Source organism: Sphingobacterium spiritivorum, assembly GCF_016725325.1.
Taxonomy (GTDB): domain Bacteria; phylum Bacteroidota; class Bacteroidia; order Sphingobacteriales; family Sphingobacteriaceae; genus Sphingobacterium.
Genome location: NZ_CP068083.1, coordinates 2,075,439 through 2,133,109, shown reverse-complemented (window position 1 = coordinate 2,133,109; position 57,671 = coordinate 2,075,439). Strand labels below are relative to the sequence as shown.

The following is a 57,671-nucleotide window of genomic DNA, read 5'->3' as shown; positions in this document are numbered from 1 at the left end:
CCAGATTAAGAAGACCGGAGATTACAGGGAAAGTCCTGGATTACAATAATAATCCGATACCGGATTGTCATGTCGGAGAAGCTGTAACAGATAGTCTGGGAAACTTTGTTTTACCGGAACAGAGATATAATGCCTTTCTTCTTACTGAAATGTTTTATATGGAAGCCCCACCTATGCATGTAGGTGAGATTATAGAAAAAGCCGGATATGAGTCTGATGAGATTGAAATGTTCAGCAGATACGGAGGCGGCGCAGGCAAAGGAGCAAAAATGGAGGTAGGAAATATCTATCTGAGGAAAATAAATGAAAAGATAAACATACCTCAAGTATTACAAGGGGAATGGTTACTAAGTGCAAACAAGCAACTGGACACCTTATATCTGGTGCATTCAAAAATGAGAGAGTTGTATACAACCTCAAAATTTCAGAATTTTTACAGCTTGTATGAACAATATACGGACAATTACCTCCGGAGTTTTGGCCCCGATAATTTACCTGAAGGGACAATTCGTAAATTCAATTATCTGGAATTCCGAAATGATCGAAAGGTCAGACTGACAAAGATCATTCAATATGGAAATAAAGATGGAAGGTCATCAATTGGTGAGAAAAACATACCCAATGACACCCTGCAATTTTCCGGCACGTGGAACATGGTCAATGATACTACTTTACACTTTGCAACAGATGATAAAGAGTTGAACAGTACTTATCAGATTCTTCAATCGGACAAATCATTTTTGCAACTCCGAAAATCAAAATAATATCTGTTTATGATCCGGAGTATTCCGAGCCATTGGTCGCAATATAAACACTGGGTGTCACGCCATAATGCTTATGAAAATCACGCGAGAAATTAGACTGTATGCTGTACCCCACCATTGTTGCTATCTGAGTGATATTATATTCTTTTTGTAAAAGCAGTTCGGCAGCTCTTTTTAATCTGGAGATGTTGATCAGTTCATTAGGCGTAAGGTCAGACAATCCCTTAATCTTGCGATATAAAGTAGGCCGGCTCATATTCATTAGCTTAGCCAGTTCTTCTACATTCAGATCGATATCCGAAATGTTGTCGTAAATGACCGTATTGAGCTGGCTGATAAAATCTTTATCCTTCGCTGAAACATTGATATCCGTTAACTTTGAGGCTGGAGAATTGGTAAAATATGCTCGGATAATCTTTCGGTTTTTTAGTGTATTACGTATTTGTACAAGTAAATACTCCATTGAAAACGGTTTTTCAATATAAGCATCTGCGCCTGTTTTTATTCCTTCAATTTTGGCATCCAAAGCATTTTTAGCTGTAAGAAAGATCACCGGAATATGGCTGTACAGAAGATCTGTCTTGATTCGTTTACACAGAGCCAATCCATCCATGACTGGCATCATAATATCAGTCAGCACCAACTGCACATTGCTACTATCGAGAATATCAAGAGCTTCCGCCCCGTTGGTAGCTCTCAGAATAGTGTAGTCCACCTTTAATTCCTTATTGAGATAGGCCAGTATTTCCTTATTATCTTCTACAAGCAGAATAACCGGTTTATCAGTGTCTTCGCTATTGTGTTCATTTTCTGATGTATTATCTTCTGTATCTCCCGGATCCTCATCGAGAGATTTTATATCCAACGACTGCTCCTGTAAAATAGGGCAGGAAAGCAGAAAGAGATTTAGGGATTCTTCTGTATGAACCAGAGACAACACTCCTTTATGCAACTCCACCAATGAACGGGAAAGTGGTAGACCAATACCCGTACCCGTACCTTTTTGTGTGTCGTTAATCCTGTAAAAAGGCTCAAATATTTTTTCCTTTTTATCTGATGGTATTATTTTACCATCATTTCTAAACTCAATGTTAAACATGATATCGTCACTATTGAAAGGCAGAAGCTTTACCCTAACTTCATGATCGGCATATTTAATAGCATTATGAATCAGATTCGTGAGTATTTTTCTAAATGCTTCTTCATCTACATAAGCTGTCAGACTTATACGGGGTAAAGCAAGTTCATATTGTAATGATCTGTCTTTTGCCAGATAGTTCAGATCATTGAATACTTCGGACAATAGTGCATTTATATCCGTTTTGGTGAAAGTAAGGCTCATATTATTGTTTTCTGCTTTTCTAAAGTCTAATAACTGATTTGTCAGGCGTATAAGTCGCAGTGTGTTTTTTTCGATCAGACTCAAATCCCTGACAGTCTCGTTATCTGTAAATTTTTGTGTACGTATGATTTTTTCCAATGGCATTCTGATCAACGTGAGTGGTGTCCGGATCTCATGTGCCAGATTGGTAAAAAACTCCAGTTTAAGATTATAGATCTCCTGTTCTTTTCTCCGCTCATAGATATCCATTTTACGGGTATTATTGGACTTGATCCATAAAAAATAATACCTTAAAATGAGAAAAATGATTGTTCCAATTGTCAATGAATACAGCAGATAGGCCCAGGTAGAAAACCACCAGGGAGGGGAAACAATAATTCGTAATTCTTTTATTTTCTTATTCCATACCCCATTATTATTTGCTCCCGTGAACTTAAATGTATACGACCCCGGAGGTAATTTGTTGTAATAAATCTTCTGATTCCCGGTGGTCTCTGTCCATCCTTTATCATATCCCTCCATGATATACCGGTACGCATTGCTCTCAGGAGACACATAACTTAAGGCTGCAATGTTAAAGTTGATATTTGAATGATCATAGGTAAGTCTGATCAGTCCGGACATAGAGATAGATTGTCTCAGGAATCCATCTGACCTGACAGGTACATCAGCATTGTTAATTTGTATACCGCTGATAAATATGGGCGGTACGAAATGGTTTTTAATGGATCTGGCAGGATTAAAACTGACCATGCCCTTAATCGTACCAAAATATAATGTTCCGTCTGTATCTTTAAATGCAGAGTTGTAATTGAATTGGTCTGTAGGCAGGCCATCTCTTGCCGTATAGGTAACGCTTTTGGAATTATTCTCTTCCAGTCTAACCAAACCTTTACCTGTAGATATCCATATCGTATGGTTATCATCTTCCAGAGCTTTGAACACCTGATTGGAAGACAATCCTGCCACAGCAGGATAATTGGTAAAATGTCCGTTTCTGTTATACTTTGAAAGTCCACCTTCTGTACAAAGCCAGATATTTTTTTTGCTATCCTCAAATAATCCGTTTACATAATTATTGATTAATGTATTTGGTTTTCCCTGCTCACTATACAACTCATGTACAACTCCTGATGTCCGGTTATAGATCAACACACCACTTCCATATGTATTGATCCAAAGTATTCCATCTGTATCTTCATGTATTCCCTGTATCCAGGCAGATTTGACGGGTAACAGTTTAAAGCTATTATTCTTTTTATCAAATGCATACAAGCCACGGTCAGTCCCGACCAACATCATGTTATCTTTCGTTCTATACAGACAAACAACAAACTTACTTTGCAAAACTCCCTCTCCTATTGCATTATAGTGGTGCTTCAGTTTGCCAGTCTTGATATCCAGAATATCGAGCCCGTGTGATGTCGAACCCACCCACAATTCATCGTCCATAGTTGTCAGTCCATGGATATTGGTCAGCGTGATGCTTCCCGGCTTTCCGTCAGCAATAAAATGCTGAATCAGGCCAGATTGGGAATTGATCTTATTCAGTCCGCCATCTTCTGTACCAATCCAGAAATTTCCATATTTATCCTTAATAATCTCATGTACTATATTTCCCGAAAGAGCCGATTTCCCGGAACCCGATAAATATTTCTTAAAATTGTCAAACTGATTGATATACTGATTCAATCCCCCGAAAAAAGTACCTGTCCAGATGCTACCTTCCTTGTCTCTGTAGAAATCCACAATAACGTTATCCGATATCGTAAATGGGTTAAGAAGATCCTTTTTTATATGATGTATACTTCCCGTCTCCATATCATAAGTATAAATTCCGGTTTCCGTTCCAAGCCAGAATACGGATGCCGATTGCTGAATAATACTATTGATCTGAATTACTTTTTTGGGGAATATCTGCGAAAATAAATCAATAGGTTTTCCTTGTTTTAAATCAAATAAATAGGCTGTATTGGTGGTTCCAATAATCAGAAGAGAGTCATGGATTCCGTAAACCGTTTTAATATTGGATCGGATATTTTCGGGGATGGATTGCAGATTTATTTCAATAAACTTGTTAAGTTTTGGATTATACCGCTTTACAGCATGCTTGCTATTGACAATCCAAAGCGTACCCTCCAGATTACAGGTAGCCGCAATAATCTCTCCTTTTTCATGTTCAACTGGTATTATTCCGGCGTCAGACGGATTGTATCTGTAAAGTTTGTTATTGGAGGTAAGCCAGATAAAACCACCGGATTCTTTTATGAGTCTGACCTCTCCTAAAGGTATCTTATTGAAAAGACTGAAATTCTCTTGTACAGGATTGTAAAGATAGACTCCCTGTGTAGTACCTACCCACATCGCTCCTTTCTTGTCGGTCAGTAAACTCAGTATAGAAGAACTTCCTATACTCCGTAAATCGGAAACTTCGTGTCTGAATATTTTAAATCTGTTGCCATCGAATCGGTTTAATCCATTTCTGGTACCATACCATAAAAAACCCTGTTGATCCTGTGTAATAGATGTTATGGTATTATTGGAAAGGCCATCATTTGTCTGGTAATTTTTAAAATAGGTAGGCTGCGCCTGTACAACGCTCGTTACAAGCAAGATACAAACCACAAGATTAAAGATAACTCTTTTCAATTTCTACTTTTTTAAACTAAAATAATCAATAAAAGGACAAAAAATAGTTTTACTGATACGATATGATATAAAATTGAGACGCTGTGATTGAAGTTACAATATTGCTTTGCTGATTTTTATGTAATTATAATAACCAAATATAAACGTATGCTTTGCCGTAAAATTTTACCGGAAGATATCTGGGCATTTGTTTTTCAGTCCGTCAGCTACTAACACAAGACTGTGTATCAATAGCTTAGGAGCGTATTAATTCGAATGCACATTTAAGGTGTGAGTTAGTGAAAGGTACTTTTCTTAACCGACCGGAACATCTGCTGAGTAGTATTCAATCAATTATAAAAAAGCGAAGATGAACGATATACTTCCTTGATTTCATATCCGGAAGAATACATCATCTGATTACTTGATAATAAGTATCAATAAACCATCAATCAAAAAATGTATGAAAAAAAAACTACTTGTACAATGCATGATGACGATGTCATTACTGTTCGTATCATTTATCGTTGTTGCTCAGACAAGAGTCCTGACGGGAAAGGTTGTAGATGAAAATGCAAATCCTCTTGCAGGTGCTACAATTAAAGTTAAAGGGAGCACAATAGCTACAAGTTCAAGTGTAAGCGGGGCGTTCTCTGTAGAAATTCCCGCTGATGCACAGTCTCTTGAGGTCTCTTTTATCGGGTATCTCACCAAAGATGTGCCGATCAGCGGTAACGATATAACAATAACCATGGAGCCAAATTCGGATCACGGTCTGGATGAAGTGGTGGTTATCGGATATGGAACAGCCCGAAAAAAAGACCTGACGGGTGCTATGGTAACAATTGGAGCGAAAGACTTTAACAAAGGTCTGATGACAAGCCCTGATCAATTAATCCAGGGAAAAACACCGGGTGTAATGGTGATCAATAACACCGGTCAACCGGGAGGTTCCACGACGGTACGTATCCGTGGAAATTCATCCATCAGAGCCAGTAATAATCCATTATTTGTATTAGATGGTGTACCGATGTCCGGAAATTCTCCTTTACCGGAAGGACGCGGAGGGTTTTCATCAGACCGGGGTAACCCACTCACCTACCTCAATCCGGGCGATATAGCAAGTATGGATATTCTTAAAGATGCATCTGCGACAGCGATCTATGGATCAAGAGGTGCGAATGGGGTTGTTATCATAACAACAAAGAAAGGAAAAATAGGATCACCGGAAGTTTCTGTAGGTGCTTCTACGGGTATTTCGAGCATGCGTGAATATCCCGATGTGTTAACTGCCGCAAGATTCCGGGAAGCATTAAACTATTACACGCCTTCCGAAGTTGCAAATGCAGATTTCGGAGCTGAAGAGGATGCTTTTAAAGCAATTACACGAAATGCTGTAACACAAAACTATTATGCAGATGTATCCGGCGGTACCGAACACGGCAAATATCGTCTTTCCGGTGGTTATTTAAACCAAAATGGTATTATAAAAGGATCACAGCTAAAGAAATATACAGCAAACTTCACCGGTAATTTCAGATTCCTGGAAAACAAAAGACTGGGACTCGATTTTTCTGTATTTCTTACCCAAATGGATAATAAATATGCACCAATCAATGCAATGGTAGGTTCAGAAGGAAATGTAATATCCCAAGCGCTGCAATGGAACCCAACACGGCCGATCAGGGATGATCAGGGAAATCTGACCTTTGTAAGCACCACTACCCGTAATCCTTTAACAAGTATTGAAGCTTTTAAAGATCTGGCAGTAACCAACACTATGGTGGTTAACATTGCTCCATATTACAAAATCACGGATGATCTGGAGTACCGGTTTATCTACAGTGCCATGCGACAAACCGGTAACCGCCAGGGAATGTACAGAGCAGGTCTCATTGATCCTTCTGCTGTAAATAATGAACAGGCTTTCATTTCAAATAACGGAGAGACCAATTTACAGATGACTCATATGCTGTCTTACAACAAACAGATTAATTCTGATTGGAATGTGAATGCGGTAGTTGGCTATGAATATCTGGATTATAATTTCAACAATAACATATCTTTTGGCGGAGGATTCCGATATATGGGACTTGATTATTTTGACTATATGCAATATTCTCCTGTTGCAACGAGAGAAATATCATCATACAGAAGCCCTACAAATCAGTTACAATCCTTGTTTGCACGTGGTGGGGTTAATTATCTGAACCGTTATTTATTTACTGCTACAGTAAGAAGAGACGGCTCAACCAAATTTGGGGAGAATAACAAATATGCTATGTTCCCTTCTCTGGCACTGGCCTGGAATATAGCAGAGGAAGAGTTCCTTAAATCAAATGGAAATCTGAATCAACTGAAACTAAGATTGGGATGGGGTAAAACCGGGAACCAGGAGTTTCCTTCCGGAGCTTCATTAAACAGACTTATTTTTGGTAATCAAAGTATCAGTCAGGCCAATTACGGCAATGATGATTTAAAATGGGAAACATCCACGACCTTCAATGCGGGTATTGACTTTGGATTTTTGGGGAATCGCCTTTACGGATCAATTGATTATTTCAACAAAAAAACTACAGATGCTTTATTTGAACAGACGCTCGCTCAACCTGCACCTACAGGCCGTATATGGGTGAATCTGGATGGCGAAATTGTAAATAAGGGTGTCGAAATTTCATTAACAGGAACAATCATTAAAAGTAAGGACTGGATCTGGGACCTTACCGGAAATGCTACTTTCCTGAAAAACAGTGTAAGCGGTTTAGTCGGTTATTATGAAACCGGAGCATTGAGAGGACAAGGTTTTTCTGGAGTATTAGGACAACGAATGGTTAACGGACAGCCTTTGAACGTCTGGTATCTGGCAGACTATCAGGGAATAGATCCGCAAACAGGTATGAGTATGTACCGTGGACTTGATGGAAGTATCAGCAGCGCAAATGACCCTGCTATTAACAAATTTTATTCAAACAGTCCCAATCCTACTACTTTGTTAGGTCTTTCAACCAACGTATCTTACAAGAAAGTTTCTCTGGCAGCCAATCTGAATGGAGCTATGGGGCACTACCTGTTCAACAATACTGCAGCGACAACATTAGGATTAAGTAACCTGTCTTCCAGAAATATCGGATCAGCATTCTTCGATACTTCCGTTAAAGAATCTACTTCTAATTCATCTGCTCCTTCTACAAGATTTCTGGAGAAAGGCGATTACCTGAAATTGGCGAATCTGACACTGAGCTATCGTGTAGGTGATATTGGTAAAACATTAAAGAATCTGAATGTTTCTTTAACAGGACAAAACCTCTTTATTATAACGAAGTATACAGGTTTCGATCCTGAAGTGAATACAGACGGGGCAAACAATGGTATTCCGTCTCTTGGTATTGAGTATCTGCCTTATCCGCCGGCGAGAAATATTCTTTTCGGAGTCAATTTCTCACTTTAGACATGTATCACCTGATAATTGATAATCATTAAAAAACACAAACAGATGAAATTAAGATCTTTAATATATATAACAATCGCAGGTTCAGTTGTCGCAGGTACAGTTTCCTGTACAAAGCTGAATGAAGAGTTTAAGGGAGAACTGGAGGAAGGAACGTCAAATGTAGAACCTGGCGCTTTATTGGTTACCGCTTACAATTCGTTGAATACACCCTATCAACAGGAACAACGCTGGGTGATGCAGGAAGTGTCTACAGATGCGGCTATGGCACCTACCCGGGGTGGTGACTGGGATGATAATGGTATGCACCGTGCTATACATCTGCACACCTGGAATGCAGACAATGGCTATATGAACAATACCTTCGTCAGTCTTGGCACGACGATTTACAATGCAGGAAATGTATTGCGCTACCAACCCAGTGCACAACAGGCTGCAGAAGCCCGGTTTATCCGTGCTCTGGCTATGTTTGATATGCTGGATCTTTATGGTGTAGTTCCATTACGTCAAGGAGCCTCAGTCGAAGACTTCAGGATACCTCCAGAGGTATTGCAGCCACAGGCAGCTATAGATTATATGGTAAAAGACCTCAATGAAATAATAAACAGTCTTCCTGCAAATGGTCCCAGAGAAGCTTATGTTGCAAATAAAAATGCAGCTAAAGTCTTGCTGATGAAAATCTATCTGAATAAGGGAACTTTTCTGAACAGACAGGCTCCTTCTTTCGCGGCAGAGGATATGAATCAGGTTATTACCTTAGCAAAAGAAATTACAGCATCTGGTGCCTATACGGTATCTGCTGCAGGAAAATATTTTGACAATTTTGCTCCTGACAATGATGTAAAGTCTACAGAAAATATTTACACATTATTTAACAAAAACGGAGAAAGAGGAGGAAATGTGGACAGAACATGGAACACGATTGCTCATTATAATATGAATCCGGGAGGATGGAATGGCTGGTGTACCTTGTCAGACTATTACGATAAGTTTGCAGATTCTGATGAAAGAAGAGGTATTTATTATGATTATCCTGCCGATACAACCTCTAATAAGAGTAAAGGATATCATCGTCAGAATGTAGGATTCTTTGCCGGACAACAGTATAACTGGACTACAAACCGGCCACTTATGGCCAGAAACCCGGCTAATGCGCCACTTTCCTTTACCCGTGAAGTCACAATACGTACTTCCGGGGCAACGCTGGAGACAGCCGGTATCCGCCCTATGAAATATGCATTTGATTATGCGGTAACAGGACAAAGAAATAACGACTGGGTTGTATATCGCTATTCGGATGTACTGCTGATGCAGGCAGAAGCGATACTGAGAGGTGGCACTGGTGCTCCGGGAGATGCTCTTGATCTGGTAAACAGTATACGGACCAAACGAGGTGTGAGTTCTTTTACGACTTTGACTCTAGATGCTTTGCTGGATGAACGTGCCAGAGAATTGTATTGGGAAGGCTGGCGGAGACAGGATCTGATCCGTTTTGGTAAATTTCTACTGGCCTGGCAGGAAAAAGCTGCTGACGCAGATCCGAAGACACTGGTCTACCCTATTCCAAGCCAGCAGATTGCGGTGAACCCTAATTTAAAACAAAATACAGGCTATTAACTGGAAACGAAATAAGCTGAACATTTCAAAAAAACGGGAGAAGTGATTTTTTATTCACTTCTCCCGTTTTTGGTTGATATGCTATCTATAATAAATTATGCATCTTTCTTTTCGTAAATCTCAGAAAGTAATTCAAAGAGCTCCGGATGATCTTCCTTGAGCAGCTTTGGTTTCTGAAAGAAGTATTCAGATGTTACAGCCAGAAATTCGGCTTCGTTAGTTGCTGCATATTCGCGAATATCGGATTTGTCTCTTTTAATCATGCTGATGGTTTTGTGCATCTCTTTCAACCATGGATGAATCAATGATTTTGGAATAAGGTATTCCGGAATACCATCCGTTTCTCCATCCGCTTTATCGATAAGATGAACAAATTCATGAATCGCTGTATTCTCACCACTTCCCGAGCGGAAACCATTACGAAGTGCTGATAAAGACAATATCATCTTTCTCCCTAATACTCCGTCTCCTACCATACCCAGGATATTACGATCCCCTTCTTCTGTATTAAACTTTTCGCTAAACGTTCCGGGATAGATGAGGACTTCATCCAGATTTTCGTAAGACCAGTTTTCGAAATGAAACAAAGGAATAGTCGCACTTGCTGCTACCAGGATCTTATCTGCGTTGACAATCTGCACTCCTTTCTCGGCAGAAATCCTAGTTGTGTTTAAAAAATAAGATACACGGTGGCAAAATTTCAGTTGCTCTTCCGGATTCAACTGCTTGTAAAAATCGACTTCATCTTCAAGTACTGCCCGAATTTCAGTTAAACCAAGAGACTGATTATCAGAAATATTTTTCTTGTTTGACACATTCTTCATGACATAGTACACAAGCACTATTCCTATTATAAAGATGATAATTACAACAACGACCGGATTATACTGCATACTGCTAAAATACTTATTTTTCGCATTTAATCTTGTAGAGTAGAATTAATCTTTATAACTTCAATCACTTAATTAATTTGATCCACAATACATATGCAAAAATATCATTATACTGATGGGGTTAACAGTTTCGGGCCTTTTTCTTTAGAGGAACTTAAAACAAAAAATATAACTGCAGACACCTATGTGTGGACTCCCGAATTGACCGATTGGAAAAAAGCCGGAGAACTGCCTGAACTGGCAGAACTTCTGCAGCAGGAAAGTCAGAGTCTTTCCACTCCGCCACAGATACCTTCTGCTCCTGCTCAACCGACCTTTCAGCATAATGCAGGAACTGGTGCTCCGTTTACACCTACATCCTCCTTATTCGAACTACCTCCTAAAACATACCTTATTGAATCTATTCTTGTCACTGTCTTATGCTGCTGGCCATTAGGAATTCCTGCAATTGTGTATGCTGCCAAGGTAGAGAACAAATTCTACAGAGGCGATAAAGCCGGTGCTCAGGCGGATTCAGCAAGTGCTAAAAAATGGATTATGATTTCACTTATAGGGTGTGTCGTATTCTGGATATTGTATATTGCAATATTCGGAGGTTTGGCCTATTTCGGATCCACAATGGACACTAACAGTGACTATTCGTATTAATAAATATTTACTGGCTTCTATCCTCTTGATTCTGGGGGGCGTATTTATCTATATTTACAGAACATACGACCCCCAGGAATACGCTCTTTTTCCAAAGTGCCCTATTAAAAGTATGACTGGCTTTGATTGTCCCGGCTGTGGAAGTCAACGGGCTATTCATGCGATTTTGCATGGCGATTTTAAAGCCGCATTTGCTTTTAACCCCTTTCTTTTCTTTGCTGTTCCCTATTTATTCCTCAACTTATATTTTATTACCAGACCATCTCTTACAGCACAACAGCTCAAATGGCGAAACCGCCTGTTTGGTTATCGTGCGATGCTCCTGCTCATTGCCAGCATTATTGTTTTTACGATTTTGAGGAATATATTATAATCAACGACCTCTAAACTTATGCAACCTATTGCAACATGTTGAATTTATTTGGGAAATATACCTTCAGGTCACGAAAAATCAGCGTTGAAAATAAACAACTTGCGATATTGAGCATATGCCTTATTGCCAGCGGATTAAGCAACATTATTTTCAATCTGAATATTGTATTTCCAATCGGGATCAATCTTCTGATCCTGACTGTGATATCGTTGCATCTGTATATTCTGAAGCTGGCACTCCAGAATAGAGCAACAGAACGTATTAAGTTCTGGTACTTCTCTTATTTAACAGGATGTCTTGCGGTCATATGGGGACTCAATAACGGCTTAGACAGCAGCATACCGCTATTCTTTGTATTTTATCTTATGGCAGGTCTGCTTTCTTTATCAGACCCCTACAGATTACGGTTTGGCATATTCTTTCTGATCGTTTCCCTTTTCTGTCTGATCATTGATAATTTCTTTCCTCAATATATTGTTCCTTATGCCAGCCAGAAGGAAAAACATATGGATCTGTTATTTTCATTTGTGCTGACACTGGTTATTTCCACAATTATGATCTCCTCTTACAGAAGAGTCTATGACTATGAGAAGAAGGTATTAATCCTTCAGAAAAAGATGCTAAAGCTCTCACAGAAAGAGTTAATTGAATCGAAGGAGGTGGCAGAAGCTGCAACGCAGGCAAAATCAAAATTTATCATGACGATGAGCCATGAGATACGAACTCCTCTTAACGGCATTATCGGCACTATAGATCTTCTCAAAACAACCAAACTAGACCAAAATCAACAATTACTTATAGAAAATCTTCAGGCCAGTAGCCATATCCTTTCCGATCTGGTTACAGATTTACTGGATATTTCCAGAATTGAAACCAATAAATTTGAAATAAATTATACTTCTTTCAGTTTAAATAAAAGCCTTTCCTCTCTGAAGCATGTCGTTGATCCTATGCTAAAAAGCAAAGATTTAACGCTGGATATCCAGATTGCGGAAGACACTCCTTTTGAATTTATTACAGATGAAGCCCGTTTCAAACAGATTCTGTTAAATTTATTAAGCAATGCTATTAAATTCACGCTTAAAGGAAACATTACGGTATATATAAGTTACCTACTATTCCATGATAAATATGTCCTTGAATGCAAAGTGAAGGATACCGGAATAGGCATAAGAAAAGAAAATATTTCCCGTCTGTTTGATCAGTTCTCTCAGATTGAAGAGCCACAGATTCCGGACAATAAAGGAATCGGACTTGGACTGGCAATCTGTCAAAGGTTACTGCATATACTGGGCGGACATATTGAAGTAGAAAGTGAATATGAAGTCGGGACTACATTTACTTTCCGGTTGCCCGTATTACTCCCCCAAAATCAAATTCCCTTAAAAATATATCAACAAAACCCAGATTTATCATTCATGGAAAAAAAACGCTTTCTTGTTGTAGAAGATAATAAAATCAACCAATTGGTACTTTGTAAAATGCTGGAAAAGCTGCACTATTCCTATCATGCTGTAGAGAATGGACTGGAGGCCGTAGAAAAGCTTCAAATAGAACATTTTGACATTATACTCATGGATATTCAGATGCCAGTGATGAATGGAATAGAGGCTACCAAAGTGATTTTAGAACTATACAACCAACGTCAGGAAGAAGCTCCTGTCATCATTGGATGTTCGGCCCATGCTTTAGAAATCGACCGTTCCAACTATCTCCAGATGGGTATGAGCGACTTTATTATTAAACCTATTACTATGGATCATTTAAAAGATGTAATCAAGAAAAACAGTATTTAATTATTTTTTTAAGATTAAACTTTTTATAGAAAATATACTCTATATTAACATCGATTATATTTACACATTATGATTCAACTATCTAACTTCAAATTTTTAAGAGTAGTCTTGATACTGCTTACTATTTTTATTCTCGGAAGCTGTAAAATGATATCCGGAAGATCTGGACCTGATTTCACCAAAATACATGTAGGCATGGTGAAAGAGGATGTAATCAAACAAATAGGTAAACCCGGGGCTATTGTATCCTCAAAAAAGTATAATGATGGTGTCTTAGAGGTTCATGAATACTACACCTGGCAACCTGAAGTTGTCATAGATTCGACAACCATCTACAGAGAATACTGGTTATTCTATTTTAATAACGAACTACAGGAGTGGGGAACTAAAAAGAGTTATTCTCCGGAAGATTACGACATTTATTACCGCAGATTCAGAGGGCGTCACTAATAAAAAAAATAAACGAAAAGAGGGTATTGCAGAATTCTGCAATACCCTCTTTTTATATATCGCTGTATGATATTACATCATTCCGCCCATGCCGCCACCCATTGGAGGGGCACCTGCGCCAGCACCATTTTCTTCAGGCTCATCTGCAAGGACACATTCTGTAGTCAATAACATAGATGCGATAGAAGCTGCATTTTCCAATGCTACACGTGAAACCTTAGTCGGATCGATAACACCTGCACCGATCAGGTTTTCGTATTTATCTGTACGTGCATTGTAACCAAAATCAGACGTACCTTCTTTTACTTTCTGTACGACTACAGCACCTTCTACACCTGCATTATTACAAATCTGACGCAAAGGCTCCTCGATAGCACGTTTGATGATCTCAATACCGATAGTTTCATCTTCGTTTTCACCTTTCAGGTTAACTAAAGATTCTGTTGCACGAATAAATGCAACACCACCACCAGCTACGATACCTTCTTCTACTGCTGCACGAGTAGCATGTAAAGCATCATCAACACGGTCTTTTTTCTCTTTCATCTCTACTTCAGTAGTAGCACCTACGTAAAGAACGGCAACACCACCTGCTAATTTAGCAAGACGTTCCTGTAATTTTTCGCGATCGTAATCAGAAGTAGTAGTTTCGATCTGAGATTTAATCTGGTTTACACGGGCTTTGATATCTTCAACATTTCCGCCACCATTGATCACTGTAGTATTGTCTTTATCAACAACAACTTTTTCAGCCTGACCTAAGTAAGAAAGCTCAGCATTCTCTAATTTATATCCTCTTTCTTCAGAGATAACTGTACCACCTGTAAGGATAGCGATATCTTCTAACATTGCTTTACGACGGTCACCGAATCCAGGAGCTTTAACGGCTGCAACTTTCAATGAACCACGGATTTTATTAACAACTAATGTTGCCAATGCTTCTCCGTCAAGATCTTCCGCAATGATCAATAATGGTTTACCTGTCTGTACTTGTTTTTCCAATACAGGTAACAATTCTTTCATATTGCTGATCTTTTTATCGTAGATCAGAATGTAAGGGTTATCTAATTCTGCTTCCATTTTGTCAGAATTAGTCACGAAATACGGAGATAAGTAACCACGGTCAAATTGCATACCTTCTACAGTTTTTACTTCTGTTTCAGTACCTTTTGCTTCTTCTACTGTGATAACACCGTCGTTACCTACTTTTTCCATTGCTTCAGCGATCAATGAACCGATTACTTCGTCATTATTTGCTGAGATTGTAGCAACCTGTTTGATCTTGTTGTTGTCCTGACCTACAACCTGAGATTGAGATTTCAGGTTAGCCACAACAGTAGCTACAGCTTTGTCAATACCACGTTTCAGATCCATCGGATTAGCACCAGCTGCTACAGATTTAATACCCGGAGCGATGATAGCCTGTGCCAATACTGTAGCTGTAGTCGTACCATCACCAGCCTGATCAGCTGTTTTAGATGCTACTTCTTTCACCATTTGTGCGCCCATATTTTCCAACGCATCTTTCAATTCGATTTCTTTAGCTACCGTCACACCATCTTTAGTGATTGCAGGTGAACCAAATTTTTTCTCGATAATTACGTTACGACCTTTAGGACCTAATGTTACTTTTACAGCATTTGCCAATGTGTCTACACCTTTTTTCAGTGCGTCACGAGCTTCAACGTTATATTTTACTTGTTTTGCCATTTTATTTTAGATTATTAGTATTTAGATAAAAAGATGTTGCCTTATTATCTCTGTTACTCTGATGTTGTTATTAAATTAAAAGACTAAAGAACAGCGTAAATATCAGCTTCACGCATAATTAAATATTCTTTTCCTTCGTAAGTAATCTCTGTACCTGCATACTTGCCATATAACACTTTATCGCCAACTTTAACAGTTAGAGGCTCGTCTACTTTACCACTACCTACAGCTACAACAGTTCCGCTTTGAGGTTTTTCTTTTGCCGTATCAGGGATATAAATACCTGATGCTGTTTTTTCTTCTGCAGGAGCAGCTTCTATTACCACTCTGTCTCCGATAGGTTTAATGTTTAATGCCATAATATTATTCTCCTATTATTTTTAATTGATTGTTTATGTAAAAGTTTACAGGAACAAGTCAACATCAATTATGCCAAAGGACGTTTTTAAAGTTTTGTTGTCAATTTTTCACTAAAAGCGTGAAATTTCTGACACAGATATTTTTTTCAGTGTCATGATGTCAGCCAATGATGACATAAAAAAAGCCCTGTTCAATGTTGAACAGGGCTTGAATATTGTTGTCTTTAAAAGTCTCTTACTTTGCAGAATCTGTTTTACCAGGAGCTGCAGCAGGTGCCTGCTGTTGCTGTGCAGGATTCAGATTTAAAGGACCTTGCTGAGCCGGAGCTTCAATCTGATCACTTAATCCACCTTTTGAAGCTGCTCCGCCTTTAGACGGACCCAGAATATTGACAGCCAGACAAAATACCATTAAAGCTATGACCAATGTCCATGTTCCTTTTTCCAGAAAATCACCTGTACGTTTTACGCCCATCAAATTTGATCCTCCTGAAAATCCTGAAGAAAGACCTCCTCCTTTTGGATTTTGAATCAACACCATAAGTGCCAACAGTACACTGGTTAATATGATCAAGACAATTAATAATGTTTGCATTTCTTTGTATTATTTATTTAGTTTAATTTTTGCTCTAATTCTTTAATGCGGCCAGCAAAGTAAGCATTTTTTTCCGGGAATTTCAAAATTAATTTTTTATACACCTCAATCGCTTTCGGAAACAAGCCCTGATCTGCATAAATAATCGCTAATGTCTCAGTGACAAGCGTAAATTGATCCTCGGCACTTTTTCTGGCCTTATTCTCCATATTCAGCTGATCAGCCTGAGGAGGTTTAATCTGCGGCTCTTCGCGAATAAATTTTTCAATCACATCATCCAGCTTTTTCGGAAGAGGTTGCACGGGTTTGTGTTTTACTTCTTCGCTCAATTTAGCCTCAGGTGATTGTGAACGGAAAACATGTTCACGGATCTGCTGATCCAGAATATGTTCATCTAATTTGGATGGATCAAACTGTCCTTTCTGCGGTTTTGGTAATTTGACTTCTGCAAATGGTCTGTATGTACCGGCATGTTCCAATCGCGTTTTGTGCAACCACCACAGAAAACTATAAGGCATCAGATCGTCATGATAAAGACTGACTCTCTCTTCTTCATCTGAAGACACCTGTACAATTTCATCACCGGACAGCTGAAATTCCGGAAAATATTCCTTCTCAAGTTCAACTGTTTCTTCCTGTGGATCTGGCACAATCTCTTCACCAGACAACTGAAACTCCGGAAAATACTCCTTTTCAAGCTGGGCTTCTTCTATGTCATCTACAACTTCCACCTGCTCTTCTTCTGTAACTTCTTCTTCCGTATATTCAGATTGAACAGCTTCTTCCTCTGTCTCCATATAGGATTCGTCTTCCGTACTTATTGTTTCCTCTTCGACCTCAGCAGATAGCTGGTCTACATCTTCAAATGCAATATAGCCGTCCGGTTCTGCTTCCAACTCCGGCACGACCAGAGGTTGCCTGCTTACATATTCGGATAACCAGGCAGCATTCGGAGCATACAATAATGCCAATGAGTTTTGCGACAACATTCCCGTTGACAGAAACTGCTGACGCTCATATGCAAAACGAATAGGTTGCGCATAAGGATATTCTTCCACCAAACGCTGCAGATCTTCTGCCGGAAGCTGTCCGGGATCTGTCAGTGCCTGATGAAATATTTCAACCTTAGACTTACTTGTATTTTCCATATTGTATCGGCTACCAGTTCGCAAATGCACGGTTATATATATCTTCCGTCAGCATCTCAATAATATCTTTCGTCAACCCTTCTTCCTGTGCCTGCACCGTTCCTGAAAAATCTTTGAAACGTGTGAAAATCTGCTCACTGAAACTATCTTCCGGTTTTTTCTGATTCGTGTAGGTCACTTTGACGGTGATAGTCAACCGGTTCAAAGCTGCCATATCCGTACGAGCCTCTACTGCGGCAGGAGTGATCGTATAGTTTGTAATAAATCCTTCGAAGATAGCATCTCCCCCCGTATTGACCTGACTAAGTCTGGTCTGATTACGAAAACGGGTTTTGAGGGCCTCCGTAAAGTTTTGACTCAACGTAGCATATACCATAGGTGCAATATTTTCGAAAAACTGCACATTGACTGTTTTCATATCTGCAGGAATAGATCCCCCTGTAAAACTGTATTTTACACCACAACTGGAAACTGTACACAGCATCACAGCTGCCGTTATTATCAGATTTAGATAGACTTGCTTTAACTTACGCATCGGGTCGAGTATTAATCTAAATTTAAGTCTTTAATTTTTCTATAGAGTGTCCGCTCTGAAATACCCAATTCCTGAGCCGCAGCTTTACGCTTGCCCTTATGTTTTTTCAAAGCTTTTTTGATCAGGTCAGATTCCTTTTCTGTCAATGACAGAGACTCTTCCACTTCTTCCACATCCTGTGTTTCATACGAATTGAAATCCACATTAGGTGAATGAGCCGGACGTGCATTGTGGATTGTCCAGGAAGATTCGGACTGCTCTGACAGCATTGATGCCGCAGGCTGAACTTCCTGATACAATTGATTGATATAAGGTGAGTTCTGATCAAAAGTACTTGGATTAACCCCTTTCTGGATTAATTCGACCACAAGTTTCTTAAGATCTACCATATCCTTTTTCATATCGAACAATACTTTATACAAGATATCACGTTCTGAAAAATCATCTTTTGGTGCATTTTGAGGCACGAAAACAGGCAGGTTAGAATGTTCCGTGGGCAGATAATTTTGAAGGATAGCCGCATTTACAATACGCTCCTTTTCCAAAACCGCAATCTGTTCCGCTATATTCTTTAGCTGACGCACATTCCCCGGCCAACTGTAGTTCATGAGCGACTGTTGCGCATCATCAGTAAGCTGTACACCCGGACTACGGTATTTATCAGCAAAATCAACAACAAATTTTCTGAAAAGCAGATTAATATCTTCTTTACGCTCGCGCAATGCAGGAATCCGCAACGGAACTGTATTCAGACGATAATAAAGATCTTCTCTGAATTTACCCTTTTTCACTGCTTCAAACATATCCACATTTGTAGCTGCAACCACACGTACATTTGTTTTTTGAACTTTTGAAGATCCGACGCGGATATATTCTCCGGTTTCCAAAACACGTAACAAACGTGCCTGTGTACCTAAAGGCAATTCGCCTACCTCATCTAAAAAGATAGTACCACCGTCTACAACTTCAAAATATCCTTTACGTGCTTCATGTGCACCTGTAAAAGACCCCTTCTCATGGCCAAAAAGCTCTGAATCAATAGTTCCTTCAGGAATAGCACCACAGTTGACGGCTATAAACGGCCCATGCTTGCGGGAACTCAGTTGATGTATGATGTGCGAAAATACTTCCTTACCACTACCACTCTCTCCCTGAATCAATACGGAAATATCTGTGGGTGCGACCTGTCTGGCCACATCAATTGCTCTGTTGAGCAAAGGAGAGTTGCCAATTATACCAAATCTGTTTTTTATATCCTGATTATCCACAGTTTTATTTCTTTTAGAAATTTGAAGATTAATTTGTTCTCTTACTCTACGATACGACCAAGTAATGTAGCTGAAGTACAAGACTCTCCAAGCACATTGACATAATCTCCTACTTTATAACGATTATCTACGGGGAAGACGACCATTGCATTCTGATCATTACGTCCTGCAAAGTCTTTATCTGATCTCTTGGAATAGCCCTCGATCAATATTTTATGTACTTTACCGACAAAATTCTCAATGCGGTAATGGCTGTGCAAACGCTGTTTGGCTACAACTTCTGTCAAACGACGCTTTTTGATTTCTTCCGGAATATCATCTTCATAACGTTTGGCTGCCAGTGTACCCGGTCTTTCTGAATATGCAAACATATAGGCATAATCATATTTGACATAGTCCATCATCGAAAGCGTTTCCTGATGTTCTTCTTCTGTCTCTGTACAGAATCCTGTGATCACGTCTGTAGAAATACCACATTCAGGGAGAATACGACGAATCGCATCTACACGGTCAATGTACCAGGCTCTGTCATATGTACGGTTCATCAATTCCAATACTCTGGAATTACCGGACTGTACAGGAAGGTGAATATAGTTGCAGATATTTTCATATCTGGCCATTGTATGTAATACTTCATCCGTAATATCTTTAGGATGAGACGTCGAAAACCGAACACGCAGTAAGGGACTTACATCTGCTACCTTAGCCAGTAGCTGAGCAAAGTTAACAGGTTCAGCAGCAGATTCTCCTTCAGCTACAGGCGCTGTAAATTTATAAGAGTCTACATTTTGCCCTAATAAAGTCACCTCTCTGTATCCGGCATTGAACAGATCCTGTGCTTCCTTGATAATGGAATCCACATCTCTGCTACGCTCACGACCACGTGTAAATGGTACGACACAAAAAGAACACATATTGTCACAGCCTCTCATAATTGAAATAAAAGCAGTAATTCCATTGGTATTCAGACGTACCGGATTGATATCAGCATAGGTCTCTTCTCTGGACAGCAACACATTGACAGCTTTTGCCCCGTCATCGACCTGTTCGATCAGATTAGGAAGATCACGGTATGCATCCGGTCCGACGACAACATCGACCAGTTTTTCTTCTTCGAGGAATTTAGATTTCAAACGTTCCGCCATACAGCCCAGTACGCCCACGATCATCCCGGGATTTTTGGATTTAGCAAATTCAAACTCCTTCAGACGATTACGCACGCGGGTTTCGGCATTTTCACGGATGGAACAGGTATTGATAAATACAACATCGGCTTCATTGAAATCCTTCGTTGTCTCAAAACCTTTATCCATTAAAATAGAAGCTACGATTTCACTGTCAGAAAAGTTCATCTGACAGCCGTAACTCTCTATATAAAGTTTTCTTCCGTTACTATTATCTGCGCTTGCCTCCAACTGTAAAGCCTCTCCCTGACGGGATTCGTCATGCTCTTTAGTGCTATGTGATAAATCTATCATTGTCAAAATTCAAAGAATACAAAGTTAGGAATAAAAAATCACAAAACGTGACATATTGGCAGGATAAACAAGCTTTGACTAAAATTTAACATTCCAAAAAGAAAGGGCATTATCCTCGCGACAATGCCCTTCCGGTAAAAGTTTAAAAAGTACTATTTATTTTGTTGCATTAATAGCCTCTTGTTTCATTTTATCGCCTGCTACGATAACAATCTCTACACGACGATTTTCAGCGCGACCTGCATCTGTATCATTACTTGCCAATGGCTCAGAGTAGTTCTTACCTTCTGTATTGATACGGCCACCGTTCAATCCTTGTGAAACGGCATATGTTTTTACTGCTGCTGCACGAGCTTCAGAAACTTTCTGATTAGCGGCTAATGAACCTACGTTATCTGTATGGCCGATAACCAAAATCTTAGTATCAGGCTCTTTATTCAAAGTAGCTACTAATTTGCTGATATTTGTTTTTGCTGAAGCTTTCAGATCAGATTTATTAAAGTCGAATAAAATACCTTCGTCAAATTTAACGATGATACCTTCATCAGATTTGATTACTTCCGCACCAGCTACTGTATTTTCGATTTCAGCTGCCTGCTTATCCATTTTTTTACCGATCAACGCACCTGCAGCACCACCAATTACCGCACCGGCAATAGCACCTACAGCTGTATTACCAGCCTTTCCTCCGATAAGCGCTCCAAGGGCACCACCACCTGCAGTACCGATAGCGGCACCTTTAGTTGTACTGTTCATGTTCTGAATAGTAGAACAACTTCCAAATAACATTGCAGAGGTAGCTAATGTCAACCCAAAAACAGCTATTTTCTTATTTACTTTCATAATCATATTTTTTTCTAATTCTAATCCTGTGTGTTGTAGATAATATCAAAACAAAGCATATGCCAAAATCACTCTGCACCACGCTTATAATCAAAAAAACCTTGTCAAATAAGCAATCAACAAGGTTTTCATTATATTTTTTTTATTTCTCCTGTGGAGGAATTGCTAATTTCGGAAGTCGTTCAGGCTTCGGACGTCCATCTTTTTCAAACTTTTCGAACGATTTCTTGACATAATTCATAATATCATATTGTCCCCAGTGCTGTACCATATCCGGAGATGGCCTGTATATAGACATAAAGGATTCCAGATCTTCTCCCTGTAGCGCAGTGATATTGGTCACAGTAGACCGCGTAAACACTCTATCTACTTTACCTTCTTCTATCTCTCTGTCCATATATCCCTGAAAACGTTTTGCATTTTTCGCTTCCCGGCCAAAAAGATTATACAGCGCTGTTGCAGGACTTGCCAGATAGGTCATTGTCTTATTCTTCCCACCGTTGTAAATACCCTTCTTCTCATAATCTCGCATGATATTATTCATCTCCGCTTCCTTGGTCATCCGTTCGACAACCACTGTTTCTAGTTTAATACCAGCCTGCATATCGATCAGAATATCTTCTTTAGAGTACAGAATGGTCTTTACCGATCCATAGCCAATTTTTGAGAAATATAAACTATCTCCTACAGAAGCATCTATATTAAATATTCCAAAATTATTTGTGATACTTACTCTACGGGTACGCAGATTGGTAACATTAACATCTGAGAGTCTGGTACCGGCTCCTTTCTCCATGACCAACCCACTAACCTGACTCATGGTCTGGGCGTGTGATGCCTGAATATTGAATCCAAAGAAAAGAATCAACAGATAAAATCCAAACTTATACTTTGTTAACTTATACATACAGGCTAAAAGTAATAATACTTTAATAAATCAAAATGTTAAAAATACCTAAAAGTCTATGCTGACTTTTTATAAGGATAGAATACAAAATTCGCGCCTTCAGGCACAACCACAAACAGACACATATAATCTTCAGGCTTTTTGTATGTGCGTTCAAAATAAGCTTTCCGATCCTCTTTTATCAAACCTCTTTCTACAAATTCTTCCAGAGAAGAGGCATTGATACTCCATTTGGTATTCAACTCTGTCTTATCTAATATCACCTCTCCCACACTCACCTGATGCTGATGTGCCACAAAAATAGGAAACAGGGTATATCCCTCAGACAACATCTCTGTAGCCACTTCTTTGATTGATTCAGCATAAAAATCAAGATCGACCTTCAGACTATCCAATGGACTTTTCTGTTCTTTCTGTCCGTCTCCGCCGGCTTGATTTTTTAATAATTGTTCCAAATCCATATGCTTATCTTTTCAATTTTAATAGCACCACATTTTCAACGTGTTGCGTGTGTGGAAACATATCAACAGGCTTGATGCGATCCACTGTATATTTTTCATTTAATAATGCCAGATCACGTGCCTGTGTAGCCGCATTACAGCTTACATATACAATTTTGTCAGCTTCCATTTCCAGCAATCGCTGTACCACATCTCCATGCATGCCTGCGCGCGGAGGGTCTGTAATAACTACATCCGGTTTTCCATGTTCTGCAATGAAATCTGCTGTAAGGACATCTTTCATATCGCCGGCATAGAATTTCGTATTGCCAATCTGATTGATAGCTGAATTGATTTTAGCATCCTCAATAGCTGTCGGTACATACTCCACACCAATCACTTCACGTGCCGTTTTGGCAACGAAGTTAGCGATGGTACCCGCACCTGTATAAAGATCATATACTAATTCATCTCCTGTCAATCCTGCAAACTCTCTTGTAATCTTATACAATTCGTATGCCTGAAGTGAATTTGTTTGATAAAATGACTTTGGTCCGATTTTATATTTCAATCCTTCCATCTCTTCATAGATAAAATCTCTTCCTTTGAAGATGTGTATATCCTGATCGAAAATAGTATCATTTTTTTTCTGATTGATGATATACAGCAGGGAGTCGATATCCGGGAAATTACTGTTGACATAATTCATCAGTAACTCGACCTGTCCGTCTTCCGGATAAGCAAATACAACAATCACCATCAGCTCTCCTGTAGAGGCTGTACGAATAATAAGGTTACGCAATGCTCCCGCATGTTCGCGGAGGTCATAAAAAGAAATCTGATTTTCTATTGCAAATGCACGTATCTGGTTACGTATAGCATTGGAAGGATCCTGCTGTAAATAACAATGGTCTATATCGAGAATTTTGTCAAAACGTCCGGGAACATGAAATCCTAAAGCATTCATTTCCAATCCGTCATTAGCATCATCTATAGAAGTAAGCCATCTTTTATTTGAGAATGTATATTCCAGTTTATTACGATAATATTCGGTCTCTCCGGACCCTAAAATGGGCTCCATAATAGAAGTATCGACCTTGCCTATTCGCGCAAGCACATTATCAACAGTCTGTTGTTTAAATTTCAACTGGCCATTATAGTCCATATGCTGCCACTTACATCCGCCACATACACCGAAGTGTTCACAAAAGGGATCTATACGATATTCGGATGCTTTCTTAAGCGTTGCGACTTTCGCTTCTGCGAAATTTTTCTTCTTCTTAACCAATTCCACATCGACGACATCTCCGGGTATTGCCTTATCAATAAACAACACCAATTCATCGGTTTTACCGACTCCTTTTCCCTCTTCAGCGATATCAATTACAGCAATATCCGAAATAAATTTTTTCTCTTGTGGAATTCTTCTTCTCATGATAGGCGCAAAAATACAGTTTTTAACGGAAATAATCAGACCTTCCGTGCGATCATAACAGGAAGGAGATTAGATCAATGCTGCCTGGACAAGATATGGGAGTATTTCTTTTTGGAAAGAAATAAAATTTTTGCGAACATCCCCATCGGAAACTGCTGTGAACGCAAATGAAAAAACAACGTTTTTACTGGTTTTAATAAGGAAGGTTAACTTCTCTTCAGGAACTTCACTGGCAATCGCCTCATTTTGGATAAATGAACTCAGCAATAAAAATTCAAGATCTTCTGACAGCGTTTTCAGATATTCCTGAGCGTTGGCCGATTCCCGTATAAACTCCCATCCGACAAACTCATTACACACTGTGTAAGTCAAACGACTGACACGCAGAATGGTATTGGCCAAAAAAGTGGAAAGATCTTTCTGATTTACATTTTTATTAAGAATATCCTTCACATTATCCCGGATATAATCCATCAGGATTGCGTGGAGGATAAGCTCCTTACTTACAAAATATTTATAAACGGTAGCCTTGGAAACATTGGCCATTTTGGCCAATTCGTTGACACTCGTCTTGTTATAGCCGTATCGTCTGAACAGCTCTCTGGCAGCCTTTTTTATGGATGTAACTATTTTTTCAGGCTCCATTATATATCAATTTTGGATAATATAGGTTTCCCCCTGCTTCATCACATAATAGGGTTTCAGCGGACATTCAGCAATATCCAGCGGAGAACCATCCAGCAAGAGCCATTTAGCGCCACTCACAGGGTCTTTGACAACATTGGGATTATCATCCAATACAACTTTGTTTCTCTGCTCCGGATTAACTGTACTGCAACGGTCATAGGCAATAAAGGTATTATTGCCGGTATTGTATACGATGACGCCTGCGACTCCGATTCCGTTAATCACATCGGCTCCTCCTGCTGCAAACAGCTTAGGATTGCTTCCCTGACTAAAGCGATAGTGCACACTCACACTTGGCACGACATTACAGCCCCCCTTAGAACAGGAGAATACTGAGAAAGTAATACATGCAATTATACCAAGTCTGAGCAATGCTTTCATTTATATAATTTCTGTCTGGAACTGATTGAGAAAACGAACATCATTTTCAGAGAACAGACGTAAATCTCTGATTTCATATTTCAGATTTGTAATACGCTCTATACCCATACCAAATGCAAATCCGGAATATTTAGTGCTGTCTATACCACAGTTTTCCAATACATTAGGATCAACCATACCACAACCAAGGATTTCTACCCAGCCGGAATATTTACATAACTGGCAACCGGCACCTTTACAAATGGTACACGAGATATCCATCTCTGCTGATGGCTCTGTGAATGGAAAATAAGAAGGTCTGAAACGTACTTTTGTCCCTTCTCCATATAGCTCCTGTACGAAATGATAAAGGGTTTGTTTAAGATCTGCGAAAGATACATTCTCATCTACATACAATCCCTCTACCTGATGGAAAAAGCAGTGTGCACGTGCAGATATAGCTTCATTACGATACACACGTCCAGGCATAATGGCTCTGAACGGTGGCGTACCCGCCTCCATCAGACGCACCTGTACAGAAGAGGTGTGTGTACGGAGAGCAATATCATTACCATCTTGTTTTTTGATAAAAAAAGTATCCTGCATATCCCTTGCCGGATGCTCCGGTGGAAAGTTCAGTGCTGAGAAATTGTGCCAGTCGTCTTCTATCTCAGGGCCTTCCGCAACGATAAAACCAAGTTTCTTGAAGATTTCAACAATTTCTTTTCTAACCAGAGACAACGGATGACGAGCTCCTAATGTAAAACCATCGCCTGGCAGGGTAAGATCTCCTTCAGCTTTAGCCTGACTAACTTGTCCAGTGGAACCAAATTGTTCCTGTGCCTGCTGATATTTACCTTCAGCCAGTTGTTTGAAATCATTAAGTACTTTACCTAAAACACGCTTTTCTTCAGCAGGAGCGGCCTTAAATTCTTCAAATAAACTCTTGACTATTCCTTTGGAAACCAAAAATTTCAATCTGAAATTCTCTACATCAGCTGAAGTCTGCGGATTGAACTGCTCGATCTCTTCAGTATACTGCTTTATTTTATCTTGCAACATAAGGCCAAAGATACAGCAAAAATTAAAAAAGTTAAAATGACATCGGCATTGATTGTGTATTAGTTTTATGAATACCGACACCTGGCTGTCATATTATCCGGACAAGCGAAGATTTACACGTTATGAGTTTAGCGCTGTAACCTACATAAAAATTACAAAGGATCCTGTTTTGGCAGAACCCTTTGTATTAGTAATATTATATAGTCTGTTTCTTTTTAAAACGGCAGTCCGTCGTTGTCATCATCCAATTCTTTGAAATCGACCTGTTGTTCTTTATTTTCTACTGACTTATCGGTAGCCCCGGCAGTATTTGCAGCCTGAGCAGGTGGTTCAAAATCAGATTTACGACCTAATAAAGTAAAGTTCTCAGCTACTACTTCTGTAGTGTATCTGCGAATCCCCTCTTTATCTTCATAGGTACGTGTTCTGAGACGCCCTTCAATGTACACCAGACGCCCTTTTGTCAAATATTTGGCGGCAACATCGGCCAGGCCCCTCCACATCACGATATTGTGCCATTCTGTTTGTTCTACTTTTCGACCATCTTTGTTGAATGTTTCTGAAGTTGCCAACGGGAAACTGGCAACGCTGACGTTGCCTTCTAAGTAACGGATTTCAGGGTCCTTGCCCAAATGCCCAACCAAGATAACTTTGTTAATGCCTGACATGATATTAATTTAGGAGTTTAGTAATTAGCTAATGTTGGTTTCTATAAAACTAAAAATCAACTTATGTTGAGCTAATTTATTTAAATCTTTTAAGAATACATAATTCCAAGACTTTTTTTTCAACTTTAGTGCAGAAGGATTGTGGACTTTATAAAATTGAGCGTAGATATTCTGGTGGCTGAGTATGTGTTTGATTACATTGCCTTTTAATTCAAGCGAAAGATCTTCCGAAAAATGCTCTTTTATACGCTCATCTTTCAGAATATCCAGCCCCGAAAGCGGTTCTGTAGTTTCAATCATCGGAAATTCATACAGATTCTGCCATACATCACCTTCACCTCTTTTGGACATCAGAATCTGATCATTCTCTTCCATTATAAAATAATGAAAATACCGGTTTCTGCTTCCTTTTCCCTTCTTTTTAAGGGGCAACAGGTGTACTTTATCTTCTTTGAGAGCTACGCATTCCAGATTAAAGATACAGCTGCCACAGACCGGTGATTTTGGTTTACATTGCATGGCTCCGAAATCCATAATAGCCTGATTATACCGTGCCGGATCGTCCATATCCAACATTTCATTTGCCAGTTCAGTGAAAATTCTCTTCCCTGCTGGGGTATTAATTTCGACTTCAACCCCAAAATACCGGGATAATACACGGAAAACATTTCCGTCCAATACTGCTTTTGCCTGATTTGCAGAAATTGAGGAGATTGCGGCTGCAGTATATTCTCCTACTCCCGGAAGTTTAATGACTTCATCATAAGCCTTTGGAAAAATCCCTCCAAAATCAGAAACAACCATTCGGGCAGCCTTGTGCATATTTCGTCCACGGGAATAATATCCCAAACCTTGCCACAGGTTGAGTATATGATCCTCATCTGCTGATGCGAAATCCTGAACAGTTGGATATTGTTCTGAAAACCGCATAAAATAAGGCATTCCCTGTTCTACACGGGTTTGTTGCAAAATGATCTCAGACAGCCAGATGATATAGGGATCCTGTGTATGTCTCCAGGGCAAATCACGCCCATGCTGATCATACCAGGCAATTAATCGTTTTGAGAAGGACATAGGTACAAAGTTGGGAAGATTTTTGCAATGTCAGAAATCAAACTATTATTATAGCTGAGATTGTAACAATTGCTCCAGTTCTTTCACTTTATTTATGTTCCTGGTGGCTATATTATCTTTTTCAGCTTTATCGGTACGCAGATTATATAACTGCGGCTGCTCGTCATTGCCAAGCTCGATATTTACAGCTTTGTCTATTTTAGCTCCCTTTCGTGGTTTGATGTACTTATAATCTCCCTGTATAATGGAAAAAGTACCTGAACTTTTCACCAGATAAGCACGTCCTTTCTTGTCATGTCCTGTTAATGCTTTCCATTGGTTCTGACTATCTACAGCCTGATCTTTAGGATAAGAAATACCGAACTGACCGGCAAACGAAGCCAGCAAATCTACTTGCCCGATCAGCGCGTCTGATTGTTGTTCTCCTTTGATAACTGCAGGCCAGCTCACCAGAAAAGGCACACGTGAACCCGCTTCGAACGCACTGTATTTGCCTCCTCTCCATCCACCAAATGCATCATGATTAGCGGATTTCTCTACTGCCTGATCGGCATATCCATCATCTAAAACCGGACCATTGTCACTGGTGAAAATAATGATGGTGTTCTCATAAATACCGCTGTTTTTTAGCTCCTGTACCAATTGACCAACAGTGTAGTCCAGCTGGAGAATAGCATCTCCCCGAAGTCCAAGTTTGCTTTTGCCTTTAAATAAGGTGGCCGGCATACGTGGCACATGGGGTTCAGTAGCATTGTAACATAAGAAAAATGGTTTCTTCTGATTGGTTTTGATAAATTCCTTCGCCTTTTCAAAGAATGTCAGCGTCAGCTCTTCATCCGCCCATCGGGCATCTTTTCCTCCTGTCATCCAACCAATACGTCCTATACCGTTTACAATAGTATTATCATGTCCCTGACCGGGAGAAGCATGGAGTTTGAGTAATTCCGGATTTTCTCTTCCTGTAGGTTCATTTCCGATTTTTTGCCGATAGTTTACCTGTATGGGATCTTTAGCATCTGCTGCCAGTACATAATGATTCTCCAGAAAAACTGTCGGCACCCGATCTGCTGTCGCCGGGAAGATAAAGGAATAATCATAACCTACTTCTAACGGTCCGGGTGCGATTTTGCCATTCCAGTCTTTTTCGACCTGTTCTCCCAATCCAAGATGCCATTTGCCTACAATCCCAGTAATATAGCCTTGCTGATGAAATACTTTAGGAAGCGTAATCTTGTCCTGAGGGATAATAAGTGCCGCATCTCCCGGTAAGATGCCGGTACCTTTTGCACGATAAGGATTGTTTCCGGTCATAAGCGCATAACGGGATGGCGTACAGGTAGATGCTGCAGCATGTGCATTTGTAAATCTTATTCCTGATTTTGCCAAGTTATCCAGATGAGGAGTTTCTATGTCCTGTCCGCCATAGATACTGAGGTCTCCATATCCCAGATCATCGACGTAAATCATCAGTACATTCGGTTTTTGTTTATCCTGGGCCTGCACCTGCTGACACGTAAACAGGAAAACGGCCAGACTGATGTAACTGCATATCTGTTTCACATTCATAGCTTTTGTTCAAAAATAGCTTCTGCTTCTTTATCATCTACCTGCCGGATTTCAGCAAGCAGTTTCTTTTTCATACGTCCGATAATCGCATCTGATGACTTGTCTGCGTATATATTGTTCATTTCATGAGGATCTTTTTCCAGATCATATAATTCCCATGATTCTACTCTTTTATAGAATCTAATAAGTTTGTATTTACCATCACTGACTCCAAAGTGTGGAGATACAGCATGTGTACCGTTCTCATAGTAATGGTAGTAGCTGGATTTTCTGAAAGACTTCCTCGCATCTTTCAGTACAGAATAGAATGATTTTCCTTGTATTTCCTTTGGTATTCTGACTCCTGCGATTTCCAATAAAGTAGGAGCAATATCAATATTCATTACCCGGGCTTCTGTATGTGTACCCGGTTTGATTACTCCCGGATATCGTGCAACCATTGGTGTACGGAAAGATTCTTCATACATAAAACGCTTATCAAACCAGCCATGTTCTCCCATATAAAATCCCTGATCTGACAGATAAATTACAATAGTATTATCCTTCAGTCCATGTGTATCAAGATAGTCCAGCACCTCGCCTATATTTCTGTCCAGAGAAGCTGCAGTATTGAGATAATCTATCATATAACGCCGATACTTCCACTCTTCCAGTTGTCTGCCGGAAAGTTTACGTGCATAGAAATCATCCTGAATAGGCTTATAGTATGCGTAATACTTCTCAAACTGGCTTTCTGTGAAACGAGAAAAGTCATAATCTTTTCGCATATCCTCTTTTGTAGGGTACATCTTCAGGTCATAAGGCAGTAGCATATCTTTAGCAATACTCATTTCCTGGACAGCTGCTGCTTTTCTTTTATCATACTGATCATAGAAGTTATCCGGCAACGGAATTTCAGCCTGGTCATAAGTCCCAAAATCTTTAGGATCGGGCAGCCATGAACGATGAGTAGCTTTATGTCCCAGTATCAGACAGAATGGTTTATCTTTGCTCAAGGTATCTAACCATTTTTCCGCCTTCTCAGTCACAATATCCGAAACGTATCCTTCTATCTGTTCCCGCTTATCACCCTGATTAATAAAAACAGGATTAAAATAATGCCCCTGACCATCCAGTATACTGTAATAATCAAAACCCTGTGGTTTGGCACCCAGATGCTGTTTACCAATCCATGCCGTGCGATAACCTGATGCCTGTAAATCTTTTACAAAAGTAGACTGATTATGATCAAAATGTGAATTCTCATTATCCTTAAAACCATTTTTATGGCTGTACTTTCCGGTAAGCAATGTCGCTCTGCTTGGACCACAAAGTGAATTTGTAACGTAAGCCCTGTCAAATATAGTTCCTTCTTTTGCGATACGATCAATATTCGGAGTATGTGCTATGGCAGAACCGTATGCTCCGATAGTCTGAAAGGAATGGTCATCTGAAATAATAATCAGAATATTCGGTTTATTTTGTGCATTTGAGATGCAGTTTATCAAAATAAAAAAACAAATTAGCAGGTATCTGTTCATCATGGTTAGGTATTATATTTCAAATATGCAATTTTGATTACAGAAACTGTAACTTTAGCCAGATAAAATGTCGCAAATGCTTACGGAAACGTTTGTTTTCTTCATGATTTAAAAGGACTTTTGTTGCTTAGCATAAAACCACACTACATGAATAAATTTTATTTATTAATGGCCTTGCTTCTTGTAAGCTATTCGGCACGATCTCAGTCCCCTACATATAATATTCAATATAATTTTTTTACCTCTGCAGAATTTAAAAACAGATTAGCAGAGAAAAAGAAGAAATTATCCGAAAGTGAATCAGGAACGGTTCAAACGATCAGTATGATAGGAAAAGACGGAGACCTGCTTAATGATATTATCTATAACAAAGATTTTATTCGGGTTGAGGGCAAAAACAAAAATGCTAAGATAGAGCTTATCGATATTGCTAAAAAAGAAACTGTCTTATTACGTCCGGCATATAAAACTTTCGTAAAAAAAACATTTGACAATGCCTATTCTATAGTCGGCACTTTATCTTTTGATGATAAGGAACAAAAGCAGATTTTGGGATATACATGTAACAAAGCCACACTTACTTTTGATTTGTCCGGAATTGACGAATTAGACGGCTTTGACCCTACAGCAGAAATATGGTATACCAAAGATCTTCCCAAACTGTTTTGGAGAGATAATACATATCTTCAGAAAATTCCGGGAACAATGCTTTTAATGACCATCAATGGAGTTGGCTTGCAGGCTTCTGCTGTCGAGGAAGTAAAAAATGACTCTAAAGTATTTGAAATTCCTTCCGATTATACGGAGGAAAAAGATGCATATACGCAAATGGAAACTTTGGATCACTCTCTTGCGAATGATACTTCTGACAATCCTATTTTCAATAACTATATAAGTGATTCGCTGGTTTCTTTTCAGGACGAAACAACCGAATTAACCGGAGTGAAAGATCTGGAAGGCAATATTGTTATTCCTGCAGCTTACACGCAACTCCTGATAACAGGTGAAGATGTACTGATCGCATCAGATTCAAATGAGAAATATGGAGCAATCGATCTCAAAGGGAATGTAATAATCCCGTTCAGATATGAAAGTTTGCTTTGGACTGCAGAAGGTCCTGTTATATACACAGAAAACAATCTTTATGGTTGTCTTACCCGTGAAGGAGAAGTTCTTATTCCAGCCCAATACGAATATCTCAACGAATTTGACGGACAGTTTACTGCTGCAATGAAAGATAACAAGATGGGTATTATTAATCTTAAAAATGAGATTATATTTCCTTTTGTGAATGAAAGTATTATTCAGATAAGGGACGGCCTATTTATCGGCATGCAGGATTCAAAGTATTATCTTCAGGAATTTAGCAAACCCAATCCAACATTATCAGGATATACTTATCTGGAGATTGGAATAGATAATGATATCATCCTAGCTGAGAAAGACAATCTTCATGGATATATAGATAAGAATGGTAAGGTAATGATTCCTTTTAAATATACGCTCGCCAGTGCCTTTTCAGATGGCGTTGCTTATGTGACCGATAAGAATGAGAATTCTTATTACATCAATCAAAAGGGTGAAACGGTGAATATGGAAGAGGAAAATTAAAATAAAACATCTGAAAAGTGCCAATCCTGTAAACTTGGCACTTTTTTTATTCATTTAGGTGTTGTCCAAAGTAACTTGACAGATATGTCTGATAAAACGTATTACATTTCAACATTACACCGTGCCAAGTACATGGCTCTTATATTTGGCGGTATTACTTTAATTGCTATTCTACTTGCATTTACTCCATTTCAGGAAATCGTCAAAGTATTGATCACTTTATTTTCCATTCCTTTAATTATTTTCCTTGCAGTACGCTACAGCCGCATACCATCCCACTGGACATTTGACGATCAGAAACTGACCATCATAAAAAGTGAAAAACACATAGAACTCCCTCTGGCGAATATCTCTCATATCCGCAACTTACCCAGATCAGGTGGAAATCTATTGATTATATATCAGCGTAAAGGTCATTCCTACCGCTTCTGGAGGAATAAGCTTTTTCAGAATGAAGATGAATTGCAGACTATGATTCAGTTTATTCAACATAAAAATATAGAGTACTATAACATGTAGTATTTTCTGAACAAAAGAATTGTACATATTAGAAGACTTACTGCACGTTATCATTAAATGGTTTTTCGTAAGTTTGGCAGTATTAACGATTCATCATTATAATGAAAAAACTGTACTTCTTAATTCTTATTGCATTGTTATGTACCAATGCATTTGCTCAACGTAAAGGTTATTGGGACCAAAAAGTAGATTATACCATGGTTATTGATGTGAAAGAGAAATCTTATCAATATGATGGAAAAATGAAATTGCTATACACCAATAATTCAGGACAAGAACTTAAGAAAGTTTATTTTCACCTATACTTCAATGCTTTCCAGCCCGGAAGCATGATGGATTACCGTTTAGCAAATATTGCAGATCCGGATCCACGGATGACTACCAATATCGGCACAAAAGAAAAACCGGTATACCAAAGCCGTATTGCAACGTTAAAACCTGACCAGATTGGTTATCAAAGGATAAAATCGCTGACTCAGGACGGAACGGGTACTACATACAAAGTAGATGGAACTATTCTGGAAGTAACGCTTGCGAAAGCTATACAACCGAATTCGTCAAGTACCTTTGATATGACATGGGAAGCTCAGGTACCGGAGCAAATCCGCCGCAGCGGTCGCAACTCCAAGGAAGGAGTGGAACTATCCATGACGCAATGGTATCCGAAGATGGCTCAGTTTGACGAATTCGGATGGCACCTCGATGAATATGTCGCACGTGAGTTTATTGCTCCTTTCGGTAATTTTGATGTCACCATCAACATAGATAAAGATTATGTTATCGGAGGATCGGGTGCTTTGCAGAATCCGGATCAGGTAAAAGGCTATGTCAAAAATGCTAAAGTCCTGTCTACAAAAGGTAAAGCTTCATGGCGTTTCAAAGCAGAGAACATCCACGACTTTGCGTGGGCAGCGGATAAACAGTTTTTAGTAAATCATTCCCGTAGTAAAGGTGGTGTCGATGTATACCTGGTGTATAAACCCGGTGCTAAAACGACCGAAAGCTGGACAAAGGCGATGGAATATACGACAGCTTTTTTTGATTTTTGCGGCAGCAGGTTTGGCGCATATCCATGGTCTACTTATACTGTCGTACAGGGTGGTGACGGTGGCATGGAATATGGTACAACTACCTTAGTGACTGGTGAAAGATCATTGGAAAGCCTGGTCGGAGTTATTTATCATGAGGCTGCTCATTCCTGGTATCAGCATCTTTTCGGCATCAATGAGACTGTTGACGAGTGGTTTGATGAAGGATTTACCAGTTATATCGAGGAATTGGCTTTTCAGCATTTATTCAAAAAGACCAACCCTATGCCGGACAATCCGGTTCTTCCTGCATACAAAAGCTACATTAAACTGGCATTGTCAGGAAAAGAAGAACCTGCCAGTTTGTTAGCGGATTACTACAACAGCAATTATGCGTATAGCAATGAGGCTTATAATAAAGGACAGGTACTTGCGGAACAACTGGGTTATATCATAGGGCAGCAGAATCTGGAAACTACATTTTTAAGATTCTATGAGCTTTGGAAATTCAAACACCCCACACCCAATGATTTTAAACGTGTAGCGGAAGAAGTGTCCGGTATCAATCTGAAGTGGTACTTTAATTTATTTATCAATACGACCCGCAAGATTGACTATGCAATTACACAAGGTGAAAACAATGAAATAGCCCTGATCAATAAGTCGGACTTTGCAATGCCACTGGATGTATTGGTTGAATATCAGGATGGCAGCAAAGAATTGTTTTATATTCCACTACGTGAGATGCGCGGAGAAAAACCTGCTGAGCTTTTTTCAGTCTATCAGGGTATCAAGAGAACTGTACTGGAAGACTGGTTCTGGACTAAACCGACGTATACGTTTAAAGCCTCCAAAGCTGTAAAAAAAGCAACCATTGATGTAACAGGCCGTCTGGCGGACGTCAATGCTACCAATAATGTTTTAGAAGTAAAATAAGGAACATCTTTCTGTAAGCCCTGTTTGTAAAATAGGGCTTACAATTTGTCTTTACATAAAGGGTTTGGTATCTTTATGATTATGTCAGGAGGAGATAACAGACAATACACAAACAGGGTAAAGATCATCGTCTATATGATCTTCATCTTATTTATTACTGTATTCAGCTCCTGTCCTTTTAAACTGGCTATCAAAGCACTAAACAGCAATCAGGAAGATATTACACTTCATTCAGGCGGGACAGCTGCTGCTCTGACTAAAAGCAGTACCTCTGTTACCTGTACAAATATGACCCGGATACGATCCTATACCGGTCATTCCGCTCCAACATTCCTTGCTCCAACAATTACTCGTTATTTTCACCATACAGGCTTATTTAGTCATACCATCCTGGTAGAAAAACAGACCACCAAAGCTGAAGATTACAGCTCTCCTACTCCTACTTATCTCTTAAACCTTACCCTACTGATTTAGCTGAATCATAGTTTTCCCCGGTCATAATTTCACTTTACTTATTTCGTTGATTAATCAACTCTATTAATATTTTAATATGAACAAAAAAACATTCCATATTATTCTTGGGATCATGACCTCTTTGGTATTGATCACAGGAATCAGCCTTTATGCACTAGGCAAGCAGGTTGACGAACCGAAAAAGGATAACAATCCTTTACTTCAGAACGGCTATACGAAGCCGGAACAGTCTGTGACTGGAAAATCTGATGCTGTATTTACAAATGCTAAAGGCGAAAAGATTGTGTTAAAGGATATACGTAATAAAGTAATTTTTATTAATATGTGGGCTACATGGTGTCCTCCATGTAAAAGGGAAATGCCCTCGCTAAACAAGCTCTATAACAAACTTAAGAATAGTCCTGACCTTGTATTTATTATGATGGATGTGGATAGCAAACTAAAAAAATCTGATTCTTATATCAAAGCAATGGGCTTCAGTCTTCCGAATTATAGTGTTGAAGGTAATTTGCCGGAAGAATTCAATACCAATTCTATCCCTACAACTATTATCATTGACAAATCTGGAAAGATGGTCACAAAACATATAGGAGCTGTTGATTTTAATCATCCCGAAATGTTGCCTTTTATTCAGGATCTTCTGAAATAGAACAACAATAAAGATGTATGCGTATATTTTAATTCATATGTTCTGATGATATCGTCTTCTCTATTCACGGGAAGACGATATTTATTTTATAGCATTGACACAGAGAATTTCAGGAATAATATATAAAAGTTACTATCGAAGTTATTAAAAGGCATCTGCAATTTGTAGATTTGTATAAGGCCTCATTCGGTTCATCTATACGTGACTGAGGAACCGAGTACATCATTAAATAATTTTAGTTGACCAAAAACCAATAAAAAATGATCAAAAATTTTATGTACAGCGCTCTTGCTGTGGCTTCAATCAGTGCCGGACTGGTATCCTGTAATCCAACTGCCAAAGATGGTTCTGCTACTCAGGATTCAGTAGCAAAAGAAGAAGTGCACAATCCGGCTACACAGACTATTCCTGAAGAATATAAAGACCTTATCGGCAGATGGGATCTTACTGTCGATAAAAATGGTAAGGAAGCGCCTTCCTGGATTGAGATTAAGCTTTCTGGATTTAACACCTTGGTCGGTGCTTATGTCGGCGATAGCGGCAGTCAGCGTCCTGTCTCCCATGTTATCCTGAAAGATGGTAAGTTTTCCTTTGCTATCCCTCCTCAATGGGAAGGCGGGGAAGGTGATTTCACTATTGAGGGTCAGCTGGACGCGGGGAACCTGAAAGGTAGTATAACGACAAATAAGAAGGAGAAATTTACATTTACCGGAGTAAAGGCTCCATACCTGAATCGTACAGGGGAAGTGAAATGGGGAACTCCAATAGCCCTTTTCAATGGCAAGGATCTGACAGGTTGGAAAGCATCTGCACCTGAAAACCAATGGAAAGTAGTTGACGGTGTACTGACAAGTGAAAAAGCAGGAGCAAACCTGATCAGTGATCAAAAATTTGAAGACTTTAAATTGACTGCTGAATTCAGATATAAAGAGGGTGGCAATAGTGGTATTTATCTTCGCGGACGCTATGAAGTGCAGATTGAAGATAGTCCGAAAGACAAACATCCGGGCGCGCTCTATTTCGGAGGTGTGTATGGATTCATTGCACCAAATGAGATGGTGACTTTAGGGCCTAATGAGTGGCAAAAATATGAGATCACACTTCGTGGCCGTCTGGTAACTATAGTGGCCAATGGTAAAACTATCATCAGTAATCAGGAGATACCGGGTATCACAGGAGGTGCACTGGATAGTAAAGAGGGTGAGCCGGGACCGATCTATCTGCAAGGTGACCACGCTCCTATTGAATTCAGAAATATTACTATAACACCTATTCTGTAGGAGATTCTGAATAATTATTCGGTTAAATAAAAAAAGCAGGACTTTTATAAAAGTCTTGCTTTTTTTATTTTCTTTTCTGACGCTGTTTTAACTGTGCTTCCAGAGCAGCTATGGTCTTTAGTTGTGACTTGATCGTGATATCCTGAGCTGCCACAACTTTATTCAAAGCCTCAATGGTAGAGTCAATATATTCCATACTCATGTATTCATCTTGATTGTCCTGCGCCAGACCAATACCATCTTTAAGCATTTCTCCCGTTCCTTTAAGAAGCCAGGTTTCATTTACATCACTATATTTAGCTAAAATAGTCACCAAAGCATCCGATCCTAAAGAAGAGTTCTTCTGTATTCCTTTAAAATTAGCATAAGAAAGTCCCAGATCTTTAAAGAAATCAACCTTGTTAATCTTCTTTAATTCCGCTATTTCCAAAATACGTTCTTTAATATTAGTCATTATTTTGACTTTTTATTTGAAAAAGATAAAATAATATCCTAACTTAGTTTTAGAAACAAAATTTCAAACCAGTTAAAATATTTCATCCATGAAAAGTACAAAAAATAACTTAAAATCCAAACAATTGAAACGTCTGCAAGATTCTTCTATTGTTCTTATCTCATCCTATATATCGTATAACTTAATAAATCTATTGGAATAAAAACATCAATTACATCATCTTTTGATCAAGTGAATGCCTCAGGAAGATAAGTCCTACTCCCACTAACTATATTATTAGGACTTCAATGATACTCTTTATTATCCGTCTAGTCTACTACAGACCCGAATAGCGGATCCACGCCCTCCCTTCTTATTGCATATAACATACAGTCCACATCCTGTAAAGTGATGCGGGAAAGGAATGCTGTATATTATTTTGCTATGGACATCATTTATCTCTTGAAAGAGGCTACCAGGTATTCCTCTTTTGCAGTCAGGCTGCTGTCTGATGGGACTTAACCGTTCTGCATCTGACAGTATTATCCACTATCAATCCATAATCAATATGAATACTTCTTCTGAAAATCCTACTTCTACGCATAAAGAGCTAATTATTCAAGCAATACAATCTTCTATGGATAGTTTGCATATCTATTGCTTCAGTTATCTTGTCTGGTCACAACGGGCAAGCAACACCCTTATCTGTCGTCTTGAAAATACAGTACTACATCATTATTACTTGTTTGTCATAAATGAAACGCATAAAGAAGAATTTGTAAAAATGCAGGATGATGTAAACAGTAAGCTTCCTGAATATATTCAGGTCACTCTGGTTTGCGAATCCCGTGATGCATTAAGAGAAAAAGCTAATTATAACAATTCTTTTTATCAAACCATTTTAAACTCTTCCGAAAAATGGGTCACATCTGATGAATACCCTGTTGATATGGCTACATGTGAAATAAAACAACTTATAGTATACCAAAAAGAACAACGGTTCTGGAAAATCCGCTACGACAATGCAAATGGGCTGTTAATGGCCGCCTCGCAGGGGGGTGGCTGTGGATATGATGAAGCTATTGCTGTCATGCTTAGTTTGTCCTTGGAACAGATCTGTCTCGGTCTGATTCAGATTTCATTAAGATATTTTCCTTCAACAAATGACATAATCTATCTGATGGACCTTGTGTCCTGTATAACGCCCATTGCTGAGGAAGTTTTCTGTCTGAATGTTTCGGATGAACGAAAAATAATAAAAAACCTAAGTGACAGCATGCAACAATTCAGAAGTTTGACCAACTATGAAGTCGATGAATATAATTTATATCTTATATGTGATCGTACGGAGATCTTTCTGCAAAAAGCAGATCAATTCGTACAGGCATATCTGGAATCGTTAAATTAAGCTCTATCTATTATTTTTTTCAACAAAATAAAGACTTTAATATCGTAAAAAAGAGAAATATCACAAGGCAAGGTACTCTTCTATTGTGAGGTTACATGTATTTAAGAGATAAGGAAATTCGGATAAGGACTTTAAATAGTACTTTATGTATATAAAAAGACCAATAAAAGATACTGTTCTCAATTCTGATTCTGCAGTATCTTATAAAATGAAGTAAGGCCGGATGTTCCGGCCTTACTTTTTAACTGATTATTGAGAATATATCTATTTTTCAGGATAACCTGTTATGTAGATTTCATTGAAATTGGCAAATTGATTGGTTGTCGAGAATGTGGTCAGACAAACTATTTTTACGCCTTTGAGAATTTCATTATTATTCAATGCCAGTTTAGTTTCCTGAACTGTATTAGACAATGTAAACTGTCCAAAGTCGATCTCTTTTCCTTGCAAATCTATTCCGTATACTCTTACATCTTTCACGACTCTATTGCTGGCACTTCGGTGAAGCAAGGAGATTTCCTTTACAACAATCGGATCATAAGGCGCTGCCGGAGTTCTGAGGGCAGCCTCATTGAACAGTCCTGATGCCGAAGCAGCTCTTGTTTTTGTAAAGGTGAAAATCAGTGTAAAAGGATACTTTTGATCTGCCGGATGCGAAGAAGTTGTCGTGGTAGACCACTGTGTATGCCATATAGTTGAAGTATTCGCATCCAGCATAAAGGATGGCGGCCCTTCAGATGTAGAATTAGAATTGGAGGCATACGGTGTCCAGCCTTTACGTGCATCAGCGGTATTAAATGCTTTAAGCTGACTTGGCGCAACAGATCCGTTGACAACTGTACTCAATCCTTCTTCTCCAGTGACTTTAACTGCTATGGCTGTAGCTGAAGTATTAATAGCAAAAATATAGTTACCTTCTTCAACAGCGGTATTTGGAATTGTTAACTTTTGTGGCGCGCCATTTAACAGGTAACTGATTTCAAAATTGACATTTTTGCCACTTCCGTTGGTCCAGAATATTTGTCCCTTATTGAAATAACCTGACATTGATAATGATGCAGCAATCTCTTTGTAAGGAAGAATTCCTGGTTTCTGACTGTAAGGATAGCTTTTGGATGTCAGATTCAGCACTTTGTCAGTAACTGTAACATCGAACTCATAGGCTTTCGTTTCATCACTAAGCCCAGTTACCTCTACAATAACATCTAAATCGCTGCTTGTAACTACCTTTTCCTTTGGTTGTCCGTCAGCCTGATATTTTATCTTATACTCAAATTGCTTTGCAGTAGTTGAAGGAAATATAAACCTGACTCCTCCCGGAGATGCCAACATCGTAACTCCTTTTGCTTTGAATTCACTCTCAAATGGTTTGGAAGTGATTTTAATTGTACTTGTCTTTGACGGTGTATTGTCCGCTGTATAATAAACGATATTAATACTGTATTCTTTTTCCTGTTCCACAGTCAGCACAGTAGGGTTGTCGAATTCCACAACATCTACAGATTTTGTTCCGGATGTTTCCTGATAGCTAACCGTTGCTTTTTTTACTCTGTCGCTCACAGGTGGCCAGAATATCTCTATCTGCTGATTGTAATTGCTGAACAGCGTCAGATTATTGGGACGAGCAGTTGGTCTTGTGGTTGTAACTGTCTCATCTGTCTGAACAACCTCCGGGAAGATCAGTTCGTCCTGCTTACAGGAATTGAACAGAAGCACTCCTGAAATAAAGAGAATAATTAAGTGTTGAATATATGTTTTCATAATTGGTTGTCTTTAATAATGGTCTATTTTAAAAACTCTACTTCAAATTTGTTTAAGAAAACACTTCCTTCCAGTTTCCATGTTTCCTGAGTTTTCACGCCCATCCAGTAATAGACCTGTGGAGCAATATCAATATCCTGAAAAAGTATACTACTGTTTGCATCAACAAAAGGCAAGGTATTGGCCGAAACTTTATAACTATACTTACCCTGAAGTGCAATATCTGGTTTTCCGGATATTGCATTTTTGAATTTGCCGCTTTTGTCATTGTCCTGCATCGGCCAATAGCCTTTCAGATTCGCATAATTAGGGTCGCTTTCTGCAATACCCATTTTATTGGCAAGAGCCCGCACTTCCGTTTCCTCCAGACTTTTATTGAAGATCATGACATCACACATATAGAAATCCACATACTGATTGAAGAAAGTAGATCCCTGAAAGCCGAATGTAAGTGCACTTGGGGATAATACTTTTGTAATATCCATTTTATTGGATTGCGTGCCGGATAATACTCCGTTTACATAAAATTTAGACACGACATTTTCACCTTCCTGATATATAACTCCTGTGATATGCGCCCACTCTCCGTTACGTGATATATTATCCACTTTCATTTCATTCTTTACACTTCCGTCAGCGGTAAAGAAGGAGACACCGTTCCCGTTTCTAAAGAACGACCATCCCGGAGTTTGCCCGGTTCTGGCATTTGTCTTACTCAGAAACGGAGGAACATCAAAATAATAATCACCACGCGCCTTATTCTTATTGATCTTAATTTTAGCCGCAATTGTCAGTTGTTTTGTTTTTGCAGGATTATAATCATCCTCTGTCGTACCTATATTCGAATTCCGTGCTCTTACACCTTCAGTTGGCGAATTTGTTTCACTGCCATCAAATCCGTAGAAATTGACGGGCGTGATCATCTCACCATTAAGCTCTGACGAAGCAAAATTGGGATTATGATATAATGTGAATGAATTACGTTCTTCGAAAGAACTTCCTCCATAGGTATTTCCGGTACCTCCGTGATTGGACGTAAGGATAATTAACCAGTCTTCGTATTTGTAGTTAGCTCTTGCTTTCAAAGCAGCAATTATTTCCCCTATATACTGATCATCTTTTTTGACTGCTGCCACATACTCCGGGCTGCTTGCTGAAAAAGATGAGTTTACCCCTGCCTTGATTACATCTGTGAGCTGCAAAACCATAATGTCAACATTTCGGTTTTTCAAAAAATCAACGGCTTTATTTTTAGCATCTTCATCATTTGTTGCCAAAGCACTTTCATCGGCATCCAGCAAGAGAACATTGGCTAAACCAGTGGATTGAGAGATTGCATATGTTTTTTTCTCCGGTGTTAGTTTTTCAATTCTGTTTATAAAGGATGTCGGATAGACAAGTTCAGCATGTTCATCTTCTCCCTGTTCAGGTAAATAGTCATCACTGCTGATATGATGCGTAGCAGACGTCTGTCCTACCATCAGACTTGTCCAGGTTGGTGCATCAGCGGTATTTTCTCCTGCTATTGCCCTAAAAGAATATTTACTGTTCGGCACAAGAGATTTGATGGTTTCAGGCATAATTTCTTTCACTTCCTTACCAACCGCACCATCTATAGAAATAAGCAATACTTTGCGTTGTACAACAGTATCCGGCGGCAATTCATATTCTTCAAAATTGGGCGCAGGATTATCATATTTTGAACAACTGAAAAGCAGTGCCAGAGACGCAAATGCTAACGTTGCAAAAGAGATGTATATATTTTTACAGTTCATAATAGTCATTAATTAATATCAAAGAAAATACCCAATTCGGCCAAAGCCACATGATTTTCACCTCCCAGATTCTTATCCGGAAATTCAAATTTGACGTATCTTGGCTCTACTAATGCAGGGAAATAAAAATCTCTTCTTGCATTTCGTATTGCTGTAGCCTCACTTGACTGCGCCAATTTATAGTCGCCCTGCTCTGTCCAGCTGATATTATCTGTACTGGTATATACTTTGACACGTGTTGCATAAGTATTACCTTGTCTGTTTTGAATAAAAAATCCTCTGATTTCGCCGGCAGTTTTCATATCGATAGTGATGGTCACCGGAAGTGAAGTAACCGGATTACAACTGCTGTAACATGTGTGCCAATAAGTTGTAATACTACCATCGTTGATTGCTGTAAATTTACCTGTACTCTCATTAGTTGCTGTGGCCATGTTAGAGGTATACTCAAAAGAGCTTGAAGGCAGATCATACTTTGGATTCATGGTAGAATTGCCCCCTGTTTTATTAATAGGATCGTATGTCCAGGTTGTCATTTCCATAGGTGGATATTTTGCACGCATTTCTTTCTTGGCTACATTACTGACAGCCATTCCCCATGCAACCATGAAACGGTAGTAATCACGTCCTGTAAACTCACATAATGAGCGGTAGAAGTAATCTCTTTTAGCCTGATCCAAGGAGAACTGATAATCTGAATTCCTGGATTTACTGTACAAGTAGGTCATAAATGCCCATCCGGATTCCCCATTTTTACCCTGTATTTTATCGAATAGCTGTAGGAAAGGTGTCAATCTGAAAAAAGGAGCTTCACCATCTGCAATAACTCCATCCAGATTAGAGAAATTCTTCCCTGTCAGTGAAGCCGCAAAAGTCAAGGCTGTAGGTATAGCTGTCTTCAGCGCCGGGTGAAAATTGAGGATAGTCGCATTCCCTCTTCTATGTCCTCCGTTAAAAATAAACAGGTTGTTTGAGGTTTCTCCTAAATCTGACCAACTCCATGTTGAAGTCTGCTGGAAATTGTGTCCGACTTCGTGATAAGAACCCCATGAATTGCCATTGTGTATGGTCGTCAGATTGGTCAACTCATCCAGCCATTGAAGATCATTCTGTGCAACCCATGGAAAACCACTATGTGCATATCCCAGCGAAGGTTGTATATCCAGAACTACACGCTGCGGAAATTCCGGATAACGGTCTTTCACCTGCGTTGCAGTGGCACTAAGTCCCATCCAGTCATAATAATCTTTCTCATATACCACGTTCCACTCGGCCATTACCTCATTAAGATCATTGAATCTTCCCTGGTTAATAAAAGTAACAACATTCGCACGCGGAACTGTCATTACCATATGTTTACCACGGATTTCTAACCACGGAACATTATTAGCTAATACATCTTTTTTCCATGACGCAATATCGCTCTGACCATGCACAAAATCGGAAGCCCTTACAGGCCCGCTGAATTTTAAGTTGACAGGAGTTGGTCTTGCCACATTAGAACGTATCCAGATTGTACCGCCATATAAATTACGTACATAGTTAACTCCCGGAGCGAGTTCTTTAACCGTATAAATAACCGGATCACGTTTTAATGTTTCCTTACCTGTCAGATTATCCATGTGCGCACCAACTTGTACCGTCAGCCCGATAAGCCCGTCAGGTACAGTGATCTTGACATTCTCTCCCGGAGGAGCATACAATCCTGTACTGTAAATCGCTTGAGGAGCTACATTGATTTTAAAATCTTTGGATGAAATAACATTCTTATTCATGTCTATGATGATCGCTGTATCTTTGATACGTGTCACATTCTCTCCTACCAGACCTGGAAATACCCGGGCACGATCATACAAGCTCTTGTCAGCGACAAACATAGTGGTATCTATTGCTGAAGGATCTTTATCCCCATCCTGATGCCCATCCTGAAAATCATATCCATATTTTTTACAGGACAGCAACAGAGTCCCTATGCACAGTGCTATGAATATTCTAATATTGCTCTTTTTCATAATAAGTTCTTTAATCGTTAGTATTAGATCTTAATCTCTTACCAATATATAATTAGGTGTCCATCCTTTTCCGTCCAGCGACCACTGATAGATATCACTGGTTCCAAACCACTGATAAATCATAAAAGGTACATCTACAGAATTGGGAACCATATGATAAAAATCTCCCCCCAGAGGTGATCTGAAATAATCTACTTTATCACTGAAATTCAACCAGTCATATTTTCCTGTGAGTACAAAATCTGCCCCTTTTCCAGTTTTCTCTTTCAACTTTGCTGTTCCGACATCACTATATCCCGGCCAGTATCCGATAAGATTGGCGTACTGATCATGTGTTGCATCGACTTGTGTTATACCGGACAGATTCTTAACCTGCTCATCTGTAAAGGCAACATTGTAAATCTGTAAGTTAGAAAGTGTAAATCTGGCACTATTGTTAGAGCTACCAGGTATCTTCCCGATACGCAAAGGCGCTGTATTATCCAGATTATTACTGTTCGTCGTAGCCGTACTGTTAAATACACCATCCGTATAGGCTTTTATAGATCCGGAAGTACGATCCACAACGACCGTTACCGCATGCCAGTTTCCGTCATTAACGACAGGCCCAAAGACCTGCCCTCCGATGGAGGAGTTGAATCCCCATTTGCCGTTTTCACCAAAGAAATTCCAGCCTGCTCCTCCAAATCCTTCTTCTCTTTTCGAAAAGAAAACAGGGTAGTTCCAGCTGGCATCAACTTCATTATACTTGAAAAAGAATACTACCGTAAAGTTTTTGTTGTTCGCAAAATTATACTGAGAAGTATTTTCGAGTGCGGCTAAAGTAGATGTTCCATCTCCATAAGTAAGTCCTACCGCATTACCTACAAAAGGCATATCTGTAGTATTCAGCTTGGCGATAAGCTTACGTCTGAATTTCGGAGAGTAGAACATCGTAAAGGTGTTTCTCACTGCATCTCCGAATACGGTCTGATCATTAGTTGGGTCCAGTACTTTTCCTCCTTTGGATGAACTGACAATAATGAGCCAGTTTTCACTATTGTAATTGGGTCTGTTGCGGATGATTTCTACAGCTTCTCCTATTTTTTGGTCCACTTTATTTATAGCACTGATATACTGTGCATCAGTCGATTCATAAGATGACTTCTGTCCTGCATCATCCACCCCATGAAACTGCATAACAACAAGATCAGATTTTCCGGACTTTAATTCTTCCAGTCCGGCTTTGCTCATCTCATCATCATTTCCTCCAAACCCTTTTTTTGTAGTAGCTGCTCCGCCTAGGTATGTGACCAAAGGATCTGAAGATGCAAATACACTGGAAGTTGCTTCCTGATCTATACTTTTCAATCTTGTGAATACAGTTGGATAATCTTTCAGATCTACTGTTGATAAATCTGAAGAAGTGACCTTATGCTTGTCCTGATATACTCCAGTCAACATAGAAGCCCAACCAATCTCATTGGTCATGGGATTGGTTTTATAATCCGTAAGACCATTGAACGTGTAAAGTGCATTTTTCTGCATTAACGTCAGGTTCTTTACATTTGAACTGAGAACTGCATTTCCTCTTAACCCATCCACGATGATATAAAGTACTTTAGGCTTTCCCACTTCCGTATTCTGATTTACCGGCTGTTCGTTTAACAGATTCGGAAAATCCTTATTACAGCTCATTACGATTACAGAAGCAACAATGACAGATCCGATCCGGCATACTCTTTTTGCATAGATTGCAAACATATTACTTTTCATCATCTTAGTTCAGATTTGGGTTTAACTCTAATTTTACAATATTCCCTACAGCTTTTCCATCTACAGACAATATAAATCCTCCTAATATTACAGCTGGTAATCCAAGAGCCGAAGTCGTCTCTACGGCATCGTAAATAACACCATTGAAACTACCGATATGATTATAGCGCTGATCGGCAGACCCGTCCATATTAAGAATCAACAAATTGGACCTGTTGATACCATCATACTTTTTGAACGACCCGTTTACCAATACCTTTCCATAGCTTAGAATTTTGGCATATGCTACACCTCCTCCTTCTACTTCCCGCATACGGAATGATTGATCTACGCTACCATTAGTATTGAGGAAAACAACATTATTAGCCACTGCACCATTGAAGTTTTTGAACACACCGGACAGTACAATTTTATCTTTGGCCGAATCATATGTTATCTCTAAAATACTATTGTCTGCACCTGATCCGACATTGAAAGATTCATCTACAGTACCGTTCAGATTAAGACGGACAATATTTTTAGCAGGCTTGTCATTGTATGATGTAAATTGTCCTACAAGAACAATCTTTCCATCATTCTGTTGAATGGCACTGGTTACAATTCCGTTTGCTCCTTTATTGTTGTATACAAATGTTGAATCCAGCTTTCCATTTGCATCACATCTGAACACGTTACGTACAGGTGTATAGACATAGCGATAATTTTTGCGGGATGAATAGGTATAGTCCACTTTAGAATAGCGGTCAAAATTTCCAACTGCGATGATCTTATTATCTCCAGTAACGAATGTTTTGAGTATTGTTCCGAACTCTATTCCACCATTAAAGGTAGATACGGTATCAACATCGTTTTTTCTGTCTTCAGTTGAATTGATAACTTCTACAATCATGGTATCCAGCTGGCCTTTTGAATTAAGCTTTGCAATTTTCATTGCTTCTCTCTGATTCATACTTACAAAATTGCCCCCTATAATAAAGGAACCATCTTTCATTTTCAGCATTGAGTTGACATTCCCAAATGGATTCACTCCTTTTCCGAAAGTCATATTTGTACTGGCTTTACCATTGCTGTTCAAAAACTGTAACCCATTAATAGGATTAGCTTTTGTCGCTGACTTTTCGAAATCAGTAAATCCTCCTGTAATGATATACCCTCCGCCTTCAGAAAGGATATCGAGTACAGTATTATTGAATCCGTTGATAATGTCAAATGTTGCATCTATAGAGACGCTTCCTTCTATCTTAAGTGTAGGACCAAAGAACACCTGCTCCCCGATCTTGATCGTCGCACCTCCTGAACTGATTTTTTCCGGAATTTTGATCGTCACAGTAGAATCTGTCAGGTCTTCTATTCCAACAGTTGTATTATTTATAAAAAAGTCAAACTTCCCTTCGTATTGCTTCAGTCCTTTGACTTCAAATGTCACTAAATCTCCCGGAAATGCTGATTCCGGATCCGCATATTTACTTTTGAAAGAAACCCCCAAAGGTTCTTTACCACCGGCATACGGATTCTCCCCGACTAAATTGTCTTTGCTACATCCGACAGTTAGTATGCAACTAATTGTCATGAATAAAAGGAGATTTCCTAAATTCTGTATATATCTGTATTTCATCTTGGTCAATATTAGTTTAGAGGTTTGATTCCTTTATCTACTGCTGCTCGTACAAAATCAAGACGCTGGAATCCAAAAATATGCCGGCTGAACTGCAATACATGGAGCACTCCATTCGTCGGTTGAATATCTGATGTAGCAACGGGTCCGGTTGTCATACTGAAAAGATTATTAGATGCCGAATAGTCCTCTACATAATTAAGGTACAACTGTCTGTAACCGCTATATTTGATAACTTGTATATCACCGTTAGAATTTACAGTCTTGGTATCATTATACAGTACCCCGATATTCATCACCCTGCCGGAGTAGCTTGTATATCCTTGTCCGCCAAAAGTTTCCAGATTAATTGTATCCAATTGCGGAAAGTCTTTTAATACATATTTATCTTTAATGATATACATCCCCAGAAAATCTTTCCAGATAGAAGGATCTATCTGCTTGTAAGATGTCACTGTATCCTGACCGCGGCTTACCAGATATTGATTGAGTTCTTTCATCGCTTTGACAATACTCATATCAGGTGGCGCAAAGAAGGTTACACTCTCTTTGTCCAGGACGTCTTTCATCCCTGCATATTCCACGACTTTGGTCAATGTATCAAAAAGGTCTTTACGTCCCTGCAGATATTGCCATATGGTACCATTATAGTTCGGATCATGCTTTCCCGTCTCTTCGTAATATTCTTTTTTACATGCATTAAGACCAATGATTATAAAAATAATGGCCGGAAAAAATATATTCTTTAGTTTCATAATTTCTATCTGATTAGTTCCAATAAGCATTGTATGTCATAAATGGATTATTTGCGAAAGCAGATTGATCGATAGGCCAGGTCCATCCGCCTCTATTAAATGCGTCTACAGACATCGGCGCTTCTGTATATTCAGCGTTGATGACTTTCTTTGTACGTACCAGATCATAGAACCAATGTCCTTCTCCCATCAACTCTCTTGCGCGTTCGTACCAGATCAGGTCTTTCAAATCTTTTCCATTCTCAGAAGCCGCTTCTTTTGCACCAGCTCTTCTGCGCACTTCATTGATAACCAGCTTGGCTTCTCCATCTCTTTCCAGCTCTGCCAACGCTTCGGCACGCAACATGATAGCATCATTATAACGAAAAACGACCTGATTATCATCCGGGTTATTGTCCTCCCCTTCTTCCATAAAGACATTGACAAATTTCAACATCTGAAACTGGCCTTCTGTATTGTACATAAATTCGTCAAACCAGTATGATTTTCTCAGATCACGTTCTCCCGGAGGATAAAGTTTTTCTAAGAACTTGCTGGAGTAGTAGATATATGACCGGGTGACTACCTTATTTGGTGCACGCAGTACATAGTCAGAAAAAGTTGATGACAGGTGGAATGACTCTCCGTAGTTAAAGTTTTGTGCAATTTCAAACAATCCTTCTTTTGTACGTCCTTTAAAGATTTCCTTGGTTCTTTCCAGTGGCAATAATGTGTAAGCACCACCATTTTCTTCCATTATTTCCTTTCCCAATGCTGCTGTCGCTTCGTAATAAGGAGTTTTGTTGGAAGAGAATCCGGCCACCCACATATTCATGTGCATCATCAGTGCAATAGCACTTCCTCTCATCGCCCGTATCGCCACGATAGATTGATCTTCGTACGTCCAGGGCAAATCTTTATAATGGGCTGACATATCAGCAATACCTTTTTGCAGTACTTCTGAAAAATTTACACGGGGACTCGGTGTACTGTGAAAAGCTTGTGTATAATAAGGAACATCACCCCAGACTCTGACCATGAAAAAATAAGCCAGATTACGTAAAAATACCGCCTCAGCTTTATATTTTTTGATATCTGCATCGGAAAGGATTCCACTTTCTATATTCTCTAACTGATAGTAAAGAATATTGGCTTTCTGTACCATCAGAAAGAAATTATTCCATTTACGAACCTGCTGAAAACCAAAATAATCATTGTTTTCTCCAAAAGCTCGTTCCGGTTTATAATACTGTGCGAACAAGCTTTTAAGATCATTGAACTTTAAGTAGGTCAGGTGATTGAATGTAGCGCCAGCACCATTGGATCCGGGAGCCCTGTTGATAGGTGCACACCTAAAATCTCCGGTAGCCGGAAAAAAGATCTGACGCATTGTCGCTTCTCTGAAAGTGGAGTAGATACCACCTGTAAATTGTTCAAAATCGGCCTTAGTTTTCCAATAATTATTACCGGAGAGGTTATCGATTGGTGTTACATTTAGAAAGTCCTTTCCACATGAAGTCACAAACAATGTGGTAATCAGCGTAAAACCTATGTATAATAATCGTTTCATAATTTTCTGAATTAAAATTGGACACTTAAACCTAATGTATAATTACGTGCTCTCGGATATCCCTTAGAGGAGTCTCTTCCTAGATCGGATACCAACTCCGGATCTGGCCCTGAATACTTCGAGAATGTATAGATATTATTTCCGGAGAAATAAACACGGGCACCTGAAATCCCCATACGTCTGGTCCATTCTCTGTCAAAGTTGTAAGAAAATGTAGCTGAATTGAACTTCAGATATGATCCGTCTTCCTGGAAAAGGGTTTGGTTATATCTGTAAAAATCATTCAGTTCATTTCGGATAAAATCAAACGGATTCGGGTAATAGGCATCATCTCCCGGTTGTGTCCAGATATTGTACTGACTAAGCGGTACTAATGCTCCAGGCATAATCGGTTTGCCGTTGCTGTCATAAGTTACCAGTCCTCTTGGGTTAGAATAACTTCTGAAACGATCTGCCAGTGCATTATTCAGGATATCACGTTTGATTGTGAAAACAAAGTTTGTTTGCAGGGAGAATTGTTTGTATTTGATAAATGCACCAAAACCTCCCGTTACTTTTGGTTGCGAATTCCCAACGACAACCAGATCTTTCTCATCGAGAATGTAGTCACCATTCAGATCCGTCCATATCGGATCACCGGCTCTGAACTCTCTGTCTGCACCAAAGATTCCTCCGGTACGGTATTTCATTCCGGTACGCGGATCTACAGGCACATCATCATCTGTTCTGTAAACACCTCTGTAGTGAAACAGTACGTTGGATAATGTATTCGTTCCCAATTGGTAAAGAATATCCTGATAATAATTGGATTCGTCTTTGATCAGCAGTTGTCTTACGCCATCCGGCAATGCTGCTGTAATATCCTGATTGATGGCAAAGTTTCCGTTGAAGGACAGAGACCATGTTTTATTGTTAAGTGGTCTGTAGTTAAACTGGAATTCATGTCCTCTGTTAACAACGCTGGTCTCATTAGAATTTACAGCTTCGAAAGCATTCTCTGTAGAGATTAGTTTTTTCCTTAACATCTTATCACTCTGGCTGTAATAATATTCATATGTGAATGTCAGATTGTTATTGAAAAATGCCCAGTCTGTCGCTAAGTTGAGTGTTGTCTTTGTCTGTGGCTGCAAGTTCACATTCGGAATTGCTCCCAGATCAATAGATACGGTAGGCTGGTTATTGTAGGTTCTTCCATCCTGAAAATACTTACCATACACATCATATATGGTTCCTACCGGGATGATATTCTTACCCCACGTACCTCTAATAGATCCCAGTGATAGCCAATCCCAGTTTTCAGCGAATTTTTCGTTGCTGAAGTTCCAGCGAAGTCCTCCTGTAGGAAGGTATGTCCACGGATTGAGCCCTCCTGTAGTAGATGTACCGTCAACTCTGTATGTAAAATCTATATAGTATTTTTCATTGTAATTGTATGAAAAACTTCCGGCATACCCCACTGTTCTTTTTTCCTGTGTGATTTTATACAATGTTCCACCTTTCTGATTGCGGGTATCGTATCCTAATCCGACTGTAATCTGATCATTTGGTGTACCCGTAATGCTCATTTCATCTCCTCGTTTATTCACCACTTCAAATTCAGCAAATCCGTATACACTCAGATTATGTTTTTCAGCAAAGGTCTTGTTATAGGCCAATAGATTTCTATTATACAAGGTATTGGTCCTGTCATTATAGGAATACACTTCAGATTTATCCGCATTCAAAGCTCCCTGTGTAAATCGATCCTGTGTTCCTCTGAGGTAATTGTAATTAAGCGTAGACGATGCCCGTACGCCAGGTATGGGTTCATACTGAATCTCTACCTGAGAAGAGAGATTCCCTGTTTTACTGTCATTCAGAACGTTGAGTGCGGCTAACGCATCACTGCTCCCTGTAAATAATGAAGGGGAAGGCAACAGAGATGAGGTATTAGCCGAGCTCCCGACTCCGGATTGCTGCAGCGCATTTCCTGATCCGGTACTGTTTTTAGCTAAAGAACTGTTCAGGTATGCCATTAATCTGAACTTAGAAGAAGGCATATATTGCATATTCATTTGAAGGGAATAGCGTGTAAATCCGGTATTCTTGATAATACCATTCTCATCATAATATCCCGTATTCACTTTATAGTTGAATGCCTGATCTCCTCCGGATATATTCACATTCTGGCTATTGTTGACAGTCGGTCTGTAAAAATAGGATTGCCAGTCTGTAGAATTATTGTAGAAGGCATTCAAACTGTCTGCCAGCATGGGTGAATCATTGATGTGCTGCAACGCAGAATTATAGGTCGAATCGTAACCAAGGATCTGTTGCAAGCGAAGATAACGCTCACCTTTTCCTCCGATTACATTTCTCAGTCCCGGTACTGCATTTATAAATAACTTGCTCTCATACGATACAATCGGCACTTTAGAACGTCCGCGTTTAGTCGTTACCAGGATTACCCCATATGCACCTTTTGAGCCATAAAGTGCCGTAGCCTGCGCATCTTTCAATACGGTAATGTCTTCAATATCTTCAGTTGGAATCATCGCGATAGGGCTGATACCCGGTCCTGCTGACTGAAATCCATATTCGTAATTTGCATTGTCTTCAATCGGAATGCCGTCAATAACAAACAATGGTGATGTTGGTGTCAGGAAAGCGTTGTCTCCCGATCCCTGCACATTGATATTAGAAATACCACGGATAGCCATGGATCCACGAACTCCCGGAGTACCATTATTCAACTGTACATTAAGTCCGGCTACTTTTCCCTGTAATAAATCGGTAAAATTCGCAGCAGGCTGATCCTGTATTTCCTTTCCGGAGATAACTACCGCAGACCCTGTAAATGATGTTTTCTTACGCGCCTGATATCCTACTGTTACCTCTACTTCGTTTATCACATTTTCCTTTATAGCCATGTTGATATTGTAGACCGTTCTTCCGGCTTCTATTTTCTGGCGAACCTGTGTTCCCTGAAAGGTAAACAGTAATGTGGAGTTGGCAGGAACAGTCACAGCAAAAGATCCGTCTTTTCCGGAAGTACCGATTGCTCTTCTTGGTGTTTCTATCAAAATAGAGACATCACTTAGTGTTTCGCCATTTGCACTATTCTTCACAATCCCCCTCACTGTAACATTCTGCGCAAGAGCAACGGAACTACAGAACGTGCACACAAAACATAAAATAATATATATACTTTTCATAATTTCTGATTAATAAGTTGGGGGTTATTCATTAGTAAATCTTGGTGATTCGCCCGTAAACCGGAATTGAATTTCCCAATTGCCTTCTTCAAAAATTGCAAAATCTAACCCTAGTCTTGCCAATACACTTCCCCCGCCGAAACCAAGCCGTCTGTATGCAAACGTCACACTGGCTCTGGTTCCGTCAATATTGGTGTAGTCAGTCCTCTGATTAATCAATGGAATAGGATAGGCCACCTTATACGTTACTTTCTGATTGGTCTTGACCATATCAAATCCGTGAATCAGCTTTTCCCAGTTCGTTGCATTAAACTTATCCGGATTGATGTAATTATTTAAGGAATCTACAAAACTGAATGTCAGTGAATTGCCAGCTTGCTCTTCATTTTTAAAGAAATAAACTACCATATCCCCAAAACCTAAAAACTGTCCTGTACGTTCACCAACTGTATTTACCATTAAAGAAGGAAATACATACGGACGAAGAGACAATCCTGTAGCAGGATCTACAGTTGAAGGTTCGTAAGGTCTCTCTTTGTAAGGTTTCAGTTTAAGGTTCCTTGCAAATTTGCGTCCTCCTGTGTTGCTTATTTCTACATCAAAAACATAACCCGGATCAGGACTATTCTTAACAAAGCTTGAACTTCCCGGATTCCACATCGTGATCTCTCCGGATTTCTCCTGAATTTCTAAAAGAGGTCTGTACTGCACTTCACGTTTACTCTCGATTTCAGCCAATGTAGTTTCAGCTCCTGTATACGCTTTTTTCCATACTTTGACCGGAAATTTACTGGTTAACTCCGGTGCCGGATCCCCATCGGCGGTACGTATACTGTAAATTTTAAAATCTAAGGGAAGCGTAGAATTTCTGCCTACGTTCACATTATTATTGAATAAAGTGGTTCTTCCTAATACCGGCTCATAAGTAGTGGTAGTGTATGTCACATCATTATCCAGTGCATCCAGATGATCCGGCAAATTTTTATTACACGAAGAGAGTAGAATAACAGATATAAGACCTAAAGCGCCTTTTATCGTATTGCTTATATAGTTTCTGTTCATATACATTATTGAGAAAACTTAGAAGTGAACTTATTGAACCCAAAATCATGACTGGCTGAAAGAAAATGAATGACGCCGTTAGTGGTCTTCAAATTGACTGCAGTAGTCGTAGTTGTTTGCCAATATCTTTTGAAAATAGAGTTGTTGACATCACTAAACTCTATTTCCTGCTGTCCTCCGGAAACAAAGCCCGAGGCGTTTGAAACATTATAGTACATATGCATATCATATCCATAGACACTTTTAGTTTTCAGACCGTCTATATAAGGATATAGTGTTTCTGTGGTTACCTCACCTTCAAAGATGTATCTTCCCATCAGGGAATCCAGCTCTAACTGGTCCACATCTTCGAGGTATAGAGGTGCTTTATTTGTCAATTTACGGGTCGCATTGAGCGCCTTTACTGCAATCTCAAAACTCCGGTTTGTCATTGCGTAAAATGTGAATTTTTCTGTACCCATTAGTTTGGAACGAAGTCCCGGAGCCCGGTCCAGTACCAGAAGTAATGAATCGTAAGTTCCCTTTTGGCTTTCCAGATACTTCAGTATAGTACCGTCATAAACCTTGGTATTGTTTTGATAATCCTTATAGTATTCGTCACCTTTCTCACAAGAAACGGTTGCAGTCAGTATAAACAATGCGAATACAAACCAGATATGTTGAATTCTAATCATAATATGAGGTGGTTATAGTCTTTATTTCCAATACGGATTTTGTACGAGTTTTGAATTGTTCCTTAGCACATCTGTGGCGATAGGCCAATATATTCCTCCTTCATTGATAAGTTTTACGACATTGCTGTCCTTTTTCCGTAACTTATTGAAACGAATGATGTCGTACCATCTCCAGCCTTCACCCATCAGCTCCCTTCTTCTCTCTTCGAAGATTACATCAAGAATATTCTCTGTCCTTCCCTCATGAAATGCCGGTAGCCCACGGCTTGTGCGGATTACATTCAACAATGTGCGCGCCTCACCGGTCTCTCCTAAAGCTGCTTTAGCTTCTGCTCTTAACAACGTAATTTCTTCCAGTCGGGTAAAAATCAGATTAGATCCGAAAATATTGAAATCACTGTCTCCATCTCCGTCTCTGATTACTTTGATCTTACTGAAAATCGGAATCTCACCGCTGAAGTTTGTGAAGTAATTAGTTCTTGTCAGCCCTGAAATAGTATCAATACCGAAACGGGTATCATTAGGGTCATTAAAAATGGTAATCACACTGTCTTTAGGAACAAAGATGTCCGGCATAGTCTTATTTGTCAGCGGCTTGGCCAGTGTCAACTGCTCGATATGTCCGGTAGCAGTTGCTTCATTAAAGGCATAAGAAGATTGAAAATTAAGTAGCTGTGAATAATTTTCCGAAGAAGAGAAGATTCCTGTTCTACCAGTCAGCTGCGTAATATTGGAGTAGAATAATCCTACTTTACTGTAATTATCCAACACAAACTTGGCAAATACATCTGCATCAATATATTTCCCCTGCCATGCCGCAATATGTGCCAAGAGTGCATATGCTGTCAGTTTGTTGAATAATACGCCTCTCCATTCAACAGATGTAACACCATAGTAGGTCTGTAGATTCACCCCGTATAAGTAAGGCAGATCCTCCGCAGCTTTCAACAATTCCTGGCTTGCAAATGCTAATACAGATGCCTGGTCTGCCCTGCCGAATTCGGTAAATTTACCATCATCATAGGATTTGGTCAGCAACGGAACGTCGCCCCAGATACGTACCATATAGAAATAGGCGAACGCCCGTATAGCACGTGCCTGTGCAATATCATATTTAAGGTTCAACTCCGTATAGCGTTCATCTTTTTCATATACCTCCGGAGCACGCTCTATGAAGATAGAAGCTGCATTTACCACAGCATAAAACCTTCTCCAGTTGGACAATGCTGAGATCATCGGATATGATGCTTTTAAATCATTTCTGTAAACGGCCTCCAGATCAGAGCGTTTGTAAGAAACGAAATCTTTCCCTCTCATCTCACCATAAACCCAATGTGCATTATTATCCTGCAATGCGGCTCTGGTAAGACCATACAATCCCATCAATGAAGAGCGGGTATCTGAAATATCCGTCCATTGTTTTGTTTCAGAAGCAACATTCGCCGAATCGATGTCCAGTTTATTTTCACAGGAAATGGTTATCATTCCTGTCAGACCTGTCATCAACATTAAAAAACAGGAAACATTCTTTTTATTAAAATATCTTTTCATAAAATCGTAATCAATT

At 39.3% G+C, this 57,671-nt stretch carries 46 protein-coding genes (1 of these 46 only partly in view); 14 read left to right on the top strand and 32 right to left on the bottom strand.

The window, feature by feature from the left end:
* Positions 1 to 764, top strand: partial view of a hypothetical protein gene (locus tag I6J02_RS08755; protein WP_236582373.1) — the 3' portion only. It extends 67 nt beyond the left edge of the window; 764 of the gene's 831 nt are visible here — the last part of the coding sequence; its start codon lies off the left edge, out of view; its stop codon occupies positions 762 to 764.
* Between the two features lie 7 nt (positions 765 to 771).
* On the opposite strand, the gene I6J02_RS08750 is transcribed toward I6J02_RS08755, so the two are convergent.
* Positions 772 to 4,755 carry a two-component regulator propeller domain-containing protein gene (locus tag I6J02_RS08750; protein WP_236582372.1) on the bottom strand — a complete coding sequence of 1,328 codons (3,984 nt, stop codon included), beginning with the start codon at positions 4,753 to 4,755 and terminating at the stop codon, positions 772 to 774.
* Positions 4,756 to 5,197: 442 nt separating this feature from the next.
* Between I6J02_RS08750 and I6J02_RS08745 the strand changes: the two genes are divergently transcribed.
* Together I6J02_RS08745 and I6J02_RS08740 are read left to right on the top strand one after the other, a co-directional pair.
* Positions 5,198 to 8,182: a SusC/RagA family TonB-linked outer membrane protein gene (locus I6J02_RS08745; RefSeq protein WP_201681340.1), complete on the top strand. Its 2,985-nt coding sequence runs from the start codon at positions 5,198 to 5,200 to the stop codon at positions 8,180 to 8,182.
* 45 nt (positions 8,183 to 8,227) lie between these two features.
* Entirely contained in the window at positions 8,228 to 9,799 is a 1,572-nt protein-coding gene (locus I6J02_RS08740) for a RagB/SusD family nutrient uptake outer membrane protein (RefSeq protein WP_201681339.1), read from the top strand.
* 95 nt (positions 9,800 to 9,894) lie between these two features.
* Here the strand turns inward: I6J02_RS08740 and I6J02_RS08735 are convergent, their stop codons facing one another.
* A complete protein-coding gene (locus I6J02_RS08735) occupies positions 9,895 to 10,692 on the bottom strand; it encodes a zinc-dependent peptidase (RefSeq protein WP_201681338.1) in 798 nt (265 codons plus the stop codon).
* A gap of 93 nt (positions 10,693 to 10,785) precedes the next feature.
* Here I6J02_RS08735 and I6J02_RS08730 point away from each other — a divergent pair, with 93 nt between their 5' ends.
* The 4 genes from I6J02_RS08730 (at position 10,786) to I6J02_RS08715 (ending at position 13,959) form a co-directional block, all read left to right on the top strand.
* The gene (locus I6J02_RS08730; RefSeq protein WP_201681337.1) at positions 10,786 to 11,340 is read left to right on the top strand and encodes a CD225/dispanin family protein; all 555 of its coding nucleotides are present in this window, start codon (positions 10,786 to 10,788) and stop codon (positions 11,338 to 11,340) included.
* Between the two features lie 112 nt (positions 11,341 to 11,452).
* Positions 11,453 to 11,713: a DUF2752 domain-containing protein gene (locus tag I6J02_RS08725; protein WP_201681336.1), complete on the top strand. Its 261-nt coding sequence runs from the start codon at positions 11,453 to 11,455 to the stop codon at positions 11,711 to 11,713.
* 35 nt (positions 11,714 to 11,748) lie between these two features.
* Entirely contained in the window at positions 11,749 to 13,509 is a 1,761-nt protein-coding gene (locus I6J02_RS08720; RefSeq protein ID WP_201681335.1) for an ATP-binding protein, read from the top strand.
* A gap of 69 nt (positions 13,510 to 13,578) precedes the next feature.
* The gene (locus tag I6J02_RS08715; RefSeq protein WP_201681334.1) at positions 13,579 to 13,959 is read left to right on the top strand and encodes a hypothetical protein; all 381 of its coding nucleotides are present in this window, start codon (positions 13,579 to 13,581) and stop codon (positions 13,957 to 13,959) included.
* A 72-nt stretch (positions 13,960 to 14,031) separates the two neighbouring features.
* Here the strand turns inward: I6J02_RS08715 and groL are convergent, their stop codons facing one another.
* The 18 genes from groL to I6J02_RS08625 form a co-directional block, all read right to left on the bottom strand.
* Positions 14,032 to 15,669: a chaperonin GroEL gene (gene groL, locus I6J02_RS08710; protein WP_201681333.1), complete on the bottom strand. Its 1,638-nt coding sequence runs from the start codon at positions 15,667 to 15,669 to the stop codon at positions 14,032 to 14,034.
* 83 nt (positions 15,670 to 15,752) lie between these two features.
* On the bottom strand, positions 15,753 to 16,028 hold the full coding sequence (gene groES, locus I6J02_RS08705) for a co-chaperone GroES (RefSeq protein WP_002997808.1): 276 nt from the start codon (positions 16,026 to 16,028) through the stop codon (positions 15,753 to 15,755).
* Between the two features lie 235 nt (positions 16,029 to 16,263).
* Positions 16,264 to 16,623 (bottom strand): preprotein translocase subunit SecG, encoded by a 360-nt coding sequence (secG, locus tag I6J02_RS08700; RefSeq protein ID WP_003008790.1) that lies wholly within the window; start codon positions 16,621 to 16,623, stop codon positions 16,264 to 16,266.
* A 17-nt stretch (positions 16,624 to 16,640) separates the two neighbouring features.
* Positions 16,641 to 17,771 (bottom strand): hypothetical protein, encoded by a 1,131-nt coding sequence (locus I6J02_RS08695; protein WP_201681332.1) that lies wholly within the window; start codon positions 17,769 to 17,771, stop codon positions 16,641 to 16,643.
* Between the two features lie 10 nt (positions 17,772 to 17,781).
* Positions 17,782 to 18,306, bottom strand: coding sequence for an LptE family protein (gene lptE, locus I6J02_RS08690; protein WP_201681331.1), 525 nt, complete (start codon positions 18,304 to 18,306; stop codon positions 17,782 to 17,784).
* Positions 18,307 to 18,317: 11 nt separating this feature from the next.
* Complete coding sequence (locus tag I6J02_RS08685; RefSeq protein ID WP_201681330.1) at positions 18,318 to 19,574, bottom strand: sigma 54-interacting transcriptional regulator; 1,257 nt, start codon at positions 19,572 to 19,574, stop codon at positions 18,318 to 18,320.
* Positions 19,575 to 19,615: 41 nt separating this feature from the next.
* On the bottom strand, positions 19,616 to 21,052 hold the full coding sequence (gene miaB, locus I6J02_RS08680) for a tRNA (N6-isopentenyl adenosine(37)-C2)-methylthiotransferase MiaB (protein WP_201681329.1): 1,437 nt from the start codon (positions 21,050 to 21,052) through the stop codon (positions 19,616 to 19,618).
* Positions 21,053 to 21,208: 156 nt separating this feature from the next.
* Positions 21,209 to 21,901: an OmpA family protein gene (locus tag I6J02_RS08675; RefSeq protein WP_003008800.1), complete on the bottom strand. Its 693-nt coding sequence runs from the start codon at positions 21,899 to 21,901 to the stop codon at positions 21,209 to 21,211.
* A gap of 136 nt (positions 21,902 to 22,037) precedes the next feature.
* Positions 22,038 to 22,802: a hypothetical protein gene (locus tag I6J02_RS08670; RefSeq protein WP_201681328.1), complete on the bottom strand. Its 765-nt coding sequence runs from the start codon at positions 22,800 to 22,802 to the stop codon at positions 22,038 to 22,040.
* Between the two features lie 56 nt (positions 22,803 to 22,858).
* Positions 22,859 to 23,263 carry a hypothetical protein gene (locus tag I6J02_RS08665; RefSeq protein ID WP_201681327.1) on the bottom strand — a complete coding sequence of 135 codons (405 nt, stop codon included), beginning with the start codon at positions 23,261 to 23,263 and terminating at the stop codon, positions 22,859 to 22,861.
* A 4-nt stretch (positions 23,264 to 23,267) separates the two neighbouring features.
* Entirely contained in the window at positions 23,268 to 24,677 is a 1,410-nt protein-coding gene (gene rlmD / locus I6J02_RS08660; RefSeq protein WP_201681326.1) for a 23S rRNA (uracil(1939)-C(5))-methyltransferase RlmD, read from the bottom strand.
* 69 nt (positions 24,678 to 24,746) lie between these two features.
* Positions 24,747 to 25,322: a TetR/AcrR family transcriptional regulator gene (locus I6J02_RS08655; protein WP_201681325.1), complete on the bottom strand. Its 576-nt coding sequence runs from the start codon at positions 25,320 to 25,322 to the stop codon at positions 24,747 to 24,749.
* Between the two features lie 6 nt (positions 25,323 to 25,328).
* Entirely contained in the window at positions 25,329 to 25,745 is a 417-nt protein-coding gene (locus I6J02_RS08650; protein ID WP_201681324.1) for a hypothetical protein, read from the bottom strand.
* A complete protein-coding gene (gene pheS / locus I6J02_RS08645; RefSeq protein WP_201681323.1) occupies positions 25,746 to 26,786 on the bottom strand; it encodes a phenylalanine--tRNA ligase subunit alpha in 1,041 nt (346 codons plus the stop codon). It lies immediately after the preceding gene.
* Between the two features lie 215 nt (positions 26,787 to 27,001).
* On the bottom strand, positions 27,002 to 27,454 hold the full coding sequence (locus I6J02_RS08640) for a single-stranded DNA-binding protein (RefSeq protein ID WP_201681322.1): 453 nt from the start codon (positions 27,452 to 27,454) through the stop codon (positions 27,002 to 27,004).
* Between the two features lie 24 nt (positions 27,455 to 27,478).
* On the bottom strand, positions 27,479 to 28,528 hold the full coding sequence (gene mutY / locus I6J02_RS08635; RefSeq protein WP_201681321.1) for an A/G-specific adenine glycosylase: 1,050 nt from the start codon (positions 28,526 to 28,528) through the stop codon (positions 27,479 to 27,481).
* A 48-nt stretch (positions 28,529 to 28,576) separates the two neighbouring features.
* A complete protein-coding gene (locus tag I6J02_RS08630; RefSeq protein ID WP_201681320.1) occupies positions 28,577 to 30,094 on the bottom strand; it encodes a sulfatase family protein in 1,518 nt (505 codons plus the stop codon).
* Positions 30,091 to 31,617, bottom strand: a complete 1,527-nt coding sequence (locus I6J02_RS08625; RefSeq protein WP_201681319.1) for a sulfatase — start codon at positions 31,615 to 31,617, stop codon at positions 30,091 to 30,093. Before I6J02_RS08625 ends, I6J02_RS08630 begins: the two co-directional genes overlap by 4 nt.
* Positions 31,618 to 31,761: 144 nt before the next feature.
* Here I6J02_RS08625 and I6J02_RS08620 point away from each other — a divergent pair, with 144 nt between their 5' ends.
* The 6 genes from I6J02_RS08620 (at position 31,762) to I6J02_RS08595 (ending at position 38,111) form a co-directional block, all read left to right on the top strand.
* A complete protein-coding gene (locus I6J02_RS08620) occupies positions 31,762 to 33,225 on the top strand; it encodes a WG repeat-containing protein (RefSeq protein WP_201681318.1) in 1,464 nt (487 codons plus the stop codon).
* An 84-nt stretch (positions 33,226 to 33,309) separates the two neighbouring features.
* The gene (locus I6J02_RS08615) at positions 33,310 to 33,744 is read left to right on the top strand and encodes a hypothetical protein (RefSeq protein WP_236582371.1); all 435 of its coding nucleotides are present in this window, start codon (positions 33,310 to 33,312) and stop codon (positions 33,742 to 33,744) included.
* A gap of 101 nt (positions 33,745 to 33,845) precedes the next feature.
* A complete protein-coding gene (locus I6J02_RS08610) occupies positions 33,846 to 35,708 on the top strand; it encodes a M1 family metallopeptidase (RefSeq protein WP_201681317.1) in 1,863 nt (620 codons plus the stop codon).
* Positions 35,709 to 35,753: 45 nt separating this feature from the next.
* Positions 35,754 to 36,182 (top strand): hypothetical protein, encoded by a 429-nt coding sequence (locus I6J02_RS08605; protein ID WP_236582370.1) that lies wholly within the window; start codon positions 35,754 to 35,756, stop codon positions 36,180 to 36,182.
* A gap of 76 nt (positions 36,183 to 36,258) precedes the next feature.
* A complete protein-coding gene (locus tag I6J02_RS08600) occupies positions 36,259 to 36,831 on the top strand; it encodes a TlpA family protein disulfide reductase (protein WP_201681316.1) in 573 nt (190 codons plus the stop codon).
* 260 nt (positions 36,832 to 37,091) lie between these two features.
* Positions 37,092 to 38,111: a DUF1080 domain-containing protein gene (locus I6J02_RS08595; protein WP_201681315.1), complete on the top strand. Its 1,020-nt coding sequence runs from the start codon at positions 37,092 to 37,094 to the stop codon at positions 38,109 to 38,111.
* Positions 38,112 to 38,175: 64 nt separating this feature from the next.
* Here the strand turns inward: I6J02_RS08595 and I6J02_RS08590 are convergent, their stop codons facing one another.
* A complete protein-coding gene (locus tag I6J02_RS08590) occupies positions 38,176 to 38,565 on the bottom strand; it encodes a hypothetical protein (RefSeq protein WP_201681314.1) in 390 nt (129 codons plus the stop codon).
* A 547-nt stretch (positions 38,566 to 39,112) separates the two neighbouring features.
* On the opposite strand from I6J02_RS08590, the gene I6J02_RS08585 reads away from it, so the two are divergent.
* Positions 39,113 to 39,952, top strand: a complete 840-nt coding sequence (locus I6J02_RS08585; protein ID WP_201681313.1) for a hypothetical protein — start codon at positions 39,113 to 39,115, stop codon at positions 39,950 to 39,952.
* A gap of 264 nt (positions 39,953 to 40,216) precedes the next feature.
* Here I6J02_RS08585 and I6J02_RS08580 read toward each other — a convergent pair whose 3' ends face one another.
* From I6J02_RS08580 to I6J02_RS08530, 11 genes are read right to left on the bottom strand one after another with little or no spacing between them, the layout of a single operon-like run.
* Positions 40,217 to 41,713, bottom strand: a complete 1,497-nt coding sequence (locus I6J02_RS08580; RefSeq protein WP_201681312.1) for a histidinol-phosphate aminotransferase — start codon at positions 41,711 to 41,713, stop codon at positions 40,217 to 40,219.
* A gap of 23 nt (positions 41,714 to 41,736) precedes the next feature.
* The gene (locus I6J02_RS08575) at positions 41,737 to 43,488 is read right to left on the bottom strand and encodes a LamG-like jellyroll fold domain-containing protein (RefSeq protein ID WP_236582369.1); all 1,752 of its coding nucleotides are present in this window, start codon (positions 43,486 to 43,488) and stop codon (positions 41,737 to 41,739) included.
* A gap of 8 nt (positions 43,489 to 43,496) precedes the next feature.
* Positions 43,497 to 45,500, bottom strand: a complete 2,004-nt coding sequence (locus I6J02_RS08570; protein ID WP_236582368.1) for a M60 family metallopeptidase — start codon at positions 45,498 to 45,500, stop codon at positions 43,497 to 43,499.
* A 30-nt stretch (positions 45,501 to 45,530) separates the two neighbouring features.
* Positions 45,531 to 47,258: a LamG-like jellyroll fold domain-containing protein gene (locus tag I6J02_RS08565; RefSeq protein WP_201681310.1), complete on the bottom strand. Its 1,728-nt coding sequence runs from the start codon at positions 47,256 to 47,258 to the stop codon at positions 45,531 to 45,533.
* A 1-nt stretch (position 47,259) separates the two neighbouring features.
* A complete protein-coding gene (locus I6J02_RS08560; RefSeq protein ID WP_236582367.1) occupies positions 47,260 to 48,825 on the bottom strand; it encodes a DUF5008 domain-containing protein in 1,566 nt (521 codons plus the stop codon).
* Between the two features lie 56 nt (positions 48,826 to 48,881).
* Complete coding sequence (locus tag I6J02_RS08555; RefSeq protein ID WP_236582366.1) at positions 48,882 to 49,625, bottom strand: fasciclin domain-containing protein; 744 nt, start codon at positions 49,623 to 49,625, stop codon at positions 48,882 to 48,884.
* Positions 49,626 to 49,638: 13 nt separating this feature from the next.
* Positions 49,639 to 51,174, bottom strand: coding sequence for a RagB/SusD family nutrient uptake outer membrane protein (locus tag I6J02_RS08550; RefSeq protein ID WP_201681307.1), 1,536 nt, complete (start codon positions 51,172 to 51,174; stop codon positions 49,639 to 49,641).
* Between the two features lie 11 nt (positions 51,175 to 51,185).
* Positions 51,186 to 54,368, bottom strand: coding sequence for a SusC/RagA family TonB-linked outer membrane protein (locus tag I6J02_RS08545; RefSeq protein WP_201681306.1), 3,183 nt, complete (start codon positions 54,366 to 54,368; stop codon positions 51,186 to 51,188).
* A gap of 24 nt (positions 54,369 to 54,392) precedes the next feature.
* Positions 54,393 to 55,430: a DUF5007 domain-containing protein gene (locus I6J02_RS08540; RefSeq protein WP_236582365.1), complete on the bottom strand. Its 1,038-nt coding sequence runs from the start codon at positions 55,428 to 55,430 to the stop codon at positions 54,393 to 54,395.
* Between the two features lie 5 nt (positions 55,431 to 55,435).
* Positions 55,436 to 56,104, bottom strand: a complete 669-nt coding sequence (locus I6J02_RS08535; protein WP_201681304.1) for a hypothetical protein — start codon at positions 56,102 to 56,104, stop codon at positions 55,436 to 55,438.
* A 21-nt stretch (positions 56,105 to 56,125) separates the two neighbouring features.
* A complete protein-coding gene (locus I6J02_RS08530) occupies positions 56,126 to 57,655 on the bottom strand; it encodes a RagB/SusD family nutrient uptake outer membrane protein (RefSeq protein WP_201681303.1) in 1,530 nt (509 codons plus the stop codon).
* Between the last annotated feature and the right edge of the window lie 16 nt (positions 57,656 to 57,671).

What these genes read in the sequence shown, in the direction of transcription:
- I6J02_RS08745 (WP_201681340.1), top strand. Translation starts at nt 5,198, where the DNA reads ATGAAAAAAAAACTACTTGTACAATGCATGATGACGATGTCATTACTG.
- I6J02_RS08740 (WP_201681339.1), top strand. Translation starts at nt 8,228, where the DNA reads ATGAAATTAAGATCTTTAATATATATAACAATCGCAGGTTCAGTTGTC.
- I6J02_RS08735 (WP_201681338.1), bottom strand. Translation starts at nt 10,692, where the DNA reads ATGCAGTATAATCCGGTCGTTGTTGTAATTATCATCTTTATAATAGGA.
- I6J02_RS08730 (WP_201681337.1), top strand. Translation starts at nt 10,786, where the DNA reads ATGCAAAAATATCATTATACTGATGGGGTTAACAGTTTCGGGCCTTTT.
- I6J02_RS08725 (WP_201681336.1), top strand. Translation starts at nt 11,453, where the DNA reads ATGACTGGCTTTGATTGTCCCGGCTGTGGAAGTCAACGGGCTATTCAT.
- I6J02_RS08720 (WP_201681335.1), top strand. Translation starts at nt 11,749, where the DNA reads ATGTTGAATTTATTTGGGAAATATACCTTCAGGTCACGAAAAATCAGC.
- I6J02_RS08715 (WP_201681334.1), top strand. Translation starts at nt 13,579, where the DNA reads ATGATTCAACTATCTAACTTCAAATTTTTAAGAGTAGTCTTGATACTG.
- groL (WP_201681333.1), bottom strand. Translation starts at nt 15,669, where the DNA reads ATGGCAAAACAAGTAAAATATAACGTTGAAGCTCGTGACGCACTGAAA.
- groES (WP_002997808.1), bottom strand. Translation starts at nt 16,028, where the DNA reads ATGGCATTAAACATTAAACCTATCGGAGACAGAGTGGTAATAGAAGCT.
- secG (WP_003008790.1), bottom strand. Translation starts at nt 16,623, where the DNA reads ATGCAAACATTATTAATTGTCTTGATCATATTAACCAGTGTACTGTTG.
- I6J02_RS08695 (WP_201681332.1), bottom strand. Translation starts at nt 17,771, where the DNA reads ATGGAAAATACAAGTAAGTCTAAGGTTGAAATATTTCATCAGGCACTG.
- lptE (WP_201681331.1), bottom strand. Translation starts at nt 18,306, where the DNA reads ATGCGTAAGTTAAAGCAAGTCTATCTAAATCTGATAATAACGGCAGCT.
- miaB (WP_201681329.1), bottom strand. Translation starts at nt 21,052, where the DNA reads ATGATAGATTTATCACATAGCACTAAAGAGCATGACGAATCCCGTCAG.
- I6J02_RS08675 (WP_003008800.1), bottom strand. Translation starts at nt 21,901, where the DNA reads ATGATTATGAAAGTAAATAAGAAAATAGCTGTTTTTGGGTTGACATTA.
- I6J02_RS08670 (WP_201681328.1), bottom strand. Translation starts at nt 22,802, where the DNA reads ATGTATAAGTTAACAAAGTATAAGTTTGGATTTTATCTGTTGATTCTT.
- I6J02_RS08665 (WP_201681327.1), bottom strand. Translation starts at nt 23,263, where the DNA reads ATGGATTTGGAACAATTATTAAAAAATCAAGCCGGCGGAGACGGACAG.
- rlmD (WP_201681326.1), bottom strand. Translation starts at nt 24,677, where the DNA reads ATGAGAAGAAGAATTCCACAAGAGAAAAAATTTATTTCGGATATTGCT.
- I6J02_RS08655 (WP_201681325.1), bottom strand. Translation starts at nt 25,322, where the DNA reads ATGGAGCCTGAAAAAATAGTTACATCCATAAAAAAGGCTGCCAGAGAG.
- I6J02_RS08650 (WP_201681324.1), bottom strand. Translation starts at nt 25,745, where the DNA reads ATGAAAGCATTGCTCAGACTTGGTATAATTGCATGTATTACTTTCTCA.
- pheS (WP_201681323.1), bottom strand. Translation starts at nt 26,786, where the DNA reads ATGTTGCAAGATAAAATAAAGCAGTATACTGAAGAGATCGAGCAGTTC.
- I6J02_RS08640 (WP_201681322.1), bottom strand. Translation starts at nt 27,454, where the DNA reads ATGTCAGGCATTAACAAAGTTATCTTGGTTGGGCATTTGGGCAAGGAC.
- mutY (WP_201681321.1), bottom strand. Translation starts at nt 28,528, where the DNA reads ATGTCCTTCTCAAAACGATTAATTGCCTGGTATGATCAGCATGGGCGT.
- I6J02_RS08630 (WP_201681320.1), bottom strand. Translation starts at nt 30,094, where the DNA reads ATGAATGTGAAACAGATATGCAGTTACATCAGTCTGGCCGTTTTCCTG.
- I6J02_RS08625 (WP_201681319.1), bottom strand. Translation starts at nt 31,617, where the DNA reads ATGATGAACAGATACCTGCTAATTTGTTTTTTTATTTTGATAAACTGC.
- I6J02_RS08620 (WP_201681318.1), top strand. Translation starts at nt 31,762, where the DNA reads ATGAATAAATTTTATTTATTAATGGCCTTGCTTCTTGTAAGCTATTCG.
- I6J02_RS08615 (WP_236582371.1), top strand. Translation starts at nt 33,310, where the DNA reads ATGTCTGATAAAACGTATTACATTTCAACATTACACCGTGCCAAGTAC.
- I6J02_RS08610 (WP_201681317.1), top strand. Translation starts at nt 33,846, where the DNA reads ATGAAAAAACTGTACTTCTTAATTCTTATTGCATTGTTATGTACCAAT.
- I6J02_RS08600 (WP_201681316.1), top strand. Translation starts at nt 36,259, where the DNA reads ATGAACAAAAAAACATTCCATATTATTCTTGGGATCATGACCTCTTTG.
- I6J02_RS08595 (WP_201681315.1), top strand. Translation starts at nt 37,092, where the DNA reads ATGATCAAAAATTTTATGTACAGCGCTCTTGCTGTGGCTTCAATCAGT.
- I6J02_RS08590 (WP_201681314.1), bottom strand. Translation starts at nt 38,565, where the DNA reads ATGACTAATATTAAAGAACGTATTTTGGAAATAGCGGAATTAAAGAAG.
- I6J02_RS08585 (WP_201681313.1), top strand. Translation starts at nt 39,113, where the DNA reads ATGAATACTTCTTCTGAAAATCCTACTTCTACGCATAAAGAGCTAATT.
- I6J02_RS08580 (WP_201681312.1), bottom strand. Translation starts at nt 41,713, where the DNA reads ATGAAAACATATATTCAACACTTAATTATTCTCTTTATTTCAGGAGTG.
- I6J02_RS08575 (WP_236582369.1), bottom strand. Translation starts at nt 43,488, where the DNA reads ATGAACTGTAAAAATATATACATCTCTTTTGCAACGTTAGCATTTGCG.
- I6J02_RS08570 (WP_236582368.1), bottom strand. Translation starts at nt 45,500, where the DNA reads ATGAAAAAGAGCAATATTAGAATATTCATAGCACTGTGCATAGGGACT.
- I6J02_RS08565 (WP_201681310.1), bottom strand. Translation starts at nt 47,258, where the DNA reads ATGATGAAAAGTAATATGTTTGCAATCTATGCAAAAAGAGTATGCCGG.
- I6J02_RS08560 (WP_236582367.1), bottom strand. Translation starts at nt 48,825, where the DNA reads ATGACAATTAGTTGCATACTAACTGTCGGATGTAGCAAAGACAATTTA.
- I6J02_RS08555 (WP_236582366.1), bottom strand. Translation starts at nt 49,625, where the DNA reads ATGAAACTAAAGAATATATTTTTTCCGGCCATTATTTTTATAATCATT.
- I6J02_RS08550 (WP_201681307.1), bottom strand. Translation starts at nt 51,174, where the DNA reads ATGAAACGATTATTATACATAGGTTTTACGCTGATTACCACATTGTTT.
- I6J02_RS08545 (WP_201681306.1), bottom strand. Translation starts at nt 54,368, where the DNA reads ATGAAAAGTATATATATTATTTTATGTTTTGTGTGCACGTTCTGTAGT.
- I6J02_RS08540 (WP_236582365.1), bottom strand. Translation starts at nt 55,430, where the DNA reads ATGAACAGAAACTATATAAGCAATACGATAAAAGGCGCTTTAGGTCTT.
- I6J02_RS08535 (WP_201681304.1), bottom strand. Translation starts at nt 56,104, where the DNA reads ATGATTAGAATTCAACATATCTGGTTTGTATTCGCATTGTTTATACTG.
- I6J02_RS08530 (WP_201681303.1), bottom strand. Translation starts at nt 57,655, where the DNA reads ATGAAAAGATATTTTAATAAAAAGAATGTTTCCTGTTTTTTAATGTTG.